The sequence below is a fragment of the Stenotrophomonas sp. STEN054 genome (assembly GCF_056854535.1).
In genome coordinates this window covers 1-53,653 of record NZ_JBXFWG010000017.1, presented here as the reverse complement: position 1 = coordinate 53,653, position 53,653 = coordinate 1, and the positions used below count along the sequence as shown (strand labels likewise).

Genomic DNA, 53,653 nt, shown 5'->3' with positions numbered 1-53,653 from the left:
CGTGGGTGGATCAATGGCTTCATCGGTGTGGTGATCTTTGCCGGCTCGCTGCCGGCCACGCGCCTGGCCGTGCTGGAACTGGATGCCGGCTTCGTCACCGCCGCGCGCGCCAGCATCGCCGCCGTGCTCGGCCTGGTCCTGCTGCTGGCCCTGCGGCAGCCACGTCCGGCGCGCGCGGACCTGCCCGGCCTGGCGATGGTCAGCCTGGGCGTGGTGGTGGGTTTTCCGCTGCTGACCGCGCTGGCGCTGCGCCACGCTTCGTCGGCCCACACCATCGTCTTCGTCGGCCTGCTGCCGCTCAGTACCGCGCTGTTCGGCGTGCTGCGCGGCGGTGAGCGGCCACGCCCGGCGTTCTGGCTGTTCTCGCTGCTGGGCAGTGCCTGCGTGGTCGGCTACGCGGCACGCAACGGCATCGAGGCCTCGCTGCAGGCCGATCTGCTGATGCTGGCGGCCATCGTGGTCTGCGGGCTCGGCTATGCCGAGGGCGGGCGCCTGGCCCGGCACCTGGGCGGCTGGCAGGTGATCAGCTGGGCACTGCTGCTGGCCCTGCCGGTGATGCTGCCGCTGATGGTGGTGATGCGCCCGGCGTCGCTGGGGACCATCGGCGCGCCGGCCTGGTGGGCGCTGGGCTACGTGGCGGTATTCAGCATGCTGGTCGGATTCCTGTTCTGGTACCGCGGGCTGGCCCAGGGCGGCATCGCCGCCGTCGGCCAGCTGCAGCTGCTGCAGCCGTTCTTCGGCCTGGCGCTGGCGGCGCTGCTGCTGCATGAAAGGGTCAGCGCCGGCATGCTGCTGGTGACCCTGGCGGCGGTGGCCTGCGTGGCGGGAGCGCGCCGCTTCAGTCGATGACCGCGGCGGTCCCTTGGCACGCTGTGTGTCGGCCTGCGATGTCGCGTTTGGCCCGGCATGGGCAATAATGCGATCTCTGCCAGGGCATGGATCGCGATGTAGATGACGGGTTCCGGATCGCCTGCCGACGATGGCGTCACCACGCTGCTGAAGCGCTGGAGCACGGGCAACGATCTGTCCGCGCGCGATCGCCTGCTGCAGATGCTGTACGCACAGCTGCGTGGCATGGCCGCGGTGCGGCTGAGCGGTGATTCGCCCGGTCTGCTGCAGCCGACCATGCTGGTGAACGAAGCCCTGATGCGCATGCTCGACCCCGGCACGGCCTACAACGATCGTGTGCACTTCCTGGCCTTGGCGGCGCTGAAGATGCGCAGCGTCATGGTCGACCACGCACGTGCGATGGGTGCGGCCAAGCGAGGCGGCGACCAGCAGCATCTCACTCTCGAACACGCGGACCGCGAAGGCGTGGACGACCAGGATGCCGTGGACGTGCTGGCCTTGGATGCGGCACTGCTGGCCTTGGCCGATGTCGATGCACGCGCCAGTTCCACGGTCGAGTGGATGTACTTCGGCGGCATGCGCCGTGAGGAAATCGCCGCGGCGCAGGGTGTCTCGGTGCCGACCGTCGATCGCGACCTGCGCTTCGCCAAGGCCTGGCTCAAGCGCCATCTGGGTGGCATGCCTTCACGGGATGACGGTGCATGAACGACGCGGTGGACTGGGTCGCGGTCCGCGCGCTGTTCGATTCGGTCTGCGAACTGCCTGAGCCGCTGTGGGAAAGCGAACTGCATGCCCTGACCGGCGACGCAGCGCTGGTGCGCGAGACACTGGCCCTGCTGCGCGCACAGACCCAGGCTCTGGGCGGCATGCAGGGTTCGATCGACAAGGTGCTCGCCTCGCTGGATGCAGATGACCTCCAGGTGGGGCAGTTGATCGGGCCGTGGCGGCTGGTGCGGCTGCTCGCGGCCGGTGGCATGGGCCGGGTCTTCCTGGCCGAGCGAGCCGACCAGCTGTATCGCCGCCAGGTGGCGATCAAGGTGATGCGCCGCAGCCTGGATCCCGCACTGGCGGAGCGGCTGAAGGCGGAGAGCCAGATCCTGGCCGACCTGCAGCACCCCAATATCGCCCGCCTCTATGACGTGGGCCGCGCGGGCGCCGACCAGCCCTACCTGGTGATGGAATTCATCGATGGGCAGCGCCTGGATGAAGCCTGCCGCTCGCCGGACATCACCCTGACGGGGGTGCTGGGCCTGTTCTGCAAGGTCTGCCGGGCGGTGCAGGCCGCGCACGCGCAGGGCGTGATCCACTGCGACATCAAGCCGGCCAACGTGCTGGTGCGCAGCGATGACGAACCGGTGCTGCTGGATTTCGGCATCTCGCGGTTGATGAGTGACGGCAGCAGCGAGGTGGGCGCCTATGCCACGCCGCGCTACACCAGTCCGGAGCGGCGCTCGGGACGCCCGGCGGCGGTGGCTGATGACATCTACAGCCTCGGGGTGATGCTCGACGAACTGCTGGCGCTGGGTGCGCCGGACGTGCGCCTGGATGGCGACCTGATGGCCGTGGCCGCGCGCGCCCGCGCCCCGGTCGCCGCCGATCGTTACGCATCGGTGGATGCGCTGGCCGACGACGTGATCCGTTTCCAGCAGCATCGCCCGGTGCGTGCGCTGCGCCCCAGCCGCGTGCGTCGCGCACGCCTGTTCGTGCGCCGGCAGTGGCGCGCCTGCGCCGTGGCGGCCTGTGCGCTGCTGATGGCGGTGGGTTTCGTGCAGCGCATCGGCGATGCCCGCGCCCGCGCGGAAGAAAATGCAGCGGCTGCCTCCGGCATCGCCGACCTGCTGGTGGCGGCGTTCGATTCGGCGGAACCGGGCATCCGCGGTGACCGCCCGATGACGGCGCGTGAGGTCCTCGATCTCGGCGCGCTGCGGATCGATCAGGACATGTCCGCCTCGCCGCTGGTGCGTGCGCGCCTGCAGGCCGCGCTCGGCCGCGCCTACCGGAACCTGGGGCAGCCGCGCGAAGCCGGCGCGCTGCTGCAGAGCGCCGTGCTGGGCCTGCGTGACGCCGCTGCGCCGCCGCACGAGATTGCCGCGGCAGAAGCCGCCCGTGCCCTGCTGCAGGTGGAGGACGGCCAGCAGGTTGCCGCCCTGCAGGGCGCACGCCGCGGGCTGGCGCTGCTGGAGGACGACGATGACCCCGGCGTGCGCATCGACCTGCTCAATGCCGTGGGGCGCGCGCACGCCAGCCGCGAGGATTTCGATGAGGCCGCCGCCGCCTATGCCGAAGCGCTGGCGCTCGCCCGGCACGGCACCGGCGTGGCAGCCGATGCCGGCCTGATGACCACGCTGTCCAACCTGGGCACGCTGTACCGGTCGCAGGGCAAGCTGCCGCTGTCCGAGCAGACACTGCGCGAAGCCGCTGCCATCGGTGGCGGTGCGTCGCCCCTGCACGGGCCGGCCCGCCTGCGTGTGCTGCGTTCGCTGGTCTACACGCTGCTGGCGCAGGGGCGTGCCGACGAGGCGATGCGCCTGGCCGAAGAAACCTTCGCCATCACCCGCCAGCTGTTCGGCACCGGCAGCAGCTACACGGCTGCGGCCGAAGCGGCGCTGGCCGGCCAGTATCTCGATCTGGGCCGCTACAGCGAATCGCAGCAGCACTTTGATGCGGCCATCGCCACCAGCGTGCGCGTGGACGGTGCTGACAGCCTGGCCTACGCCGGCATGATCTACGGCCGGGCGATCATGGAGGAAGCGCGCGGTGACCTTGCCATGGCCGAGCGCGGGTACCGGCAGACGCTGGCCCTGCACCAACGCCTGCTGGGCAGCCAGCATCCGCGCAGCCTGGACGTGCAGATGGTGCTGGCACGGCTGCTGATGCGTGCCGACCGCACCTACGATGCCGAGCCGCTGCTGCGCGAAGTCGGCGAGGTGTGGCGACGCACCCTGGCGGCCGATTCACAGCAGCGGGTGACGCTGGAACTGGTGGAAGTGGAGTGGCTGACCCGGACCGGTCGCATCGCCGAGGCGCGCGAGGCGCTGGCCGCGTTCGATCGCCGCCATCCTTCGCCGGTGCCTAGCCTGGCTCTGCGCCAACAGATGCAGGCGGCGCTGCTGGCCGAGCGCGGTGGCGACAGCGATGCCGCGGCGCGCTGGGGGACCGTGGTGGCCACCTTCGAGAGTTTCTACGGCGCAGATTCCACGGCCACGGCGAAGTGGCGGATTCCCTACGCAGAGAGCCTGCTGCAGGCCGGCGATGCGGCATCGGCAACAGCCCAGCTGCGGCGCGCCCGTCCGCAGCTGGTCGGTGTTTCGCCGCATTCGGAGTTCCTGCTGCGCGCGGAGGCCCTCGAAACGCAACTGGGCAATGCGAAGGTGGTCGGGGCGCGATAGGTTGCGTGCGGTTTCTCCGGTTGTTCCATGACAGGCATACGCACTGCTGGGATAACAGGGGAAGCGCAACATGCAGGATGATCAACCGGTCCACCGCCCGGAAAAGCGGAGCAACGGGGTGCTGCACCGCTTTGCCAGGGCCTACGGCAAGGCACGGGAATGGCACTGCTCACGCCTGCGTGCATCGCTGGTCGGGGTGCGTTTTGCGGTATGGGGGGACAGCGGGCGTTTCACCTCGCACAGAGGCTGGCGCATTTCGCGCATCAGCCGCAACGATTGGGATACCTGAAGCCATGGGCGATACGCAGCGGCTATCGTGCGCGGGGGAAATCGGTATTGGCCGTAGCGTGGGTGCGTCGCCCATGCTGCGGCGGATGAAACCTTCCCCTGTTTCCTTTGCAGGCCAGGTCGGCCTGGTGACCGGCGCGGCCGGCGGTCTCGGCCTGGCGTACAGCCGCTTGATGGCCCAGCGCGGCGCGCACGTGGTGATGCATGATGCGGGTGCCGGCCTGGATGGTCGCGGCAGCGACGCCAGCCGCATCGACGACGCCGTGGCCGCACTGCAGGCGCAGGGCCTGTCGGTGGAGGCGGCCTCGGGCGCGATCGACGAGCGTGCGTGCTGCCACGCGCTGGTCCGGGACGTGCTGCAGCGGCACGGCCGCATCGATTTCATCGTGCACAACGCCGGCTGGGTGGCGTACGAACTGCTCGAGGCGGTGGATGACGATGCGCTGGAGCAGATGCTGCGGGTGGCGGCCAAGACGCCGCTGTGGCTGGCCCAGGCCGCCTGGCCGGCGATGCGCGAGGCCGGTGGTGGCCGTATCGTGGTGACCACCTCCGACCGCGCGCTGTACCCGCAGTACGCGCAGAAGGGCCTGGCCGGTTACGCGATGGCGAAGATGGCCGCGCTGGGGCTGGCCAACGTGCTGGCGCTGGAGGGCGCCGAGCACGGCATCGTGGTCAACGCGGTTTCGCCGGTGGCCAAGACCCGCATGTGGGGCATTGACGGCGAGCCTGACGAGCTGCACCCGGACGCGGTGGCCAACGGCGTGGCGTTCCTCGCATCGACGCGCTGTCGCGAAGGCGGCTGGGTGCTGCGCGCGAGCAACGGGCAGTTCCACGCGTTGCGCCTGCAGGAAGCCGAACACGTGGTCTACCCGCGCGACCTGCGTGCGGTCGTCGCGGACAGCATCGAATCGGTGGCCCTGCAGTGGCCGGTGATCGCCCGGCCGAGTGTCGACGCACGCGGCTGAGCGCGTACCCTAGGCAGCCCTCCGCTGCCCGTGCCGATATGATCGATCTGCGCCTGCTCCGCCAGTTCGTGGCGGTGGCCGAAGAACTGCATTTCCATCGCGCCGCCGCGCGCCGGCATATGTCGCAGCCACCGCTGACGGCGGCGATGCGTCGGCTGGAGGATGAGGTCGGTACCCGCCTGATCGTGCGCGGCAACCGCACGCTGGGGCTGACTGCCGCCGGGCAGACCCTGCTGGTGGAAGCGCGTGCCACGCTGCAGCAGGCCGGGCAGGCCCTGCAGCGCACCCGCGAAGCGGCCGCCGGGCAGATCGGCAGCCTGCGCGTGGGGTATGTGGGCAGCGCCCTGTACGGCCGCCTGCCGGATCTGATCCGCCGGTTCCGCCAGGCATTCCCGCAGGTGCAGCTGCACCTGCATGAAGCCACCTCGCGGCAGCAGCAGCAATGGTTGCGCGAGGAGCGCATCGACCTCGGTGTGCTGATCCCGCCCATTCCATCGACTGAGCTGGCGTTGCAGGGCTTCGACCACGATCGCCTGGCCATCGCCTTGCCGCGCAGCCACGCTTTGGCCGCATGCGAGGCGCTCAGCGTGGCGATGCTGGTGGACGAACCGTTCGTGTCGTGGCCGGCGGGCGAGGGCATCGGTTTCCACGCGCAGGTGCTGGGCCTGTGCACTACGGCCGGTTTCACCCCGCGCGTGGTTCAGGAAGCTCAGGGCATGCACGCGGTGCTGTCACTGGTGGCGGTGGACGCGGGCGTGGCGATCGTGCCGGCCAGCATGGCCAGCTTCCGTCCGCAGGAAGTGGTGTACCGCGTGATCGACGGCACCGAGGCTGGTTTCGAACTGCAGTTCTGCACGCGGCCGGGCGTGGCGGGGCCGGTCCTGCAGCACTTCCTGGCGATGGCTGCCGAGCCGGATCTGTCGTGATCGACATCTCGGCACGCGTTCGCCCGCCGCACGGGACCTGATACGCGGGCTGCAGCACGCGCTGCGCCGCTGCGCGGACACCGCAGCACAAGGGTTTCAGAGCAACGGGATGGCGATCCGTAGATTCCTGATCGGTGCTTGCGGGTAAGCCCTACAGCCAGCGTCGGTGCAGGCGGTCAGCATCCGTTCGCCGGCTGTCGTGGCTGGCTGGGATTGGCGTCCCACAAACAACTCTGGCGCGTGTCCGGAACATGTCCAGGGAGGACGTTTTCCGGATGACGCGGCCCGCTGGTCCGTGGTGGGTGATGCGTGGGGATCACCACGATCCGCCGGTCCGCTCCAGAGTCTGCCGGTACGCCAACCCGCATCGCCCGCCGCCCATTCGCGCTATTGCGTGGGTGTGAGTGCTGCAGCTCTGTGCAGGCAAAGCGCACCTCAACTGGGGAGTGGCGGCGGGTGGTGCACTTATCGCGGGTGTGGCGGCTGGCGCTGGCCTAAGGCAGCAGGTCGCGCGTCATGCGGAACACATCGGTGACCGCGTACAGGCCGGAGTGCCGCGCAAGATGCGTGCTGTCCGGGCCCTGCGCGATGCCGCTGGCGAGCAGGCGGAACTGATGGGCCGGGTCGGGGTGGTGTTGCAGGCCGTACAGCGCGTGGCGGTTCAGGTAGTGGCGGCCATCGTTGAGTTGCTGGCCACGGGCGATGACACCCTGCAGGTGTTCCCATGCCAGTGGCGTGGCCTGCACGACGTCGTAGAACTCGACGATGGGCGCGCCCTGGCTGACCTCCAGTACATGGAAGGCATGGTGGCGGTCGGCGACCTGCATGCCCACGACGTCGCCGGCGCGCCACGCGGTGTGCGCTTTCAACAGCGGGGGACGACGTGCCGGCATCACCGCCGGGCTGCGCAGCAGCGCCTCGATATCCGCACTGCGGCGATGGAAGGTGTCGTTCAACGCGACGGCGGCATTCAACGCCACGATGGCCGCAACTGCTGCATCGGTGAGCTGCGCATCGGCAAAGCCCTGCCGGTGCAGGCACACCGCCAGCGCCAAAGCGGTCTTGTGCACATACAGCGGCGCGACCTCGGCCGGGTCGGCCTGCAGGATGCAGTTCCAGCGCAGCACCACGTTTTCGATCACCTCCGTACCGATCTGCGCAGGCTCGCGCGCGGCTGCCTCTGGGCCGAGGCGCGCCCAGTGCGCGCAGCGCTTCACGTCGCCATCGATGGCCTCGACCAGGCCGGCGGCGGCGAGCGGTTTCAGTACGTCCAGGTGTTTGATCGCCATGTGCGCGGCCGCTTCCGATATGGCCGCCCAGTCTATCGTGCGCGGATTGTCGCTTCTGGACCATGGTTGTGTTGCAGCTGGGTCAGTTGGCTGTCCCGGTGGTTGCCCGGTACATGTGCTCTAGAGCCTTCTCTTAATTCTCCCAGCGTTGGAGCCAGTCCCCGCGGAATTGACTCATATGGACGTGGTGCAGCAACGTTATTGCTTGCTTCCAATTTCGACAGGATCTCAATGAACAAGCCGGCCTCATTGGTACTTTGCATTCCGGGCCCTTGGAAGGATCACAACGAGCTGGTACGTCGTGTCGCCACCACGCCCACGCCGGGCCGTTTCATGTTTCTGGGCGGGATACTGATGGAGGTCGGGCAAGGACGGCATGTGCGGATGAATGTCGCACCGCGCTACGATCAAATGGCCGAAGCTTTCTCCATCGCCGGTCAGGGTCGATTGCATCCAGCGCTGCTCGATGAAGTCGGTCGACACGAGAGCGTCGTCTATCTGGAATTCGACGGACTCATGCATGAGCAGATTGAATGGATTGCCACCACAACCCGATTGCTTCGGGAATTGGGCGGGTATGCCGTCAAGGTCGAGTCCTGTGGAAGCGCTCATGACTGGGAGGGCTGGGAACGTGGACTGCACGGTAACCTGTTCGATCTTTATTGCCTCGGCGTTGTTCTTACCGGAGGCGCTGACGTCTATGTGTCGTGCGGGATGCACCATTTCGGTCTGGCCGAATGCAAGGTGTCCAGCGCAGTTCCCATGGACACCGCCGCCGATGTGATGAATCGGTTCAACTTCTACCGCCTGGTGGAAGCTCCGCAGCTGCTCGATGGGCACACCTTCAGTGTCGAAGAAGGTGCACAGGTGTTTCGACTGGAGCTGGAAGCAGACCTGCGGGATGTTGGCGATCTGTTCGTCAATCCTGACGGCTGCTGGAGCCTTGTCGCAGTGTGAGCGCGATCGGTGACGGCAGGCCTGATTGATGGCCTCCGGAGTTGTCGCAACGCCACCTGGTGACCGGGCTTTACTTCGCGTCGAACAGGTGTTCGACCATGTAGTCGATGAACACCCGCAGGCGCGCGCTGGGCTGGCGGTTGCCGGGCCACAGCAGCGAGAACTGACCCTGCTGGTGCGGCAGCGTGGGCAGCACGTCCTGCAGACGACCATCGGCCAGCGCATCGGCCGCAAGGAAATCGGGCATCCAGCCCGCGCCCATGCCGCCGATGGTGGCCGACAGCATCGCCTCCATGTTGTTGCAGGTCATGCTGGTGGCCATGTCGGCGGCGGCGTCGCCGTGGTGGCCGGGCAGGGTCCACGGCTGCAGCTTGCCGCTGCTGGGAAAGCGGAAGCGCACCGCCGCCAGCCGCTGCAGGTCCGCCTGCTGCTGCGGCATGCCGCATGCCTGCAGGTACTGCGGCGACGCACACACCATGAAGCGGAACGTGCCCAGCTGGCGTGACATCAGGCTGGAGTCGGCCAGCTCGCCGCTGCGGATCACCGCATCCAGTCCTTCGTTGACCACATCCACCAGCCGATCGTTGAAATCCAGTTCCAGCTGCACCTGCGGGTAACGCTGCTGGAAGCCGGGCAGCACCGGCAGCAGGAAGCGGTAGCCGATGGTCGGCAGGCCGATGCGCAGCACCCCGCGCGGCGCATTCTGCCGATGGGCGAGATCGGCCTGGGCGTCGGACAGCTCATCCAAGGCGCGCCTGCAGCGCTGCAGCAGCAGCTCGCCTTCGTCGGTCAGGTGCAGGCGGCGGGTGGTGCGATGGAACAGGCGCGTGCCAAGGTCCTGTTCCAGCCGGGCGATGCGCTTGCCGACCGCCGAGGCCGTGAGGCCGAGGACACGGGCGGCGCCGACGATGCTGCCGGCCTCGGCAGTGCGGACAAAGGCGAGCAGGGCGGAAATCGAGTCCATGTCGGAATGATTGCGGAATGTATGGACGCAATCAACATCCTCGCAACGTGTTTTTCCCGGGGCAACGCACATTCATCATCACGGCCCTTCGTGAAAGGAGGACCGCATGGCCCCCCGTTGTGCCCAGGATTCCCGCGCCGCTGGACGCGGTGCGCTGCTCGCCGTGTGCCTGGCCGCGCTCGCGCTGCCGCTGGCCTTTTCCGCAGGTGCGGTGGTCGTCCCGTCGCTGCAGTTGGGGCAGGGTGCTTCGCCGCTGGCGCTGGCCTGGGTGACCAATGCCTTCATGCTGACCTTTGGCGGCCTGCTGCTGGCTGCCGGTGCGCTGGCCGACCGGTTGGGCCGGCGTCGCGTATTCCTGGCCGGGACCGCCGGCTTCGCCGCCACCACCGCCTGCGTCTGCCTGGCGCCTGACCTGGTGTGGCTGGATATCGCGCGCGGCCTGCAGGGCGTGGCTGCCGCCGCCGCGTTGGCCTCGGGCACGGCGGCGCTGGCCGAGGCCTGGCAGGGGCCGGGCCGCGCACGCGCCTTCGCCCTGCTCGGCACCACCTTCGGCGCCGGGCTGGCACTGGGGCCGCTGCTGGCCGGCGCGCTGCTGCAGCTGGGTGGCTGGCGCAGCGTGTTCGCCACCAGTGGCGTGCTGACGTTGCTGGCATGCCTGATCGGTGCGCGCGTGCTGCGCGAAAGCCATGGCGACCGCGTGCGCCTGGATGTGGCGGGCATGCTGACCTTCAGCCTGATGCTGGCCAGCCTTACGCTGGCGCTGCTGTGGCTGGGCGAGCATGGCATCGGCGCACCGCGTGTGCAGATGGCCTTCGTCGCCTGCGCCGTGCTGGCGTCCCTGTTTGTCTGGATCGAGCGCCGGCAGGCAGCACCGCTGCTTGATCTCACGCTGTTCTCGCAGCGCGCCTTCGTCGGCGTGCAGCTGCTGCCGGTAGCCACCTGCTTCGGCTACGTGGTGCTGCTGGTGGTGCTGCCGCTGCAGCTGCTGCCGATGCTGGCCGCGCGCTGGGCGCAGCACTTCGGCAGCACGCTGCTGTGCACGCTGGGCCTGCTGCTGTGCGCGCAGGGCCTGTGGTGGTTGTCGCGGCATGCCGCCACGCCGGTGCCGATGCTGTGGACTCCGCCGTTGCTGCTGATCGGTGCAGGCGCGGCGCTGCCGTGGGGCCTGATGGACGGCCTGTCGGTCAGCGTGGTGCCGGTACAGCGTGCCGGCATGGCCGCCGGCATGTTGGGCACCGTGCGCGTGGCCGGCGAAGGCATTGCCCTGGCGGCGGTGACCGCGCTGCTGGCGGGGCTGATCGGACGCCACCTGCCGTCCGCCTGGCCGGAGGCTACGGCATCGGCATCGATGTATCTGGTGACCGGTGATCTGGAGACCGCGCAGGCATGGCTGCCGCACGCCACAGTGGCCGAACTGCAGCAGGCCAGTGGCGAGGCATTGGCCACCCTGCTGCGCGTGCTGTCTGCGCTGACCTTTGCCTGCGCGCTGCTGCTGCAGCTGCTGCTGGGGCGCAGCGCGCCTTCGCATGAAGGCGTGGCCGACACGGTGTAAGCCGCCTGGGTGTCATCGCCGTGTAGGCAAGGACTCACGCGGCCTATGCCGCCGCACGCCTAGAGTCGGTCATCCCCGTCCCCCACGGAGACCTGCCATGTGGCTGCTTGATCATCTCTGGCCCAGCCGCCGTCCGTTGCCGCCGCCGATGGCCCTCGAACCGCCGTTGCCACCGCGCAGGCCGTGGCTGAAGCGCCCCGCACGGGCCGGGCGCAGCGGCATGGCACCGTGGCAGAAGATCGCTCCGGCCACGCGCCGCACGCGCCACTAGGCCGTGCGGTCGGCGGGGTGGTTGACCCCGTCATTGACCGGGATGATGCCCAGCGCGAAGGGATCGATGCCTTCCAGGCAGGCGACGTTGTAACCGTACTGGTCCGGGTTGGAGCGGCGCCGGTGATGGGTGTAGATGCCGCAGATGCCGCAGAAGTAATGTTCCGCCACGTGGGTATTGAACTGGTACAGGCGCAGCTGGTCCTTGCCGCGCACCACCTGCAGCCCCTCGCGGGTAACGCTGGCGGCGATGGCGCCGCGGCGCCGGCACATCGAGCAGTCGCAGCGGCGCGGGTCGACGATGCCGTCGGGCAGGTCCAGCAGCAGCTCCACCGCGCCGCAATGGCAGGTGGCGCGGTGCCGGGGCTGCACGGCCACGCCGGCTACTGAGGTGATTCCCATCGCTGTTCCCCGCTGTGGTGACCCGGCCAGTATGCGCTGACAGGCCGGCCCGCGGCCGTTGCTGAATGGGTCGGTGATGCCAGCGCCAGCCGGCTTGTGGCTAACTATGCCGCCCCCCCTACGCGACAGGATGCCCGTGAGAGCCGCAGGACGTTGGATGACAGGATGTGCCATGGCGCTGCTGGCGCTGTGGGTGGCCGGTTTGTTCGCCTACCAGCTGCCCGGGCCGGGCTGGCTTTCGGCGGGCGTGGCCGTGCTGTGGCTGCTGGCGGCGCTGTGGGCGGCGTTGACGGTGGCGCGCGGGAAAGGCACGAAGCGCTGGACCGGCTTCTACGTGGCGTCGGTGGCGCTGGCGGGCCTGTGGTGGCTGCTGCTGACCCCGCGCCAGGACCGCGACTGGGCCGACGACGTTGCCCAGCGCCTGCACGTTGAATCCTTCGATGGCCGCCACGTGGTGCTGGACAACGTGCGCGACTTCACCTGGCGCACGGAAACCGACCATGACGCGCGCTGGGTGCGCCGCGAATACGACCTGGACCAGCTGCGTTCGGCCGATCTGGTGCTGTCGTACTGGATGGGCCCGGCCATTGCCCACACCCTGGTGTCGTTCGGTTTCGACGATGGCCGCCACCTGGTGTTTTCGCTGGAGATCCGCAAGGAGCAGGGCGAATCGTTCTCGGCCTTGGGTGGCTTCTTCCGTCGCTTCGAGATGACCCTGGTCGCTTCGGAAGAGACCGACATCCTGCGCACGCGCACCAATGCCCGTGGCGAGGACGTCTACCTGTACCGCCTGCATGGGCTGGACCGCGGCCAGCTGAAAGCGCTGTTCGCCGCCTATCTTGATGAGGCAAAGCAGCTGGACGCTGCGCCGGCGTTCTACAACACGGCCACCAGCAACTGCACCACGATCGTGTTCGACCTGGCCCGGCATATCGCCCCCGGCCTGCCGCTGGACTATCGCCTGCTGCTGTCTGGCTACCTGGCCGAGTATGCACAGGAGGTGGGTGCGCTTGTGCCCGGTGTGTCGTATGCCGAGCTGCACGCCAAGGGCCGCATCACCGAGCGCGCGCTGCACATGGCAGCGGACGAGAACTATTCCACCGTGATCCGCCGCGGCATTCCCGGCACCGAGCAGGATCCGCAGCAATGACCTTCGATTTCCCGATGCGCTGGCAGCGCGTGCTGCCGGCGCTGCTGGCTGCGTTCGTCCTCCTGGGGGGCAGCGGCTGCGCCATGGTCACCGTCAAGCAGGTGGCATCCAGCGATTCGCTGGTGAACAAGCGCGCCGACGTGCTCAACACCGGCAAGCTCAGTCCGGCCTCGCGCGAGACGCTCAGTGCCGCCGGCCTGGACGAATCGCAGTGGGAGAAAGACTTCCTGGTCTGCCGCAGCACGCTGCTGATGACCGATGACCTGAATGTCGAGCAGCGGCTGTCGACCCTGTCCGAACTGTGGGTGAAGGCCGCGCTGGCACTGACCCCGAAGAAGCACGCCGCCGGCGAGCCGCCGATGAGCGATGCCGCACTCGACGCCTGGCTGGAAGCCGCGCGCTACGGCTATGCCTACCTGTTTTTCAGCGGTCGATCGCCCTCGGACCGAGCGTTCGAGGACCGGCAGACGCAGGTACGCGACTACTACAACTACGCGGCGGAAAAGGCCGCCGTGGTGCTGTTCGCGCGTGCGCGTGCGGCGGCGCTGGCCGGCGAGGACTACAGCCGGCCGATGTCCGCCGGCAGCTGGACGCTGGCCGCCAACTACCAGCAGCTGGCGCTGAAGAGCATTCCTTCGCAGCTGGTGCCGGCCGGTTCGGTCAGCTTCGTCGGCCTGCGCAGCACCTACCGCCGCGATGGCTTCGGTGCCGAGCTGGTGATGGTGATGGACCCGCCGAAGCTGGTGGTGCCGGTGGTGGCCGCTGACGGCCCCAAGGCCGAGACCCCGCCGGACGAGGATGACGGCGCGCGTGGCCGCCGCCATCGGCACGACGACAGCGTGCCCGAGTTCAGCGAGATGTCCTCGGTCAATGTCACCGCGCTGCTGCGTTTCGAGGGCGACAGCCTGGACGATGTGATGCGCACGCGGCGGGTCGAGCTGGACGCGTATTCGCCGGAAGCGACCGAGCGCATCACCCTGCATGGCGAACAGGTGCCGCTGGCCGGCAACTTCACCGCGGCCTACGGCCTGTGGCTGGCTCAGAGCGGCTTCGCCACGCAGTCGCTGCGCACGTTGTTTGGCCTGAGCGAGGGCATCGGCGAGCCGCACATCTACCTGATGCAGCCGTGGGACCCGAACCGCCGCATCATCTTCATGCTGCACGGCCTGGCCAGCAGCCCGGAAGCGTGGGTGAACCTGGCCAACGAGATCATGGGCGACCCCGAGCTGCGCCGGCAGTTCCAGGTGTGGCAGGTCTATTACCCGACCAACGCGCCCATCGCCTTGAACCGCTACGAGATCGCCAACGCCTTCAACGACACGTTGCAGCACTTCGACCCCGGCGGGAACACGCGCGCGTCGAAGGACATGGTCTACATCGGCCACAGCATGGGCGGCGTGCTGGCGCGGCTGCTGGTGAGTGATTCCGGTGATGTGCTGTGGAACGACCTGCTGGCCAACTATGACCTGAAGGGTGAACGCCTGAAGCGCGTGCAGGGCAAGCTGGGGCCGCTGCTGCACTTCAAGGCGCAGCCGAACGTGGAGCGTGCGATCTTCATCGCGGCCCCGCACCAGGGAACCGACATTGCCGGCAACAAGGTTGGCCGCCTGATCGGCCGGCTGGTGCGCCTGCCGCTGACCATTCTGGGCAAGTTCGAGGATGTGTTCCTGGCGCTGGCGCAGGCCGAGCAGCAGGTGGATGGCACCGCCAAGCCGAAGATCCCCAACAGCATCGACAACCTCAAGGCCAGCGATCCATTCGTGAAGGCCGCCGCGCAGCTGCCGATCGAGCCGGGCCTGAAGTACCACTCGATCATCGCGCAGCGCAAACCGGAACTGCCGCTGGAGAAATCCGACGATGGCCTGGTGCCGTACTGGAGCGCGCACCTGCCGGGCGCGCAGTCGGAAAAGGTGATCATCTCCGGGCACAGCGTGCAGGAAAGCCCGCAGGCGGTGCTGGAAGTGCGGCGCATCCTGCACCGTGACATCGACGACGTGGGGACCGGTAAGCCGCCGTGACCCCAGACGACCATTAAACCCGCCGCGCCACCACCGCGCCCAGCACCGCCAGGCCCACCGTGATCGCCAGGCACAGCACGTAACCGGTGTGCGGCGCCTGCTCGACAAACAGCGCGAACAATGCACCCGACAGCGCCAGCGCGGTAGCCACGCACAGCGCCTCGCTCAACTGCAGGGCCGAACTGTTGCGGCCCTGTTCCTGCGGCGCGGACAGCGACAGCGTCAGCACCGACAGGCTGGCGTAGATCATGCCCATGCCGAAACCGGTGATGGTCCAGCCGAGCAGCGCGACGGGCAGCGGCACCGCGTTGAACAGCACCGCCAGGGTGGCGGTGATGCCGATGGTCATCAGCACCGTGCCCACGCGCAGCAGCTGCTGCCGCGACCAGCCGCGCTGCTGGTGGCCCTGCAGCCACGAGCCACTGAACCAGCCCAGCGCGCCCAGGCTGAGCACGGCGCCGGCCCAGCTCGGCGACAGCCCGCGCTCTCGCTGCAGCAGCAGCGGCAGGTAGGCCTCGCATGCAAAGAACGCCGCAGCGGCGACACCACGCAACGCAATCACGCTGGGCAGGCCCCGGCGCAGGCGCAGCGTGCCCGGCGGCAACAGGCGGTGCCCGCACAGCAGCAGGCCGACCACGGCCACGCCCATGCACGCCAGCGCCAGCATGCCTTGCTGCTGGCCACCGAAATACAGCAGCAGCGCAGCCAGCGACGCACCGATGGCCCAGCGCACGACATCGCCGCTGTTGTCCTCGTCGCCGGCTTCAACCGGCGCCTGCCGCGCCAGCGCCGGCCGCAGCATCAACGCCGCCGGGATCGCCAGCAGAGGCACGATCAGGAACACCCAGCGCCAGCCCAGGTGCTGCACGATCAGGCCGCTCAGCGCCGGGCCCACCATCGACGGCACTACCCAGCCGGCCGAGAACGCAGCGAAAACCTTCGGCCGCAGCGCCTCGGGATAGTTGCGGCCGACCATCACGTACAGCGCCACCGAGATCGCGCCGCTGCCCAGACCCTGCAGCAGGCGCCCTGCGACCAGTGTGCCCATGCGCGTGGCCAGCCCGGCCAGCAGCAGGCCCAGCACGAAGCAGGCCAGGCCCCACCACAGCGGTCGCGCCGGTCCGCTGCGGTCGGTCCAGCGCCCGGCCACGGTCATGCCGACCACGCTGGTGGCGAGGGTGCCGCCGAAGGCCAGCGCGTACAGGCGCAGGCCATCCAGCGCCTCGGCCACGGTGGGCATCGCTGCGGCCACGGCCAGCGCTTCGAAGGCGAGCAGGGCGACCAGCACGACCATGCCGACGGTGGTGCTGCGGTGGGCGGGCGAGAGGATGGACTCGGGTGCGGCCGTGGCCGTCGCCGGTGCTGCGGTGGGGGTGTTCATGCGGGGGAGGAGGCTCGGGCCGCGCTTGTCATCCGGCGGCGAAGGACGCAGCATGACACCTGAACCATGGTTGAGGTCAAGCAATGCAGGAACAGGAACTGAGCGTGGGCGACGTGGCCCGCCGCAGCGGCGTTGCGGTATCGGCGCTGCACTTCTACGAGCGCAAGGGCCTGATCAGCAGCCTGCGTACGGCGGGCAACCAGCGCCGCTATGCGCGCGACGTGCTGCGCCGACTGGCGGTGATCCGCGTTGCACAGCGCGTGGGCATGCCGCTGGAAGCGGTGGCCCGGGCATTCGAGACACTGCCGCAGGGCCGCGCACCGACCAGGACCGACTGGGCACGGCTGTCCGCGCGCTGGCAGCAGGAGCTGGAAGAACGCATCCACATGCTGCAGCTGCTGCGCGATGAACTGACCGGCTGCATCGGCTGCGGTTGCCTGTCGCTGAAGCGCTGCCGCCTGGCCAACCCCGACGACGTGCTCGGCGAACGCGGCGATGGCCCCATGCGCTGGGGCTGAGCCGCCTCCGGTAGCGCCGGGCCATGCCCGGCGGCGGTTGCCGGAATTACCAGACGGTGAGGGTCTCGCCGCTCTGGATGCCTTCCACGGCACGCTGGAAGGCCAGTGCCGCGCGCTGCGCGGGTACGGCTTCGAAGCCGGGGAAGTAGGGACCGTAGGACGCCAGTGATTCGGCCAGTACGTTCGGGCTGACGGCGTTGATGCGCAGCCCGCGCGGCAGCAGTTCCAGCGCGGCGGCGCGCACGAAGCCTTCCAGTGCCTGGTTCACCGCGGTGGCGTTGACGCCGTCGCGGATCGGCTGCGCGCTGATGATGCCGCTGGTGAGGGTGATCGAGCCGCCCGGGGTCAGGTGATGCTGCGCCGCCAGTGCCAACCGCACCTGGCCGAGCAGCTTGTCCTGCAGGCCGCTGTTGAACTGCGCGGCGGTCATCGTCTGCAGCGGGCCGAAATGCACGTTGCCGGTGGTCGAGATCACCGCGTCGACCGGGCCGGTCTGGGCGAACAGGGCGGAGACGCTTTCATCGTCGGCCAGGTCCACGCGCAGCGCGCCGCTGCGGCGGCCGGCGGCAAGAATCTCGTGATGCTGGCCAAGGTGGCGGGCGACCGCCTGGCCAAGGGTGCCGCTGGCACCGACAAGCAGGATCTTCATCGTGGCGTCCTCATGGGGAAGGGCTCCAGTCTGCGCCGCCGGATATGGCTTTGGTAAGCGGCGTATGATTCGCATATTCCTAACCATGAGTTAGCAATGGATACCTTGCGCTGCATGCAGGCTTTCGCGTCCGTGGCCGAGCACGGCAGCTTCGCGGCGGCCGCCGTGCAGCTGCAGGTGTCGGCGGTGATGGTCGGCAAATACATCCAGCAGCTGGAAGCGCACCTGGGCACCGCGCTGCTGCAGCGGAACACACGCCACCAGCGGTTGACCGAAGCGGGCGCGGCTTACCTGGCCGGCTGCCGGCAGGTGCTGGAGCAGGTGCAGCAGGCCGAGGCCGATGTCGCCGGACTGCAGCGGCAGCCGCAGGGCCTGCTGCGTATCAGTGCGCCCACCACCTGGGGCAGCTGCGTGCTGGCACCGCTGCTGTCGGGGCTGCTGCGCGCGCAGCCGCTGTTGAACATCGAACTGGATCTCAGCAACCGCCGGGTCGACCTGATCGAGGACGGTTTCGATGCGGCGATCCGGGTCGGGCCGCTGCCCTCGGAGGAACTGGTGGCACGCCCGCTGCCGCCGTATGCGATGAGCCTGTGCGCATCGCCGGCCTACCTGCGCCGGCGCGGCACGCCACGGACACCGACCGACCTGGCCGGACATGACTGCCTGAGCCATCTGGCGTGGCGCGGTGGCCATGGCTGGCAGCTGGCCAATGGCGAGCAGGTCGATTGGGACGCACGGTTGACCAGCAACGATGGCTACGCGCTGCGCGAAGCGGCGGTGGCCGGCGCCGGGCTCATCCTGCAGCCGACGGCGCTGCTGGCGGCGGATATCGCGGCCGGGCGCCTGAAGCCGCTGCTGCGCGGGTACGTGCCGGAGCCGCGGCCGATGCACCTGATCTACCTGCCGGACCGGAGGCCGCGCCCGCGGCTGCAGTGCTTCGTGGAGTATGTGCTGCAGCACGTGGGGTAGATCGATGCCATGCGTCGATGCCGAGGCCGTACGTCGATGCCGGCGTGTCGGTGCACCGGGAAGGCTCCATCCACGCATGGCGTGGATCTACTGGTGGTCGGGTCAATCATTGGCCGCCGACAACTCCCGCCCACGCTGCTGCGCCGCCTGCAGCGCCTTGGCCACCAGAGCTTCGAAACCATCGGCCTGGAAGCTTTCGATCGCCGCCTGGGTGGTGCCGTTGGGCGAGGTCACCCGGCGCCGCAGTTCGGCCGGGCTCTCACCGGCTTCGTCCAGCATCCGCGATGCGCCCAGCAGGGTCTGCACCACCAGCGCGCGCGCGGCCTCGGCCGGCAGGCCCTGGGCAATGCCGGCCGCCTCCATCGCTTCGGCCAGCAGGAACACGTAGGCCGGGCCGCTGCCGGACACGGCGGTGACCGAATCCATCAACGCTTCGTCATCAATCCACACCGTGCGCCCGGCGCTGGCCAGCACGCGATCAGCCTGCGCCTGTTGCTGCGCATCCACCGCCGCCGTGGCATACAGGCCGGTCACGCCGGCGCCAAGCAGGGCAGGGGTGTTGGGCATCGCACGCACCACCGGCAGCGCACCGCCCAGCCAGCGCTGCAGCTGCGCGCTGGTGATGCCCGCGGCGATCGAGACCACCAGCGGCGCCTGCGCCTGGGCCAGTGCCTGCAGCGACTGGCAGACCTCGCGCAGCACCTGCGGCTTCACCGCCAGCAGCCAGGTCTGGCCTTGGGCGGCGGCTTCGGCGGCGTTGTCATGGGTCTGCACGCCGAAATCGGCGGCCAGCGACTCTCGCAGGGCGGCCACCGGCTCGGCCACGTGGATCTGCGTCGCCGGCACGCCCTGGCGAACCAGGCCGGCAATCAGGCTGCGGGCCATGTTGCCGCCGCCGACGAAGGTGATCGATTCAACTGTCATGCGGAATTCCTTGGTTCAGGCCGGGCGCGGGCGCGCACCGAACAGGGCGGTGCCGATGCGCACCAGGGTGGCACCTTCGGCGATGGCCTCGGCGTAGTCGCTGCTCATGCCCATCGACAGGGTGTCCGCCTGCGGATGGCGCGCGGCCAGCGAGTCAAAGAGTGTGCGCATGCGCACGAAGGCGTCGCGACGGCGCTCGGCCTCCGGCCAGGGCGCGGGAATGGCCATCAGCCCGCGCAGGCACAGCGTGGGCTCGGCGCCGATGGCCTCGGCCAGCGCGTCCACGTCCCGCGGCGCACAGCCGTGCTTGCTGGATTCATCGTCGATGTTGACCTGGATGAGCACGTTCAGCGGCGCGCGCCCGGCCGGACGATGGCGGGCCAGGGCCGCCACCAGTTTGCGCCGGTCCACGCTCTGCACCCAGTCGAAGTGGCTGGCCACGGCCTCGGCCTTGTTCGACTGCAGGTGGCCGATCAGGTGCCATTCCAGCCCCAGCGCCTGCAGCGCCTGCATCTTGGCCAGGGCTTCCTGCACGTAGTTCTCGCCGAAGGCGCGCTGGCCCTGCGCGGCCAGGGCGGCCACGGCCTCGGCCGGCTGGGTCTTGGAAACCGCCAGCAGGCGCGGCGGTGGCCGCCCGGCGGCCTCGGCGGCGTTGTGCAGGTTGCTCAGGATCTCGGGCAGGGCAGTGGCCACGTAACGCGTTCCAGTGTGACAGGAGGCTATACTGCCGCCAGGGGAAAGATCCTTCCAGTCGAAGCCGTTATTGGGGAGTAGCCGCTCATGGATATCGCCGAGCTGTTGGCGTTTTCCGTAAAGAACAAAGCGTCCGACCTGCACCTGTCTGCAGGCCTGCCGCCGATGATCCGCGTGGATGGCGATGTTCGCCGGATCAACATCCCGGCCCTGGACCACAAGCAGGTCCATGCGCTGGTGTACGACATCATGTCCGACAAGCAGCGGCGCGATTACGAGGAATTCCTCGAAGTCGATTTCTCCTTCGAGATTCCGTCGCTGGCGCGCTTCCGTGTCAACGCCTTCAACCAGAACCGCGGCGCCGGTGCGGTGTTCCGTACCATTCCGTCCGAGGTGCTGACCCTGGAGGACCTGGCCTGCCCGCCGCTGTTCCGCGAGGTGATCCAGCAGCCGCAGGGTCTGATCCTGGTGACCGGCCCGACCGGTTCGGGCAAGTCGACCACGCTGGCGGCGATGATCGACTACATCAACAAGAACGAATACGGCCACATCCTCACCGTCGAGGATCCGATCGAATTCGTGCACACCTCGCAGAAGTGCCTGATCAACCAGCGCGAAGTGCACCGCGATACGCACGGCTTCAACGAAGCACTGCGGTCGGCGCTGCGTGAGGATCCGGACATCATCCTGGTGGGCGAACTCCGCGACCTGGAAACCATCCGCCTGGCGCTGACCGCCGCGGAAACCGGCCATCTGGTGTTCGGCACCCTGCACACCAGCTCGGCGGCCAAGACCATCGACCGCATCATCGACGTGTTCCCGGCCGGCGAAAAGCCGATGGTGCGCTCGATGCTGTCCGAATCGCTGCGCGCGGTCATTTCGCAGGCGCTGCTGAAGAAGGTCGGCGGCGGCCGTACCGCCGCGTGGGAAATCATGGTCGGCACCCCGGCCATCCGCAACCTGATCCGCGAAGACAAGGTCGCGCAGATGTACTCGGCCATCCAGACCGGCCAGCAGTACGGAATGATGACCCTGGACCAGCACCTGCAGGACCTGGTCAAGCGCAGCCTGATCACCCGCAACCAGGCCCGCGAGTACGCCAAGGACAAGCGTCTGTTCGAGTAAGGCGAGGCAACGGTGGGGCGGTGCGCATGCATGCCGCCGTCCCGCGATGTCCTGTCCACCGACCGATCTCTGGCAAACGCCCATTGGGAGCCCGCCATGAACAGCACCGCCAGTACCGCCAGCACCATCGATTTCACCTCGTTCCTCAAGCTGATGGCGCACCAGCGCGCCTCGGATCTGTTCATCACCGCAGGCATGCCGCCGGCGATCAAGGTCAACGGCAAGATCTCGCCGATCACGCAGACGCCGCTGACCCCGCAGCAGAGCCGCGACCTGGTCCTCAACGTGATGACCCCGGCACAGCGCGAGGAATTCGAAAAGACCCACGAGTGCAACTTCGCCATCGGCCTGTCCGGTGTCGGCCGCTTCCGCGTGAGCTGCTTCTACCAGCGCAACCAGGTGGGCATGGTGCTGCGTCGTATTGAAACGCGCATCCCGACCGTGGAAGAACTGAGCCTGCCGCCGATCATCAAGACGCTGGCGATGACCAAGCGCGGCATCATCCTCTTCGTCGGCGCCACCGGTACCGGCAAGTCGACCTCGCTGGCGGCGATGATCGGTTACCGCAACCAGAACTCGACTGGCCACATCATCACCATCGAAGACCCGATCGAGTTCGTGCACAAGCACGAGGGCTGCATCATCACCCAGCGCGAAGTCGGCATCGATACCGACAGCTGGGAAGCGGCCCTGAAGAACACCCTGCGCCAGGCGCCGGACGTGATCATGATCGGCGAGGTGCGTACCCGCGAGGGCATGGACCACGCCATTGCCTTCGCCGAAACCGGTCACCTGGTGCTGTGCACCCTGCATGCCAACAACGCCAACCAGGCGATGGACCGCATCATCAACTTCTTCCCGGAAGACCGCCGCAACCAGCTGCTGATGGATCTGTCGCTGAACCTCAAGGGCGTGGTCGCGCAGCAGCTGGTTCCTTCGCCCGATGGCCGTTCGCGCAAGGTCGCGATGGAGATCCTGCTGGGCACGCCGCTGGTGCAGGACTATATCCGCGACGGCGAGATCCACAAGCTCAAGGAGCTGATGAAGGAATCGGTGCAGCTGGGCATGAAGACCTTCGACCAGAGCCTGTTCGAGCTGTACCAGGCGGGCGAGATCAGCTACGAGGACGCGCTGCGTTACGCTGATTCGCAGAACGAAGTGCGCCTGCGCATCAAGCTCAGCCAGGGCGGCGATGCGCGCACCCTGTCGCAGGGTCTGGATGGCGTGGAGATTTCAGAGGTTCGTTGACCTGCAGCCGCATGGGCCCCCGGCCAGGGGGCCTGTTGCTGGGGACTGTTACAGGGGATTGCATATGGACATGCCGTTGGCCCGCAACGTGGTGCTGATTGATTTCGAGAACGTGCAGCCACCGTCCCTGAAGGAACTGGCGGCACCGGGGTTCAAGGTGCTGGTGTTTGTTGGTGCGTCGCAGACGCGCATCAGCATGGATGTGGCCGAGGCCATGCAGGCGTTGGGCAGCCAAGGGGCGTTACATACGTTGCCATGGCAGCGGCCCCAACGCGCTGGATTTCCATATCGCGTTCCATATCGGTGATATGGCGGCCGCCGATCCTGAGGCGTTCTTCCACATCACTTCCAAGGACACCGGCTTCGATCCGCTGGTGGTGCATCTGAAGTCGCGTGGCCTGCGGGCCGGTCGATGCGCGTCGGTGGCCGATCTGCCCATGTTTCGCCAGGCGCGGCAGAGTGCTGGGGTACCTGCGTTGCCCGCAGCGAAAACGGTGCTACCGGATGCACGGTTGATGCACCTGCGCGATTGGCTGGTGCGGCAGGACAAAGCCCGGCCTGCCTCCAGGGTGGCACTGCAGAACTCCATCGCCAACCTCTTCCAGAAGACCTTGGCTGCCACTGAAGTCACCGCGCTGGTGCTGCAATTGCAACAGAAAAAGTGGATAGTGCTGGAGGGCGATGCGGTCCGTTACCAGTTGGCGGCCATGCGCGCCTGAGTGGCACTGGCGCCGCTCCCGCGCCTCTGCGATAGTCGCGCCGTCACCGCGTTCGCGGGACAGGGGGAGCCGGCATCCTGCCGGCGCGACAACGCAGGGTTCGTAAATGGAATTGCACGATCCGTATCGCGCGCCGGCGGCAGCGCCTGCGCGTCCGCCGGTGTTGCCGACGGCACCGGTCAGCTTTACTGCATCCACCGCGGCGGTGTACTACTCGCCGTCCACCCTGAAGATCGCCGCGCTGTCGCTGGCGTCGATGGGGCTGTATCCGATGTACTGGTTCTGGCAGAACTGGCGCGCGATCAAGCGCGAGACCGGAGGGACGCAGTGGCCGTGGGCGCGCGCGCTGTTCTCGCCGCTCTGGTCGTTCCTCTGCTTCAGTGACCTGCGCGACGTGGCGCAGTCGCGGCGTCGGCAGCTGGCCTTTGCGCCGGCAGTGCTGGGCGTGCTGTTCTTCGTGCTCAACCTCGCCGGTCGCCTGCCCAACGGCGCCGCCCTGATCGCGATCTTCGGCTTCGTGCCGCTGTTGCCGGTCAACAGCCTGCTGCGGCAGTACCACCTTGATGGGAAAGTGGACATGCAGCGCATGGATCGCTTTGGTGTCTGGCACATCCTGCTGACCCTGGCCGGTGGTGCGGTGCTGCTGCTGGCCGTGCTGGGCTACGCGATGGGTGACGTGGATTGATGAAATGCAGTCATGACCGACTGCCATCCAGGTCGTTCAATCCCGCGGGGGCAGGGGCGTATCGTTGTCGTTCCCCCACTGGAGCATGACGATGCAGACACGTGAACTCGGCCGCAGTGGCCTGAAGGTTTCCGCCCTTGGCCTGGGCTGCATGGGCCTGAGCCACAGCTATGGCCCGCCGGTCGAGCACGGCCAGGGCATCGCCCTGCTGCATGCCGCCGTCGAACGCGGCGTGACCTTCTTCGATACCGCCGAGGTCTACGGCCCGTACACCAATGAAGCACTGGTGGGCGAGGCACTGGCGGCGTACCGCGACAAGCTGGTGATCGCCACCAAGTTCGGCTTCAAGGACGCCCGCACCGATACCGGCCTGGACAGCCGCCCGGAAAACATCCGCGCGGTGGCCGAGGCCAGCCTCAGGCGCCTGCGCACCGACCACATCGATCTGTTCTACCAGCACCGCGTGGACCCGAACGTGCCGATCGAGGACGTGGCCGGCACCGTGCGCGACCTGATCGCCGAAGGCAAGGTCGGCCACTTCGGCCTGTCCGAGGCCAGCGCTGCGACGGTGCGTCGCGCGCATGCGGTGCAGCCGGTGGCCGCAGTGCAGAGCGAGTACTCGCTGTGGTGGCGCGAGCCGGAGCGCGAACTGCTGCCGACCCTGCAGGAACTGGGCATCGGCTTCGTGCCGTTCAGTCCGCTCGGCCGTGGCTTCCTGACCGGCACCATCACCGCTGATACGACCTTCAGCGACAACGATTTCCGTAACAGCGTGCCGCGTTTCGAGGTGGAGGCCCGCCGCGCCAATCAGGCGCTGGTGGATCGCATCGGCACGATTGCCGCGGCCCGTGGCGCGACCCCGGCGCAGGTGGCCCTGGCCTGGCTGCTGGCGCAGGCACCGTGGATCGTGCCGATTCCGGGCACCACCAAGGTCCATCGCCTGGAAGAAAACCTGGCCGCGATCGAGCTGGTGCTGTCCACGGACGAGCTGCAGCGCATCGCCCAGGTGCTGGAAGAAGTGTCGATCGTCGGCGAGCGCTACAACGCGCAGCGCGCGGCGCAGGCCAAGGGCTGATCTGATCTTTGGTGGGTGCGGGCCGGTGGTGGTGGGTGCGGACCGTTGGTCCGCACTCCTTTTGTTCATCCCATCGGCCCGCGCAGCGCATCCAGCACCGTACGCATCGCCACGCTGACATGGCGGCGTGACGGGTAATAGGCGTAGTAGCCGTCGAAGGTCGGGCACCAGTCATCCAGCACCGACTGCAGGCGGTGCTGTTCCAGCAGCGCGAGCACCTGGTCCTCGGGCAGCCAGGCCAGGCCGCTGCCGGCCAGTGCGGCCTCGCGGGTCATGCCCATGGTGTTGAAGGTCCACTGGCCGCTGACGCGCACGCTTAGTTCATGGCCATCCTGACCGAAGTCCCACGGCATCAGCCCGCCGTGGGTGGGCAGGCGCAGAGTGATGCAGTTGTGCGCGGCCAGCTCCTGTGGATGCTGCGGCACGGTGTGCTGGCGGAAGTAGCTGGGTGCACCGACCACGCGCATGCGCAGCGGCGGGCTGATCGGCACCGCCACCATGTCGCGGGCGAGGCGTTCGCCGAGGCGGATGCCGATGTCATAGCGTTCGGCGACGATGTCGGCCAGCGCGTAGTCGGCGGTCAGTTCAACGTTCAGATCGGGGTACTGCCGCAGCAGCGGCGCCAGCCGTGGCCAGGCCAGGTATTCGGCGGCGTGGCCGGTGGCGTTGATGCGGATGGTGCCGGCGGGGCGTTCGCGATATTCGGCCAGCGCGGCCAGTTCGTTCTCGATTTCAGCCAGGCGCGGGGCGAGGGTATCGAGCAGGCGGGCGCCGGCTTCGGTGGTGGACACGCTGCGTGTAGTACGGGTGAGCAGGCGCACGCCGAGGCGTTCTTCCAGGCCGCGCATGGCGTGGCTGAGGGCGGACTGGGAGACGCCGAGCTGGGCGGCGGCCTTGGTGAAGCTGCCCTGGCGGGCAACGTGGACGAAGGCCTGCAGGTCGTTGAGGTTTTCGCGGGGCATGAGGGGATGATACGGCCGGGCTGCGCCCGGCACCTGCCGAAGCAACGTCAACGTCAACGTCAAATGCGTGCATTCCGTGGGATGGCGGGGTGGGCCCGGTTGAGGGGGACGCTGCAAGTACGTCCCTGTAAGCTCGGTCGCCGCATCCATGCGGCTCACGCCCCCTCAACCGGACCCACCCGCCTTCGACAGTTTCCCGCGAGCTGTCAGAACGGCAACCTGCTGTGGTGGGTGCCGACCGTTGGTCGGCACTGGGTCGGACGTGTGGGATGTCGATTTATGCGTCTGCGGTTCGTCGAATGGATGACTTTCAACGGGAGCTGCACATGAGCACTGACACCAAGCCGAAAGGCCCGGCTTCGTATTTCCCCTCCGTCGAGAAGACCTACGGCCAGCCGGTGGCGCACTGGCTGGGCCTGCTGGCGAAGAAGCCGGGCCTGAAACACATGGAACTGGTCAGCTACCTGAAGGCCGAGCACGGCCTGGGCCACGGCCACGCCAACGCCCTGGTCGCCCACCACCTAAACGCCCAGCGATGACCCACAGCTTCAACGAGCGCAGCCATCGGCTTCTGCTTTTGCTCTTCTTTTCCTCTTACGTGGCTGGACGCACCCGGAAAGTGTCCGGGGCAGGGCGGGTGGGTTGTGCAGGGGCGTGAGCCGCATGGATGCGGCGACCGAGCTTACATCAGTCTCTTATACACATCTCCGAGCCCACGAGACTAGCGCTCATCTCGTATGCCGTCTTGTGCTTGAAAAAAAAAAGGGGGGGGGGGGGGGGGGGGGGGGGGGGGGGGGGGGGGTTTTTGCTGGGGCGTGAGCCGCATGGATGCGGCGACCGAGCTTACATGGACGTACTTGCAGCGTCCCCTGCACAACCCACCCGCCCTGCCAAGCGCGGCTTCGCAGTCGAGCGAGCTCGACTCTACCGACCATACGCCCGGCCACGAGGGGCTGCGCCGTTCGCTGACTGAACGATTTCATCTGCAACTGTCACCCGGATCGTGTCTAATACCGCTCCCCACCTGCGGTCCCCACCCGAATGTCCCTCCAATCCCATGGCCCGGCGCCGTGCGACGACGCTGACGGCCACCTCGTGACCGCCGGTCCGCTGACCCCGCCCCCGGACAGTGCCGGCACCCCCGCCGACCAAAAAGCGCTGCGCCACTCGGTCGCCGAGGACGTGCAGGGCATGGTCCTGGCCACGCTGGTGGCCTCGCTGGGCCTGGCCATCTTCGCCAAGGGCGGGCTGATGATCGGTGGCATGGCCGGCGCGGCCTTCCTGCTGCACTACGCCATGGGCTGGAACTTCGGCCTGGTGTTCGTGCTGGTCAACCTGCCGTTCTACTGGGTGGCCGTGCGCCGCATGGGCTGGGAGTTCACCCTCAAGACCTTCGCGGCGGTCACCGCCTGCGGCGTGCTCACCGACATCCTGCCGCGCTGGGCCGACTTCTCGCACATCGCGCCGCTGTACTCGGCGCTGGTCGGCGGCGCGCTGGCCGGCCTGGGCATCCTGTTCTTCATCCGCCACCGCGCCAGCCTCGGTGGCATCGGCATCCTGGCGGTGTACCTGCAGCGCACCCGCGGTTGGAGCGCCGGCAAGGTGCAGATGTCCTTCGATGCCTGCCTGATGGTGGCCGCGTTCTTCGTACTGTCGCCGTCGAAGGTGATGTACTCGGCCATCGGCGCGGTAGTGCTCAGCCTGGTGCTGATGTTCAACCACCGCCCTGGGCGTTACATGGGTGTGTAACCGCACACACCGCGTTGGCCGGGCATGGCCCGGCGCTACCGGACCCACCGCGGATGTGCGTCAGCGGCCCGTCGCCTGCACCCACGGCGGGGCCAGCTTCAACAGCTGCGCATGCACCGGGCAATCCTCGGCGTGCGCGCCGGGCAGGTAGCCCAGGCTCATCAGGAACTCGCCGGTGATCTCGCCGCCGGTGAAGCGGAATGTCTTCTTGAACAGCTTCACCCAGTCGGCCTTGCTGCGCGGGTGGTGCGCGTCCAGCCACGCGGCGAAGCTGCCATGGCTGGCCCGCAGCTGCTGGATCACCTGTGCGTTGTGGATCGCGGCCAGCACCTTCAGCCGGTTGCGGATGATGCCGGTGTCGGACAGCAGGCGCTCGATGTCCTGTTCGGCATAGGCCGCCACGCGGTCCACGTCGAAGCCATCGTAGGCCGCGCGGAAGCCCTCGCGCTTCCTCAGGATGGTTTCCCAGCTCAGCCCGGCCTGGTTGATTTCCAGCACCAGCCGCTCGAACAGCTCGCGCTCGTCGCGCTGCGGGAAGCCGTATTCATTGGCGTGGTAGAACTCATGCACCGGGTGGCCCGGGGCGATGCGGCAGTATCCTGACAAGGTGTTCTCCTGGCGGGCGGGCATCCCATTATGCGCGGCGTGCAGGCACCGGAGGCGCCCACCGGCTAGAATGGCGCCATGTCTGGAACGCCTACCTCCCTTGCCGATCACCTGCTCGTCGCGCTGCCGTCGCTGATCGACGCGACCTTTGCCCGCAGCGTCGCGCTGATCTGCCAGCACGACGAGAACGGGGCCATGGGCGTGCTGGTCAACCAGCCTTCCGAATACACGCTGGGCGAGGTGCTTTCGCAGATGGACATCACCACCGGTGATGGTGAACTGCAGGCGCGCGTGGTCCTCAACGGCGGTCCGGTGCATCCCGAGCGCGGTTTCGTCATCCACGACGATGCGCGCGACTGGGATTCCAGCCTGCGCGTGAGCGACGGGCTGTACCTGACCACCTCGCGCGACATCCTCGAGGCAATGGCCCGCGGTGAAGGCCCGGCCAATGCCGTGGTCACCCTGGGCTGTGCCGGCTGGGGGGCAGGGCAGCTGGAAAGCGAACTGGCCGAGAACAGCTGGCTGACCGTGCAGGCCGATGCCGAGCTGGTGTTCCAGCTGCCGCTGGAGCAGCGCTGGCAGGGCGCGGCGTCGCGCATCGGCGTGGACCTGTTCCGGCTGACCGATTACAGCGGCCATGTCTGAGCCGTCCGCGCCCACCCCAGTCCCTGCCGCCCCGGCGATCCGCCGCGATGGCACTGTGCTGGGATTCGACGTGGGCTCGCGCCGTATCGGCGTGGCCATCGGCAGTGCCTTCGCTGCGCATGCGCGCGCGGTGGCCGTGGTCGATGTGCACGGCAACGGTCCGGACTGGACCGCGATCGAGCGCCTGTTGAAGGAATGGAAGCCCGACGGTCTGGTAGTGGGCGATCCGCTCACCCTGGATGGCCAGGACCAGCCCAACCGCAAGCGCGCGCAGGGCTTCGCCCGCCAGCTGCGGGAACGCTTCAAGCTGCCGGTGGCGATGATCGACGAGCGTTCCAGCTCGGTCGAGGCTGCCCGCCGCTTCGCCGTCGAGCGCGCCGAAGGGCGCAAGCGCCGCCGTGATGCGGCCGCTCTCGACGCCGTGGCCGCGGCGGTGATCATCGACCGCTGGCTGTCGTCCCCCGACGACGCCACCCCCATTCCCTGACTGCCGACTCCCGCCATGACTGCCCAGCAACTCGATGCTTCCGGACGCCTGCGCCACCTGCTGACCCTGGAGGGCCTGCCGCGCGAAACCCTGCTGCAGCTGCTCGACCGGGCAGGGCAGATCCGCGATGCCGCCGTCGGCCGCGTCGGCAACAAGCGCCAGGTGCTGGCCGGCTCGGCGGTGTGCACGCTGTTCTTCGAACCCTCCACCCGCACCCGCAGCTCGTTCCAGCTGGCGGCCCAGCGCCTGGGTGCGGACGTGCTGAACTTCGATGCCTCCACCTCGTCGACGCGCAAGGGCGAAACCGCCTGCGACACGCTGAAGAACCTGGAAGCGATGGGCGTGCGCGGCTTCGTGGTGCGCCACCCCGATGACGGCGCGGTTGCCGCACTGGCCGCTGCAGCCGGCGAGGGCACCGCCCTGGTCAATGCCGGTGACGGCCGCAGCTCGCACCCGACCCAGGGCCTGCTGGACATGCTGACCCTGCGCCAGGCCAAGGGCCCGGACTTCTCCAAGCTGAAGGTCGTGATCGTCGGCGACGTGAAGCACTCGCGCGTGGCCCGAACCGACCTGCATGCACTGCGCACGCTGGGCGTGGGCGAGATCCGCGTGTGCGGTCCGCAGTCGCTGCTGCCCGACGACGAGACCCTGAAGGGCTGCGTGGTCGGCGATGATTTCGACGCGATGCTGGAAGGCGTTGACGCGCTGATGATGCTGCGCCTGCAGCGCGAGCGCATGGAAGAGGGCCTGGTGCCGTCGCTGGAGCAGTACCACGCGCAGTACGGCCTGAATGCCGAACGCTTGGCGCGGGCCGGCAAAGATGCAGCCGTGCTGCACCCGGGCCCGATCAACCGCGGCGTGGAAGTGACCGACGACGTGGCCGACGGCCCGCAGTCGTGGGTGCTGCGCCAGGTCGCCAACGGCGTGGCCGTGCGCATGGCCGTGCTGGAAACCCTGCTGGGCTGATCGCCCGCGCTCGGTGCTGTCAGGGCGGGTGCCAACCGTTGGTTGGCACTGAACTGCCTGGATATGTGCCTTGGTGGGTGCCGACCGTTGGTCGGCACTGCCCCTACCTGCCTTGAAGTGGTTACCCGATAGCAAAGGACAGTTGGTGGGCACAGGCTTGTGTCCATGAACCGCGCACGCCTGAGACTAGGCCGCCATTCCCATATCGGCCACGCCTACGTCCTGACCACGGTCACCCACGGGCGTCGACGCTACTTCGATGATCCCACTGCCGCGCAGGTGGTGATGGATGTTCTCCATCGGATAGACACGGAAGGCCTGACGCAGGCGCTTGCCTACGTGATCATGCCCGACCACATCCATTGGCTCGTAGAGCTCCGCGCATTCTCGCTGGACTACATCATGCAGCGCTTCAAATCGAGCAGTGCATTGCAGGTCAACCGAATGCTCGGCCAGTCAGGAAGATTCTGGCAATCGGGCTATCACGATCACGCAATCCGGTCTGATGAGTCGCTGTTTCGTCATGCGATGTATGTGTTGGGCAATCCGATCAGGGCGGGATTGACCACCCAGCTTGGCGAGTATCCCCATGCGTGGTGTCGATGGGAATTGGCCGGAGATTCCCAGGTACTGAAGCACCCGGGAACGGCGAGGTAGTGCCGACCAACGGTCGGCACCTACCGAAGCAGGGCAGTGCCGACCAACGGTCGGCACCTACCGAAGCAGGGCAGTGCCGACCAACGGTCGGCACCCACCAACAGCAGACCAGAGTCTGGCCGTCAGCGCTTCTGCGCGAACAGCCATGCCCACATCGCCGGGTCGGCGTAGGTCGCGTCCCAGGCGTTGTGGTTGCCGTCGGGGTATTCGGTATAGCGCACGTCGCCCGCGCCGGCTGCCTGGAAAGCCGCATGCAGGCGGCGGTCATCGGCCGGGGGCACCACGTCGTCCTGTGCGCCGTGGAAGATCCAGATCGGCGTCTGCCGCAGGCGCTGCGCGATCGCCGCGTAGGGATCAGCTTCGTGCGCCACCGGTTCGACGAACAGGGTCGGGCGCACCGCGCGCGGGGCCAGCACCGCGCCGCATACCGGCACGATCGCCGCAAAGCGCTGCGGTTCGTCCAGGGCGATGTTCCAGCTGCCGTAGCCGCCCATCGACATGCCGGTCAGATACTGCCTGGCGGGGTCGGCACCGAACTCGGCAATCGTGGCATCCAGCGCGGCTACGGCCACACGGTTGTTGTGTCCGCTCCATTCCTCGTCGCCGGGCACCTGTGGGAACACTGCCAGCGCCGGGAAGTCGGTCGCATGTTCGCGCAGGTACGGGCCCAGTCCGGCATGGGTCTGCTTGACGCCATCGCGACCGCGCTCACCCGAGCCGTGCAGGAACAGCACCACCGGCAGCGAGCCGGGCGTGCGTGCTGCCACCGCCGGAATGAAGACCTGGTAGTAGGCGGTCTGCCCGTCCACCTTCACCGCACGTGATTCGAAATGGCCACGCGCGCTGTCGGGCGTGCTGGCGCAGGCGGCCAGCATCAGCAGGGACAGCAGCGGCAGCCAGCGCAGCAACGGACGGACCATGACGTTTCCTCAAGGGTTGGAAGCGTTTTCATGGTAGTGCGTCGGCGCGCGCCGGGCATCGTGCAGCGCGTCACTGCGGGCGCGGGAAACTGGCGATGATGTCCAGCTGCTCCTGCGCCTCGGCATTGCCCTCGGCAGCGGCGGCCTGCACCTGCGCCATGTCCGGGTGCATCACCACCAGCAGCGGGTTCTCGCACACCGGGCAGTCGTACTCGGTGGCGTCCTCGTCCAGCTCCATCACCATCGCCCGCGCGTTGCCTTTCCACTCGCAGGCGGCACAGGTGTGCATCTGCTCGCGCCAGCCGGGCTGGAAGTAGTTTTCAATCGTGGTGGCCATGGGAGCGTCCGGAGTTGATGCAGTCGGGGGGGGAGCCCGCTTCGCGGGATCCGACCCCATGCAGGATCAGTGCAGCAGGATGAGGGTGGCCAGGCCGAGGAAGCTGAAGAAGCCCATCACGTCGGTCACCGCGGTCACCACCACGGTGCCGGCCACGGCCGGGTCGACGTTCATGCGCTTGAGCAGCAGCGGCAGCAGCACGCCGGCCAGCGCCGCGGCCAGGAAGTTGATGATCAGCGCCAGGGTGATCACCAGCGACAGCAGCATGCTGTGGAACCACACGAACGCGATGAGGCCGACCAGCAGGCCGATCAGCGTGCCGTTGATCAGCGCCACGCGCGCTTCCTTCCACAGCAGGATGCGCGCATTGCTCTGGCCCACCTGGCCCAGCGCGATGCCGCGCACCATCAGGGTCAGCACCTGCACCGCCGCGTTGCCGCCGACGCCGGCGACGATCGGCATCAGCACTGCCAGCGCCACCACCTTCTGCAGGGTCAGTTCGAACTGGCCGATCACGCTGGCGGCAAGGAAGGCCGTGCACAGGTTGATGCCCAGCCAGACCACGCGGCCGCGCACGGCACGCTTGATCGGCGAGAACAGATCCTCCTCCTCGTCCAGGCCGGCCGCGCCCAGTGCCTGGTGCTCGGCCTGCGAACGGATGATGTCCACCACGTCATCGATGGTGATGCGGCCAAGCAGGATGTTGTTGTCATCCACCACCGGTGCGGACACCCAGTCATGATCGGAGAACTGCCGGGCGACTTCCTGGTCGCTTTCGCCGACGTCGATGGCCGGCTGTTCGTCGTCGATCAGGCGGTTGATCGGCGTGGTGTCTTCGTGGGTCACCAGCGCGGCCAGCGATACGCGGCCCAGGTACTGGTGGCGGCGGCTGACCACGAACAGGTGATCGGTGTGGTCGGGCAGTTCGCCACGCAGGCGCAGGTAGCGCAGCACCACGTCGACGTTGACGTCGGCGCGCACGGTCACCACGTCCGGGTTCATCAGTCGGCCGGCGCTGTCCTCGGGATACGACAGCACCTGTTCCAGGCGCTCGCGGTTCTCGCGGTCCATCGACTTGAGGACCTCGTCGATGACCGTATCGGGCAGGTCCTCGACCAGGTCGGCCAGGTCATCGATGTCCAGGTCTTCGACCGCGGCGATGATTTCGTCGGGGTCCATGTCCGCGAGCAGGCTCTCGCGCACTTCCTCGCCGACGTGGACCAGCACCTCGCCATCGTCCTCGGGATCGACCAGCCCCCACACCACTTCGCGCTTGCCCGGGGGCAGCGATTCGAGCAGGTTGCCGATCTCGGCCGGCGCCAGCGTGTTGACGAGCCGACGCACCGGCCCCAGCCGGCCGCTGTCCAGTGCATCGGACAGCATCCGCAGTTGGCGTGCAGTCTTGTCGTGGCGTACAGCTTCAGCCATCACAGCTCCCGCGGGATGAGAAAAGCCGCGATCCCGGCAAGGATGCGGCAAGAGGGGTGTTCAGCGCGTCATTATCGCAAGCCGATGTTTCAACGCATAGCCGCCGGGCATGACCCGGCGCTACCGGGTGACGCGTTGTGGTGGTAGCGCCGGGCCATGCCCGGCGAGCGCGTAGCGCAGCAGTCAGAGTGACGCGTTGTGGTGGTAGCGCCGGGCCATGCCCGGCGAGCGCGTAGCGCGGCAGTCAGACCGCGTCGGCCACCAGCGCCAGCCAGCGTTCGATGCCGCGGCGGTCGCGCGCGGCCAGCAGTTTGGGCGCGCGCGCGCGCAGGGTGGTCAGGTCGGCCTCGCGGATCGCGCGGCGCACTTCCAGCAGGGTACCCGGGTGCAGGCTGAACTCGCTCAATCCCAGTGCCAGCAGCAGCGGGGTCATGCGCGCATCGCCGGCCATCTCGCCACACACGGCCACCGGGATGCGATGGCGTGCGCCGGTGTCGATGACCATCTGCAGCAGGCGCAGCACCGCCGGGTGCAGCGGCGAATACAGCTCGCCCAGCGCCTCGTTGTTGCGGTCGGCGGCCAGCAGGTACTGCACCAGGTCGTTGGTGCCGATCGACAGGAAGTCGACCAGATCGATGAAACTTTCCAGCGCCAGCGCGGCGGCGGGCACTTCGATCATCGCGCCCAGCGGCACGTGCTCGGCCACCACGTGGCCTTCGCCGCGCAGCTGTTCGGTCAGCTTGAGCATGCGGCGACGTACCGCCAGCAGTTCCTCGCGGGTGCTGACCATGGGGATCAGTACGCGCAGCTTGCCGTAGGCTGAGGCGCGCAGGATCGCGCGCAGCTGGGTGTCGGAGACCGTCGGCCGCGCCAGCGACAGGCGCACGCCACGCAGGCCCAGTGCCGGGTTTTCCTCGTTGCTCAGGGTCAGCCCGGTGCGGTCAGCCTTGTCTGCGCCCAGGTCAAGGGTGCGGATGGTGACCGGTCGTCCGCTCATGCCCAGGGCGGCATCGCGGTAGGTCTGGAACTGTTCTTCTTCGTCCGGCAGCTCGTTGCGCTGCAGGAACAGGAATTCGGTGCGGTACAGGCCCAGCCCCTGCGCGCCCAGCGCATGCGCCTGGGTCACGTCCTCCAGCGACTCGGCATTGGCCAGCAGGGCGATGTCGACCTGGTCGCGGGTACGGCTGGGTTTGCTGCGCAGGCGGCCAAGCTCGCGCTGCTCGCGCGCGTGCTCCTTCAGGCGCACGCGGTAATCGCGCAGGTTGTCGGCTTGCGGGTTGACCGTGATGCTGCCGTCGGCGCCATCGATGATGAGCACGTCGCCGTCAGCGATGCGGCTGAGCACCTGCTGCACGTTGACGATGAGCGGCAGGTGCAGGCTGCGGGCAAGGATCGCGCTGTGCGACAGCGCGCTGCCGGCGGCGGTGACGATGCCGACCACGCCCTGCGCCTGCAGCTGGGCCAGCTCGGAGGGGGCGATGTTGTCGCAGACCAGGATCTCGCCGGCCAGGCCCTTCACCACCGGCGGGCGGTCGGGCTGCAGGAAGGCGTGGATGCGGCCGATCACATGGTCCAGGTCGTCCATGCGGCTCTTCAGATAGGCATCGTCCATGCCATCGAAGACCTTGGCCAGGCGGTCGCGCTGCAGGCGCAGCGCGTAGCCGGCACTGTAGGGGCCGCTGCGGATCAGTTCGTCCAGGCCATGCAACAGTTCGGGATCGTCCAGCAGCAGCGCGTGCAGGTCGAGGAATTCGCCGACATCGTGGCTCAGTGCACCGTGCAGGCGCTGGCGCAGGTCATGCATTTCCGCGCGTGCGGCATCCAGTGCGCGGTGCAGGCGGGCCAGCTCGGCTTCCACCTGGTGTGGCGCGACGCGTTGTTCGGCCACTTCAAGTGCGTGCGGCAGGCGCACCCGCGCACGTCCCATCGCCGAACCGCGTGCGGCGCCGTGGCCGGCCAGCAGCTGTACCGGCCGTTGGCCGGTGGCAGGTTGGCCGGCGCGTGCGCGTGGCACGCTCAGCTGTCCTCGTCGAAGCGGCGCTCGAACAGGTCGACCACGGCGTCCATCGCCGCGGCTTCATCCTCGCCGTTGATGCGGATGGTGACCGGGGTGCCCTGGGCGGCGGCCAGCAGCATCACGCCCATGATGCTCTTGGCGTTGATCTCACGGCCCTTGGCGGCCATGGTCACGTTGCAGCGGAATGGGGCCAGCGTCTGCACCAGCTTGGCGGTGGCCCGGGCATGCAGGCCCAGGCGGTTGCTCACGGTGAGTTCTCGTTCAAGCATCGTCGACTATCGCTCCATTACGGGTGCCCGCCGCGGCTGTGGCGGGCAGTTGATCCAGTCCCTGTTCCGGATAATTCATCACCCGCAGCAACATCGGCAGACTCAGCGCCGACACCCGGCGAACCGGGGTCCCCAACCGGGCCAGCTGCCCGGCAAGGTTGGCGGGGCTGGCGCCGTACAGGTCGGTCAGGATCAGCACGCCTTCGCCACCATCGACCCGGCGCAGAGCAGCCGAGGCGAGCGGGAGAAGGGCATCCAGGTCTGCGTCGAACGGTACTTCGAAAGCTTCGGTTTTCAGCGGCAATTGCCGCAGGAGCCGGGTCGCCACGTCAAGCAGGGCGGTCCCGACCCCAGGATGTGTTACGAGGAGAATGCCACAGGTCATTACTGCACGTTAACAGGTCGAGGTGAATTGGCGATAGCAGCAGGAGAGGGGCACTGTGTCCCGTATTCAGCGATGCGGGGGTCGGATCCCTTTTCCACGGGGAAAGGGCTCTGACCCCACCCTTTTCCGACCCCATCCACGCATGGTCTGGATCTACTGTGTCGACCAAGGTCGACACCTACCAGGCGCCGGGAAAGTGTCGGAGGCGGGGCGGGTCAGCAGGCGGGGGCGTGAGCCGCATGGATGCGGCGACCGAGCTTACAGGGACGTACTTGCAGCGTCCCCCGATTGCTGACCCGCCCCGCCATCCCACTGAATGCAGCGTTTGACGTGGACGTTGACGTTGACGTCGCCTCGGCGGGTGCCGGGCGCAGCCCGGCTGCTCTCAATCCTGTTCGCGGTGGTACGTGGCCACGTCATCCCAGCCCATCTCGCGGGCGTGCCGTGCCATGCGCTCGGCCAGGTACACCGAGCGATGCTTGCCGCCGGTGCAGCCGAAGGCCACGGTCACGTAGCTGCGCGTGCCATCGCCCAGCTTGGGCAGCCAGGTGTCGAGGAAATCCATCAGCTGGGTCAGGTAGCGCTGTACGTCCGGCTGCGCTTCCAGGTAGTCACGCACGCCGGGCTCGCGGCCGCTGAGTGCACGCAGGTCCGGGTCCCAGTGCGGGTTGGGCAGCACGCGTGCATCGAACACGAAGTCGGCCTCGGCCGGCACGCCGCGCTTGTAAGCGAACGATTCGAACAGCAGCGACAGGCGCGTGGCGTGGCCCATCGCGAACTCGGTGATGATGCGCCGGCGTAGCTGGTGCACGTTCAATGCACTGGTGTCGATCACCACGTCGGCCTCGCGGCGCAGCGGTGCGATCAGCTCGCGCTCGCGGGCGATGGCTTCGGGCAGTGACAGGCCGAGCTGGCTCAACGGGTGCCGGCGACGGGTGTCGGCATAGCGCTTGAGCATCGTCTCGTCGCTGGCCTCGAAGTACAGCACCTTCGTTTCCACGCCGGCATCGGTGGCCAGCTTGCGCCAGTTGACCAGCTGGCTCAGGTCGGCTTGGCCGCGGACGTCGATGCCCACCGCCAGCCGGCGCGGCGCGCCGCCGTCATGGTTCTGCAGCACGCTGCGGACGAAATCCGGCAGCAGCTGGATCGGCAGGTTGTCCGAACAGTAGTAGTCCTGGTCCTCGAAGGTCTTCAGGGCGACGGATTTACCCGAGCCGGACAGGCCGCTGACGATGATCAGGGTCGGGGCGGTGGGGGTGGGGGTGCTCATGGACAGGCTCTTGGTGGTGGGGCTCAGGGCGTTCGCCGTTCCAGCAGGTTGCTGTGGCGGGCGATGAACATCGCCGCCGGGTCGATACCCTTGGTACGCAGAATGTGCAGGCGGGTGGCCGCCTCGGTCAGGACCGCCAGGTTGCGGCCGGGCATCACCGGCAGGGTGATCAGCGGCACGTCCAGATCCAGAACGTGGCGGGTGCCCGAATCGCCGGTCAGGCGCTCGTAACCGTGCGGGGTGGGTTCGGTCATCGGCTTGGTCAGGTGGACGATCAGCCGAAGGTACTTGTTCTTCTTTACCGCCGTATCACCGAACATCTCGCGCACGTTCAGCACGCCCAGGCCGCGCACTTCCAGCAGGTCCTGCAAGAGCTCGGGGCAGGTGCCATCGAGCACGTCGGGGGCGATCTGGGTGAATTCGGGCGCATCGTCGGCCACCAGGCGGTGGCCACGGCTGAGCAGTTCCAGCGCCAGCTCGCTCTTGCCCGACCCGGCCTCGCCGGTGATCAGCACGCCGATGGAGTAGATCTCCATGAACACGCCATGCAGGATGACCCGCGGCGCCAGCGTGCGCGCCAAGTGGTAGGACAGGTGGTTGAGCAGTTCATGGCCGCGCTTGGGCGACAGCCACAGCGGGGTGCCGGATTCATCGGCGGCCGCGCGCAGGTCTTCCGGGCACGGCTGGTTGCGGGTCAGCACCAGCGCCAACGGGTGCGACTGCATGATCTTCTCGATGGTCTCCCAGCGCTGGCGCGGTTCCAGCGCGTCCAGCCATGACAGTTCCTCGGTCCCGAGGATCTGCACCTTGTTGGGGTAGATCGCGTTGAGGTAGCCAGCCAGCGAAGGGCGGCGGGAGACCGTGTTGCCGGCTTCCAGCTCGCGCTTCTCGCCGGCCTTGCCGGCGGCCCAGCGCAGGCCCAGCCGCTCGCGCTGCTGGTCGAACAGTTCGCGTGCGGTGATGCTGGTATTCATGCGGCGCTCGCCGATGGGGGAAGGTCCAGTGCCTCGCGCAGTTCCCCTGCATCGCCGGCCGCGCGCAGCGCATCACGGATCGACGGCGTCGAGAACAGCTCGGCCAGTTCGGACAGCAGCATCAGGTGCTGGTGGGTGTAGTGGGCGGGGACGGCCATGGCGAACACCAGGTCCACCGGTTCATCGCCGCCGAACTCGACCGCGGTCTGCAACCGCAGCAGGGCGCCGCGGGGACGGTCCAGGGCAGGCGCCCGGCCATGCGGAATGGCGATGCCGCAACCGATCGCCGTACTGCCCAGGGCTTCGCGCTGGCACAGGTTGAGGTAGATCTGTTCGGCGTTGGCCTGGCGGCAGGCCAGCAACCCGGCGGCGGCCTGCAGGACGCTGTCGCGGTCGGTGGCCGTGCAGAGCTGGGTCTGCACGGCCGCCAGGAGGTCAGTCAGTGGCATGTCTGCGGGGAGCGGTGGCGATCAGCCGCCATTGTCGCCCACCGGCAGCGGTGCGTGCTGCTGTTTTTTCTCCTTGTGCTTGATCACCAGGCGGTCGAGCTTGTCCGCCAGCACGTCGATGGCGGCATACATGGTCTGGCCGCCGGCTTCGGCGTGCAGGGTCTGGCCGGGAATATTGAGGCTGGCGTCGACGTGGTGTTCGGTCTTCTGCAGCTTGAGGGTTACCCGCGCTTCGCAGTGCTGGTCGAAGTGCTTTCCGACCCGGGCCAGCTTTTCTTCAACATACGACTGCAGGGCCGGGGTGACTTCGACATCTTTGCCAAACGTTTCGATGCGCATCGGGTTTCTCCTGTGTTCGGATGTGCCAATGAACCTCTCCGCCGGGCGCGGCGGCGCGTCAAGCGATTCTGACCCTTTCGTGCGAGGCGGAGATGTTCATGGCCTCACGATACTTCGCCACGGTGCGCCGCGCTACTGGGATTCCCGACGTTTTGAGCAGGTCAGCCAGCTTGGCGTCAGAAAGCGGCTTGCGTGGGTTTTCGTCATCGATCAGGCGGCGGATCATCGCCTGGATGGCGGTACTGGAAGCTTCGCCACCGCCTTCGGTGTCGATGCCGGATGCGAAGAACGCGCGCAGCGGCAGGGTGCCTCGCGGCGTACGTACGTGCTTGCGGGCGATTGCCCGCGAGACGGTGGATTCATGCAGGCCCAGCTCGGCGGCGATCTCGCGCAGGGTCAGCGGGCGCAGTGCCTGTTCACCGAATTCGAGGAAGCCGGCCTGCTGCTGGATCAGGCTGCGCACCACCCGCAGCAGGGTCTCGCCGCGCGCCTGCAGGCCCTTGAGCAGCCAGCGGGCTTCCTGCAGCTGGGCGCGCAGGTAACCGGCGTCGGCGTCGCCGCAGCGGCGGATCATCTGTTCGTAGCCGCGGTGGATGATTACCTTGGGCCCGGCGTGGGCGGCCAGCGCGGCGCGCCACAGGCCGTTCTGCCGCCACACCACCACGTCCGGCACCACGTAGGTGTCCTGCGCCAGCGGTGCGATCTGGGTGCCGGGGCGCGGGTCCAGCGAGCGCAGCAGGGCGACCGCGGTCTCGACCTCGGCCAGCGGCTGCTTCAGTTCCTGGGCCAGGCCGGCTACGCCGCTGCGCGGCAGGCGCTCCAGCGGGCCGGCGGCGACCTGCCGGGCCAGCGCCAGGCCGGGGGTGTCGGTGGGCAGCACGTCCAGCTGCAGCTGCAGGCATTCGCCCAGGCAGCGTGCGGCCACGCCGACCGGGTCGAAGCGCTGCACCTGGTGCAGCACGATGAGGATCTCGTCTTCGCCGGCATGGATGGCCGGCAGCAGGGTTTCGGCGATGGTCGCCAGCGGCTCGCGCAGGTAGCCGTCTTCTTCCAGCGCATCGATCAGTGCCGCACCGATGCTGCGGTCGCGCGTCGACAGGTGCGACAGGTGCAGCTGCCACAGCAGGTGGTCGGCCAGCGTCTCGACCTCGGCCACGCGCTCGGCGGCACTGCCGGTGTCTTCATCGTCGTCGAAACTGCCGCTGCTGCCGGGATTGTTCCAGTCCAGCTCGGCGGGGGCCCAGTCGTCGCCGCTGGGCGCGGCCGGTTCCGGCGGCGCATCGCTGTCGGCACCGCCGTCATCGGCGCTGTCGCTGCTGGCACCGGCGCCGGCATCGCTGCTGTCGGCCCAGTCCAGCAGGGGGTTGCTTTCCACCGCCTGGGCGATTTCCAGCTCCAGCTCGGTGGTGGACATCTGCAGCAGCTTGATCGCCTGCTGCAGCTGTGGTGTCAGCACCAGCTGCTGTCCCAACGATGTCTGCAGCCGAGTCTTCATGCCTATGCCGAAACGGAGGAGATGGGCCCGGCGGCCGCGGTCACAGCTTGAAGGAATCTCCAAGGTAGACGCGACGGACGTCGGCGTTGTCCAGGATCGCTTCCGGCGAGCCCTGGGCGAGGACGGTGCCCTCAGCGAGGATATACGCGCGGTCGCAGATTCCCAAGGTTTCGCGCACGTTGTGGTCGGTGATGAGCACACCGATGCCGCGCTGCTTGAGGTGGGTGACGATGCGCTGGATCTCGCCGACCGAGATCGGGTCGACGCCGGCGAAGGGTTCGTCGAGCAGGATCAGGCGTGGCTTGGCGGCCAGTGCGCGGGCGATCTCGCAGCGGCGGCGCTCGCCGCCGGACAGGCTGGCGCCGAGCTGGTCAGCCACGTGGCCCAGCTGCAGTTCGTCGAGCAGGCCGCTGAGTTCGCGCTCGCGGCCGGCCGAATCCAGGTCATCGCGCAGCTCCAGCACCAGGCGCAGGTTGTCGGCCACGGTCAGCTTGCGGAACACAGACGGTTCCTGCGGCAGGTAGCCCACGCCCTGCTTGGCGCGCGTGTACATCGGGTCGCCGGTGATGTCCTGGCCGTCCAGCACGATGCTGCCGGCATCGGCTTCCACCAGGCCCACGATCATGTAGAAGCAGGTGGTCTTGCCGGCCCCGTTGGGGCCGAGCAGGCCGACCACTTCACCGGCATCGAGGGTCAGCCCGAAGTCCTTGACGACTTCGCGCTGCTTGTACTTCTTGCGCAGGCCCTTGGCGACAAGCATTACTTCCTGCTCCCGGCCGCCGGCGCAGCAGGCGTCTTGTTCTTGGGCGGAATGACGGTACGCACGCGGCTGCCGTCGCCACCGGAATTCATCTCGCCCGTACGGGTGTTGTAGACCATGCGCTGGCCGGCATTGGTACCGCGCGCGCTGGTCACCTTGTAGTTGCCGGTGAGGGTGATGATCTCGGTCTTGATGTCGTAGTCGATCTTGTCGGCCACCGCGTCCATCCAGGTGCCGTCATCGAGCTGCTGCTTCATCTTGGCCTGCTTGCCGGTAAACACGGCACGCACGGCCTCGCCGTCCTTCATGGAGATCTCGGCCTCGGACGAACGCAGGTCCAGCGAGCCCTGGGTGATGACCACCCCCTGCGACAGCGTGGTCTTGCCGTCGCCGGTGAGGTTGCCGGCCTGTGCGCCGGCATCGATGTTCATGGGCTCGTTGCGGTCGGTGGACTTGGCCTGCGCGAAGGCGGGGACCAGGAGACCAAGGGCGAGCACGGCAGCAAAGGGAATCTTCATCGGGGTCCGTTCTACCGGTGAGGCTGCCCGGGCAGGCCGGGCGGCGGGTGGGGGGGCTGCGGCCCTGCGCCAGTCGCAATGGCGACGTCGCGGGCCAGCGGCGGAATCAGCGTTGGGGCGTGTAGCGGCCCTTGGACTGGCTGAGGAAATGATACGTGTTGTTCTTCGAATCCACCTCGAACCCGACGCCGGACTGTTCCATGCCCGGGCGGGTCATGGTGACCCGGGCGTCGGTACGGGCGCGGCTTTCCTTCGGGAACACGTCCAGATGGTCGGTGCGGAAGGTGGTGGGCACCACGCCGGGGGCGGCCGGGCTGTCCCCGGAAACGTCACCGCGCAGCTTCATCTGGTCGCCCTTGGCGCTGAGCCAGCCGGTCTGCGAGCGCAGGGTCCAGTGCTGGCCGTCCTTGTCGGGCATCTCGAACAGCGGGGTGGTGATGTTGATGGTCTGGTCGCCGCGCTGGCGCTCCAGCAGCGGTGCGCGCAGGGTGGTCGATTCCTTGCCCTGTTCGTCCAGCGCCACGATCTGGAAGTCGTGCAGGATGTAATCCACGCCGACGTCCTGGCCGGTCTGCACCGGCCCCTTGTCGCGGTTGCGCAGGGCCGCCCAGCTGCTCAGCAGGGCCGCCAGCAGCAGGCCGATGCCGAGCACGGTGCGCCAGTTCAGCGAGGGAGCGTTCATGCGCCGAACCTCGCCAGCACCGCATCGATGTGTCCCTGCGCGGCCAGCAGCACGTCGCACAGCTCACGGGCGGCGCCACGGCCACCGTCGCTGCGGGTGGTCCAGTGCACGCGCTCGGCGATCCACGGGTGGGCGTTGGCCGGGGCCACGGCCAGGCCGACCGCGCCCAGCGGCGCCAGGTCCGGCAGGTCGTCGCCCATGAACGCCACCTGGTCCAGGCCGATGCCGTGCTGGGCGCACAGCGCATGCACGCTGGCCAGCTTGTCGCCCACCGCGATCTGGGTGTCGATGCCCAGGTCGGCGCCGCGCCGCAGCGCGGACTGGCTGTTGCGCGCGGTGATCAGCACCGGAGGGATGCCGTGCTGCTGCAGAAGTTTCAGACCCAGACCATCCTGCACGAAGTACGCCTTGCTCTCGTTGCCGTCCTTGTCGTAGTACAGCCGACCGTCGGTGAGGGTGCCGTCCACGTCGAAGCAGGCCAGGCGGATACGGGCCGCGGTGGCATGCAGGTGGGCGGGGAAGGCGGGCAGAGGGGACCAGGACATCAAGGCATCAGGCTCGATTGGGACGGGTGCGGGGTACAGTCTGAATGGTGTCTACCGACTCTCGGTTAAACCACCCGGGCCCGCAACAGGTCATGAATGTTCAGCGCGCCGACCGCGCGGCCCTGGCCATCGACCACGATCAGGCCGTTGATCTTGTGGGTCTCCATCAGCCGGGCGGCTTCCACCGCCAGCTGGTCGGCGCCGATGGTGCGCGGGTTGCGGGTCATCACCTCGGAGATCTTCGCCGTGCGCACGTCGAGCTCGGTATCCAGCGCGCGGCGCAGGTCGCCGTCGGTGAACAGGCCGATCAGCACGCCCTGGGCATCGACCACGGCGGTCATGCCCAGCCGCTTGCGACTCATCTCCATCAGCGCCTGGCTGAGGCTGGCCTCGGCATCGACCTTGGGCAGGTCCTCGCCGCTGTGCATCACGTCGGTGATGTGCAGCAGCAGGCGGCGGCCGAGGCTGCCGGCCGGGTGCGAGCGGGCGAAATCGTCGGCGGTAAAGCCGCGCGCGTCGAGCAGGGCCACGGCCAGCGCATCGCCCATCGCCAGCGAGGCGGTGGTGCTGGAGGTCGGCGCCAGCGCCAGCGGGCAGGCCTCGGCCGGCACGCTGACGTCCAGATGCACGTCGGCAGCCTTGGCCAGGCTGGACTGCGGCCGGCCGGTCATGGAAATCAACACGTTACCCTGGCGCTTGAGCACAGGCAGCAGCATCAGCACCTCGTCCGATTCACCCGAATAGGACAGCGCCAGCACCACGTCGTCCTCGGTGATCATGCCCAGGTCGCCATGGCCGGCCTCGCCCGGGTGCACGTAGAACGCCGGGGTGCCGGTGGAGGCCAGGGTGGCGGCGATCTTGCGGGCGACGTGGCCGGACTTGCCCATGCCGGTGGCGACCACCCGGCCGCGGCTGCCCAGGATGGCCTGGCAGGCCTGCTGGAAGGCCTCGCCCAGCCCGTTGGCGACGGCCTGCAGCGCCTGCTGTTCGATCTCGAAGACGCGGCGGCCGCTGGCCACCAGGGCGGCGGGATCGACGGAACGGGGGGGCAGGGAGGACTCGGCCATGCGGACGCCACGCAGCGGAAGTAGAATGAGGGTTCATTTTATTAGGAAAGCCCGTTGGACGCTGACACCATCCGCAACCTGATCGAAACCGGCCTGCCGGGCGCCCGCGCCGACGTGCGCGGTGATGATGGCGTGCATTTCGAAGCGACCGTGGTCTGTGAGGCCTTCGCCGGCAAAATGCCGCTGGCCCGCCACCGGATGGTCTATGCCACCCTGGGCGACCTGATGGGCGGCGCGATCCACGCGCTGGCGCTGAAAACCGTGACCCCGGCCGAAGCCGGCTGAACCGCAGAAGATTCCCAATACATGGCCAAGATCGTTGTGACCGGCGGCGCTGCGCTGCACGGTGAAGTGAGCATCTCCGGCGCGAAGAACGCCGTCCTCCCCATCCTCTGCGCGACCCTGCTGGCCGATGCGCCGGTGGAGATCACCAACGTGCCGCACCTGCACGACGTGGTCACCACGGTGAAGCTGCTGGGCGAACTGGGGGCCAAGGTCACCATCGACCAGGGCACCCTGTCGCGCGGCAGCGCGATCGTCGTCGACCCGCGCTCGGTCAACCAGCACGTGGCACCGTATGAGCTGGTCAAGACCATGCGCGCCTCGATCCTGGTGCTGGGCCCGCTGCTGGCCCGCTTCGGCGCGGCCGAAGTGTCGCTGCCCGGTGGCTGCGCCATCGGTTCGCGCCCGGTCGACCAGCACATCAAGGGCCTGCAGGCGCTGGGTGCGGACATCGTGGTCGAGAACGGCTTCATCAAGGCCACTGCCAAGCGCCTGAAGGGTGGCCACTTCACCTTCGACATGGTCAGCGTTACCGGCACCGAGAACGTGCTGATGGCCGCCGTGCTGGCCGAGGGCACCACCATCCTCGACAACGCCGCGATGGAACCGGAAGTGTCCGATCTGGCGCACTGCCTGATCGCACTGGGCGCGAAGATCGAAGGCCTGGGCACCGCCCGCCTGGTCATCGAAGGCGTCGAGCGCCTGTCCGGTGGCCGCCATGAAGTGCTGCCCGACCGCATCGAGACCGGCACCTTCCTGGTGGCCGCCGCGATGACCGGCGGCAAGGTGACAGTGAACCGCGCGCGCCCCAACACCATGGACGCGGTGCTGTCCAAGCTGGTCGAGGCCGGTGCGACGATCGAGACCACCGAAGACAGCATCACCCTGGACATGCACGGCAAGCGTCCGAAGGCGGTCAACCTGACCACCGCACCGTACCCGGCATTCCCGACCGACATGCAGGCGCAGTTCATGGCGCTCAACTGCGTGGCCGACGGCGTGGGCGTGATCAACGAAACGATCTTCGAGAACCGTTTCATGCACGTCAACGAACTGCTGCGCCTGGGCGCGGACATCCAGGTGGAAGGCCACACGGCGATCGCCCGCGGCCACGAACGCCTGAGCGGTGCGCCGGTGATGGCCACCGATCTGCGCGCGTCGGCGTCGCTGATCCTGGCCGGCCTGATGGCCGACGGTGACACCACCATCGACCGCATCTACCACCTCGACCGTGGCTACGAGAACATCGAAGAGAAGCTGTCTTCGCTCGGTGCCACCATCCGGCGCGTGCCGTGATCCTGCGCGGCCGCTTCAGCCCCCGCCGCAAGGCGCTGCTGGCCCTGGTGCTGATCGTGCTGGCGTGGCTGGGCTATGCCTGGTACGCCAACCTGGCCATCACCAAGGGCATCGAGCAGAAGGACATGGACTGGAATGGCGATGGCACGGTCAGCCGTGACGAGATCATCCAGTCGTTCTATGCCGTTGCGGTGAACGACAGCCAGGAAGGCAATCGCCATTGCCGCACCTTCGTCTGGCGCAGCAGCGGCCAGCAGATCCGGGTGGACTGCCGTACCGAGTTCACGCCGGCCGCAGCCAAGTAACACGGTAGCGCCGGGGCCCGCCCCCGCCACCCCCGCGGCCCCACCGCCCCCCCCCCCCCCCCCACAACCCGCGGCGGGCGCGGCGGCCGCCGCGGCGCCGGCCCCGCGCGCCGCCCCCCCCCCCCGCCCCCCCCCCCCCCCCCCGCAACCGCGGCAGGGCGCGTCAGTTCAACGCCTTGATGGTCAGGTCCAGCGCGTCGCGGCCGCCTTCGCGCTGCAGGATGCGGGTCGGCACCGGGAACTCGGGCACGATCCAGGCGATCTGTTCCTTGTCGCCGTCCACGCGCGAGACCTTGGTGGCCTGGTAGCTCTTGCCGCCCACGGTCACCGCTTCCTTGCCCACGACCTTGTAGGTCATGTTCTTGATGCGGCCTTCGTCCACCATGCGGTAGGTCAGCGGCTTGCCGGCGGCCAGGTCGCGGGCGATCGCCAGGTTGATCAGCAGCGCATCCATGTCACCGGCCTTCAGCGCGACCGGGCCGGCACGGTCCGGCTTGATGTCGCCGGTCCAGGTGGCCTGGTTGCTGGTCCAGTTGTAGTTGGCCTGCACGTTGCGCTTCTTCACCAGCAGCGCCGAGCGGTCCTGGCTGCTCAGCGGGCGCAGCTGGCCGCGCACTTCCTCGAACACGGTGCTCTGGCTGAGGTCGGCCAGCTGGTTCTTCACCTGCAGGTTGTAGCGCCACTTGCCGGTGCCTTCGCTGGCCAGGGTCATGGTGCCGTTGGCCTGCATGCCCATGTAGCTGGCCAGGTAGTCCGCCTTGAACGGCTGCAGGGCCATGGCCGGCAGGCTGGCCACCGACAGTGCGGCAGCAGCGATCCAGGTCAGGGGGCGGGTCAGGGTCATCATGCTCATACTCCTTGGTATTCGATCAGGCGCAGGTCGACACGGTCCTCGCCATCTTCGCGTTGCAGGATGCGCACCGGGGTGGGGACACCGTTGGCGATCCAGAGAATGGTTTCGTTCCTGCCGCCGTTGGTGCGGTACACCTTCAGTGCGTTGTAGGACAGGTCGCCGACCTCGACGTTCTCGGTCTGTGCGGCGGCCTGGTAATCGTGCTGGCGCACCTTGCCCAGTTCGACGTAGCGGTAGTGCATCACCGCGCCGGGGCGGGCATCGCGCATCAGCGACAGGTTAAGCAGCAGCGCGCTCTGGTCGCCGGGCTGCAGCGGGATGGGCTGGGCGCGGTCCTTCTTCACGTCACCGGTCCACTGCGCGGTACCGGCTTCCCAGTTGTAGGTGCCTACTGCCTTCTTGCCCAGGAACAGGCCCTTGCGCACGGTGCTCTGGCTCAACGGCGCGTACACGCCATTGCGCTCCTCGAACACGGTGCTCTGCTCCAGGTTCAGGCCGAGCACGCTGGCGAAGCCGCGACGGCCGACCACCTGCATGTCCACCCGCCACTGGTTGCCGCCGGTGTGGCTGACCTGCATGGTCGCATCGCCTGCCTCCTTGCCCTTGTAGAAGGCCTGGTAGGTGGCGCTGAACGGCTGCAGCGGCGGCGGCTCCCAGGCCATCGCCGGCAGCGCGGGCACGGCCGGTCCGGGCGGTGCCTGGACTACGGGCGCGGGCGTGGCCGGCGGCGGGGTCTGTGCCCACGCGGCGAAAGCGAGCACGGCGAACGGCAGCAGCAGGAATTTGCGCAACGGAGGCGTGTTCTTCATGGCGGGCAGGAACCGCAGGAGGAGGCAGGATGCCAGCCCCGCAGTCAGCGGGGCGTGTGCACGGGCGTTACCGGTTCAGGTTTCCGGCGGAATCTAGAGCCAACGGGTTAAACAGGGGGTGACCGTCGAGTGTCGGCTGACCCTCCCGTTCAGTCAGACGGCCGCCGCACAGCAGCTGCAGGGTGGCGATCAGCAGCGGGTGTTCGACTGCCAGCACCCGGTTCGCGAGGCTGTCCGCGTCATCGCCGGCCAGCACCGGCACGCGCGCCTGGGCCAGCACGGTGCCGGCATCCAGCTCCGGCACCACCAGGTGCACGCTGGCGCCGTGCTCGGCATCGCCGGCTTCCAGGGCGCGGGCGTGGGTGTGCAGGCCCTTGTGCAGCGGCAGCAGCGACGGATGGATGTTGACCAGGCGGCCGTTGAAGCGCTGCACGAAGTTGGCGCCGAGGATGCGCATGTAGCCCGCGCAGACGATCCAGTCCGGGGCCGCGGCCTGCACGGCATCGCCGAGCGCCTGCTCGTACGCGGCGCGGTCGCTGAAGGTCTTCGGCGCGTGTGCCCAGCGCTGGCCGGGCCCGACGCGCTGCAGTGCCGCTGCGTCGGGGCGGTCGGAGAAGACCCCCACCACCTCGGCCGGCAGGCGGCCGGCGTCGATCGCATCAAGGATGGCCTGCAGGTTGCTGCCACGGCCGGAAGCCAGTACGGCGATGCGTGCGGTCATGCGGCGGCCATCGGGTGTCTCAGCGGCGGGAAGGCGCGTTGGCTTCGAAGGCCGCCTTCACCTGCGGGCGCAGCAGCACCACCAGGGTGAACACGCCCAGCACGGTGCCGAACGGGGTGAACAGGCAGGCGATGGCAGCCACCACCATGCACAGCAGGTGCCGGCGCCGCTGCTTCAGGCAGCGCCCGGCATAGGCGATGAAGCCCGCCAGGCCCAGCCCGAAGGACACCGCGCAGCCGCCCATGATGATGAACATCCAGCCCATGAACTGCTGCTCGTGCAGCGGCGTGGCCTGGCCGTTGGAGTTCATCGGCAGGGCGCCGCTGAGCATGGCGATGCCCATCACGATGTGCATGCAGAAGATCAGCCCGAACACGGCGGCCAGGCCGGCCACCACGTAATGGAAGATCGCCAGCAGGCGCAGGTGGTCGATGTCCTGTGCGGTCAGTTCGGGCGCAACCGGGGCCGGGGGCGGCACCGGTGCGGCGGACAACGGGGGCGTGGCGTCCATGCGGGCTCCTTGGCGGTCGATCAGGCGATGCGGACGCGTTCGGCGCCGCTGGCGGTGACCACCTGGCCGATCGGCCAGTGGTCCAGGCCCTGCGCCTGCACGGCTTCGGACACCGCGGCGACCTGCTCCGGGGCGACGATCAGCACGAAGCCGATGCCGCAGTTGAAGGTGCGCCACATCTCGCTGTCGACCACGGCGCCTTCCTTCTGCAGCCACTGGAACACCGGCGGCAGCGGCCAGGCGGAGGCCTGGATGTCCAGGCCGAGGCCGTCGGGCACCACGCGGATGATGTTCTCGGTCAGGCCGCCACCGGTGATGTGGGCCATGCCGTGGATGGCCGCACCGTGCGACTTAAGCAGCGACAGGATCGGCTTGACGTACAGGCGGGTCGGCGCCATCAGCGCGTCGGCCAGCTTGACGCCGTCTTCCAGCTCCAGGTCGGCAGGCTGGCCGGCGCGGTCGTAGATGCGACGCACCAGCGAGTAGCCGTTGGAGTGCGGGCCGGAGGAGGCGATTCCGATCAGCACGTCGCCGGCGGCCACGCTGGCGCCGTCCTTCAGTTCGCTCTTTTCGACCGCGGCGACGGTGAAGCCGGCCAGGTCGTACTCGCCCGGGGCATACATGTCGGGCATTTCAGCGGTTTCGCCGCCGATCAGCGCGCAGCCGGCCTCGGTGCAGCCGTTGGCGATGCCGCCCACGACCGCCGCGGCGGTGTCGATGTCCAGCTTGCCGGTGGCGAAGTAGTCCAGGAAGAACAGCGGCTCGGCGCCCTGCACCAGCACGTCGTTGACGCACATGGCGACCAGGTCGATGCCGATCGTATCGTGGCGGTTCAGCTGGTGGGCCAGCTTCAGCTTGGTGCCCACGCCGTCGGTGCCCGACACCAGCACCGGCTCGCGGTACTTGTTGGACAGGTCGAACAGGGCGCCGAAGCCGCCCAGGCCGCCCATCACTTCCGGACGGAAGCTGCGCTTGACCAGGGGCTTGATCCGCTCGACCAGCTCGTTGCCGGCGTCGATGTCGACACCCGCGTCACGGTAGGTGAGGGGGGAGGGGGCGGAAGACGAGGTGTTGGTCACGGGCGTCGGCGCTGGCAGGGGTTGAACGGACGATTTTAACAGGCCGCATTGGCGCAAAGTCCGTATTCGGGCAACAATTCCCCCCGGATACGTCGAGCCAATGGATGTCCTGATGCGCCGCAGCCTTATTCCCGCCCTGCTCCTTGCGCTGTGCCTGCCGGTGGCCACGATGGCCCAGAGCGGCCTTCGCACCGAGGGAGATGTCGCCACCGCCAGTGGTGCCTACGAGGCCGAAGTGCCCGTCAACAGCCAGGCCGAGGCCGACCGTAACGGTGGCCTGGCCCGTGCCCTGAGCGTGGTCCTGGGCAAGTTGTCCGGCGACCGCAACGTGACCGCGCGCCCGGGCGTCGTGCAGGCCCTGCGCAACGCCAAGGATTACGTGGCCAGCTACGACTTCAAGCAGGACCAGAGCGTCGGCGCCAGTGGCGCGCCCAGCTACCGGACCCTGCTGGTCGCCCGCTTCCGCGAGGATGACGTCGATGCACTGGTCTCGGCCCTGGGCCTGCCGCTGTGGCCGCAGCCGCGGCCGAAGCCGGTGGTCTGGCTGGCCGTGGACGACGGCAGCGGCCCGCGCCTGGTCAGCGTGCAGCAGGCCAATGCGGCACGCCCGCTGCTGAACCGCGCCATCGAGCGCGGCTACAAGCTGGGCCTGCCCAGCGGTGGTGCCGCCGAACAGGCGCTGGCCGGGGCCATCTGGCGCCAGGACAGCGCCGCGGTGTCCCGCGCTTCGTCGCGCTACTCGCCGCCGATGCAGCTGATCGGCAAGCTGTACCGCGCCAATGGCGGCTGGCAGGCGGACTGGGTGTTCGTCGACAACGGCCGCGAGCTGAACAAGTGGACCACCAAGGACGCCAACGCCATGCGCGCGATGGCCGCCGGTGCCGACGGCGCCGCCGATGCCCTGGTCAAGCGCTACGCCAAGGCGGGCGCGGCCACCGGTGCGGCCGGCACCTACCGCGTGGTGGTGACCGGCATCAACAGCAGCGATGAGTACCTGCGCCTGGCCGCCGGCCTGCGCGAGGTGCCGGTGGTGCGCAACGTCACCCCGCTGCGGGCGACGGCCGATCACCTGGAGCTGAACCTGGAAATGACCACCGGCCTGGCCGGCTTCAACCGCATGCTGGGCGAAAACGGCGTGCTGGTGCCGTCGGCGACCCTGCCGGCCCTGCCAGCGCCGATCGATGACAGCACAGGCGCACCGCAGCCGGCCCCGGTGAGCAACGAGTACCGACTGCGATGATCCTGTCGCCCGAGGCCGAAATCGCGCAGTTCCTGCGACGGCTCAAGTATGTGGCCGTCGCCCTGCTGATCGGCTGGGTGGTGTGGCTGCTGGCCCCCATCCTGACCCCGTTCGTGCTGGCCCTGGCGCTGGCCTGGCTGGGTGACCCGCTGGTCGACCGCATCGAGGCCACCGGCCGTTCGCGCAACACCGGCGTGGTGCTGGTGTTCGTGGCGATGGTGCTGGTGATCACCGCGCTGCTGCTGGTGCTGGTGCCAATGATCGAGCGCCAGATCTCCACCTTGATGGCCGCCGTGCCGCAGGCGCAGGCCTGGCTGATGCAGATCGGCATCCCGTGGTTCGAGCAGAAGACCGGCCTGGAGGTGATGCAGTGGATGGACCCCGACCGGCTGATCGAGTGGGTGCGCAGCCACTGGCAGCAGGCCGGCGGCTTCGCCACCACCTTCATGGGCTACGTCTCGCGCTCGGGCTTCACCGTGGTGACCTGGATGGTCAACCTGGCGTTGCTGCCGATCCTGGCGTTCTACTTCCTGCGTGACTGGGACAAGCTGGTCGAGCGGGTGGCCTCAGTCATCCCGCGCAACCACATCGGCACGATCACCACCCTGGCGCGCGAATCCAACGAGGTGCTGGGCGCGTTCATCCGTGGCCAGTTCCTGGTGATGGTGGCGCTGGGCGTGATCTACGCTGCCGGCCTGTCACTGGTCGGCCTGAAGCTGGGCCTGTTGATCGGCCTGGTGGCCGGCCTGATCAGCTTCATCCCGTACCTGGGCGCGACCACCGGCATCGTGATGGCGGTGGTGGCGGCGCTGGTGCAGGCGCAGGGCATCGACCTGAAGCTGCTGCTGCTGGTGGGCGTGGTGTTCACCGTGGGCCAGCTGCTGGAAAGCTACGTGCTGACCCCGCGCATCGTCGGCGACAAGATCGGCCTGCACCCGGTGGCGGTGATCTTCGCGGTGATGGCCGGTGGCCAGCTGTTCGGCTTCCTTGGCATGCTGCTGGCGCTGCCGGTGGCCGCGGTCAGCAACGTGCTGCTGCGCTATGCACACCAGCGCTACCGGCAGAGCGAGCTGTATGTCGGCGAAAAGCCGGCCATCGTGCTTGATGGCGTGATCGACGCACCCCATATCATCCTCGACCCCTACGAGCACGGCCCGGACCCGAAGTGATTGGTGTGCCGCAACTTCCGCTGGCCCTGCATTACCCGCGGGACCAGCGCCTGGAGACCTTCATCGGCGCGCCGGACGGCGCGCTGGCGCAGCTGCGTGCGATCGCGGTGGGCGCCAGCCATGACTGGGTCTACCTGGAAGGTGCGGCGGGCACGGGCAAGACCCACCAGGCGCTGGCGATGTGTTCCAGCGCGCAGCAGGCCGGGCGCCTGCCGACCTACGTGCCGCTGGCCGGCGCGGTCGGCCGGGTGGCGGCGGCGCTGGACGGCCTGGAGCAGCGCGAGCTGGTGGCGCTGGATGGCCTGGATGCGGTGGCGGGCCACCGCGAGGACGAGATCGCACTGTTCGACTTCCACAACCGCGCACGCGCGGCGGGGGTGACGGTGCTGTACACGGCGCAGCACGCGCCGGGCGAGCTGGGCCTGGTGCTGCCGGACCTGCGTTCGCGGCTGGGCCAGTGCGTGCGGGTGCTGCTGCAGCCGCTGGACGAGGAAGGGCGGGCGGCGGTGCTGCGCGAGCGCGCGCTGCGGCGCGGGCTGGCGATCGACGAGGCGGCCATCGAGTGGCTGCTGTCGCACACCGGGCGCGAGCTGGGTGGACTGATCACGCTGCTGGACTGGCTGGACCGGGAGTCGCTGGCGGCAAAGCGGCGGATCACGGTGCCGTTCCTGCGGCAGGTGCTGGAAGAAGGCCGGCCCCGGTACTGAGGGTGGGGTTTTCTTTGCAGGGCTGCTGCCCTGCACCCGCGGTAGTGCCGGCCGCTGGCCGGCAACCTCAAAATCAACGTCAAAAACTGGCTTGCTGAGGGGAGGCGGGGCGCTGTGGGCTTGCGGGGACGCCGTAAACCCATCCATGG

61 protein-coding genes (1 of these 61 cut by a window edge) are annotated in these 53,653 nt (G+C 68.3%); 31 read left to right on the top strand and 30 right to left on the bottom strand.

Going from position 1 to position 53,653, the window contains the following annotated elements; genetic code table 11:
* The 6 genes from AC1VXD_RS09170 to AC1VXD_RS09145 form a co-directional block, all read left to right on the top strand.
* Positions 1-849: the 3' portion of a DMT family transporter gene (locus AC1VXD_RS09170; RefSeq protein WP_482991797.1), read on the top strand. The gene continues 15 nt to the left of window position 1, outside the view; only the last 849 of its 864 coding nucleotides appear in the window; its start codon lies off the left edge, out of view; the stop codon is at positions 847-849.
* Positions 850-951: 102 nt separating this feature from the next.
* Positions 952-1,554, top strand: coding sequence for an ECF-type sigma factor (locus tag AC1VXD_RS09165; RefSeq protein WP_482991796.1), 603 nt, complete (start codon positions 952-954; stop codon positions 1,552-1,554).
* The gene (locus tag AC1VXD_RS09160; RefSeq protein ID WP_482991795.1) at positions 1,551-4,238 is read left to right on the top strand and encodes a serine/threonine-protein kinase; all 2,688 of its coding nucleotides are present in this window, start codon (positions 1,551-1,553) and stop codon (positions 4,236-4,238) included. Before AC1VXD_RS09165 ends, AC1VXD_RS09160 begins: the two co-directional genes overlap by 4 nt.
* Positions 4,239-4,308: 70 nt before the next feature.
* Entirely contained in the window at positions 4,309-4,527 is a 219-nt protein-coding gene (locus AC1VXD_RS09155) for a hypothetical protein (RefSeq protein ID WP_482991794.1), read from the top strand.
* An 85-nt stretch (positions 4,528-4,612) separates the two neighbouring features.
* The gene (locus AC1VXD_RS09150) at positions 4,613-5,491 is read left to right on the top strand and encodes an SDR family NAD(P)-dependent oxidoreductase (RefSeq protein ID WP_482991793.1); all 879 of its coding nucleotides are present in this window, start codon (positions 4,613-4,615) and stop codon (positions 5,489-5,491) included.
* Positions 5,492-5,529: 38 nt separating this feature from the next.
* Positions 5,530-6,417, top strand: coding sequence for a LysR family transcriptional regulator (locus AC1VXD_RS09145; protein WP_482991792.1), 888 nt, complete (start codon positions 5,530-5,532; stop codon positions 6,415-6,417).
* Positions 6,418-6,911: 494 nt separating this feature from the next.
* Here the strand turns inward: AC1VXD_RS09145 and AC1VXD_RS09140 are convergent, their stop codons facing one another.
* The gene (locus AC1VXD_RS09140; RefSeq protein ID WP_482991791.1) at positions 6,912-7,706 is read right to left on the bottom strand and encodes a hypothetical protein; all 795 of its coding nucleotides are present in this window, start codon (positions 7,704-7,706) and stop codon (positions 6,912-6,914) included.
* 231 nt (positions 7,707-7,937) lie between these two features.
* Between AC1VXD_RS09140 and AC1VXD_RS09135 the strand changes: the two genes are divergently transcribed.
* Positions 7,938-8,663: a hypothetical protein gene (locus AC1VXD_RS09135; RefSeq protein WP_482991790.1), complete on the top strand. Its 726-nt coding sequence runs from the start codon at positions 7,938-7,940 to the stop codon at positions 8,661-8,663.
* 70 nt (positions 8,664-8,733) lie between these two features.
* Here AC1VXD_RS09135 and AC1VXD_RS09130 read toward each other — a convergent pair whose 3' ends face one another.
* Entirely contained in the window at positions 8,734-9,627 is an 894-nt protein-coding gene (locus tag AC1VXD_RS09130) for a LysR family transcriptional regulator (protein WP_482991789.1), read from the bottom strand.
* Between the two features lie 106 nt (positions 9,628-9,733).
* Between AC1VXD_RS09130 and AC1VXD_RS09125 the strand changes: the two genes are divergently transcribed.
* On the top strand, positions 9,734-11,179 hold the full coding sequence (locus AC1VXD_RS09125; protein WP_482991788.1) for an MFS transporter: 1,446 nt from the start codon (positions 9,734-9,736) through the stop codon (positions 11,177-11,179).
* A gap of 97 nt (positions 11,180-11,276) precedes the next feature.
* Positions 11,277-11,450 (top strand): hypothetical protein, encoded by a 174-nt coding sequence (locus AC1VXD_RS09120; protein ID WP_482991787.1) that lies wholly within the window; start codon positions 11,277-11,279, stop codon positions 11,448-11,450.
* Here AC1VXD_RS09120 and AC1VXD_RS09115 read toward each other — a convergent pair.
* Entirely contained in the window at positions 11,447-11,851 is a 405-nt protein-coding gene (locus AC1VXD_RS09115; RefSeq protein WP_482991786.1) for a GFA family protein, read from the bottom strand. The two genes, AC1VXD_RS09120 and AC1VXD_RS09115, sit on opposite strands and share 4 nt — an antisense overlap.
* Positions 11,852-12,023: 172 nt before the next feature.
* On the opposite strand from AC1VXD_RS09115, the gene AC1VXD_RS09110 reads away from it, so the two are divergent.
* On the top strand, positions 12,024-13,001 hold the full coding sequence (locus tag AC1VXD_RS09110; RefSeq protein WP_482991785.1) for an Lnb N-terminal periplasmic domain-containing protein: 978 nt from the start codon (positions 12,024-12,026) through the stop codon (positions 12,999-13,001).
* The gene (locus tag AC1VXD_RS09105) at positions 12,998-15,019 is read left to right on the top strand and encodes an esterase/lipase family protein (protein WP_482991784.1); all 2,022 of its coding nucleotides are present in this window, start codon (positions 12,998-13,000) and stop codon (positions 15,017-15,019) included. Before AC1VXD_RS09110 ends, AC1VXD_RS09105 begins: the two co-directional genes overlap by 4 nt.
* Before the next feature lie 13 nt (positions 15,020-15,032).
* On the opposite strand, the gene AC1VXD_RS09100 is transcribed toward AC1VXD_RS09105, so the two are convergent.
* The gene (locus AC1VXD_RS09100; RefSeq protein WP_482991783.1) at positions 15,033-16,454 is read right to left on the bottom strand and encodes an MFS transporter; all 1,422 of its coding nucleotides are present in this window, start codon (positions 16,452-16,454) and stop codon (positions 15,033-15,035) included.
* Between the two features lie 29 nt (positions 16,455-16,483).
* Between AC1VXD_RS09100 and soxR the strand changes: the two genes are divergently transcribed.
* The gene (gene soxR / locus AC1VXD_RS09095) at positions 16,484-16,918 is read left to right on the top strand and encodes a redox-sensitive transcriptional activator SoxR (RefSeq protein WP_482991782.1); all 435 of its coding nucleotides are present in this window, start codon (positions 16,484-16,486) and stop codon (positions 16,916-16,918) included.
* 46 nt (positions 16,919-16,964) lie between these two features.
* Here the strand turns inward: soxR and AC1VXD_RS09090 are convergent, their stop codons facing one another.
* Positions 16,965-17,567, bottom strand: a complete 603-nt coding sequence (locus tag AC1VXD_RS09090) for a short chain dehydrogenase (protein ID WP_482991781.1) — start codon at positions 17,565-17,567, stop codon at positions 16,965-16,967.
* Between the two features lie 96 nt (positions 17,568-17,663).
* Here AC1VXD_RS09090 and AC1VXD_RS09085 point away from each other — a divergent pair, with 96 nt between their 5' ends.
* Positions 17,664-18,536, top strand: a complete 873-nt coding sequence (locus AC1VXD_RS09085; RefSeq protein ID WP_482991780.1) for a LysR family transcriptional regulator — start codon at positions 17,664-17,666, stop codon at positions 18,534-18,536.
* Positions 18,537-18,638: 102 nt separating this feature from the next.
* On the opposite strand, the gene proC is transcribed toward AC1VXD_RS09085, so the two are convergent.
* Complete coding sequence (proC, locus tag AC1VXD_RS09080) at positions 18,639-19,460, bottom strand: pyrroline-5-carboxylate reductase (protein WP_482991779.1); 822 nt, start codon at positions 19,458-19,460, stop codon at positions 18,639-18,641.
* A 15-nt stretch (positions 19,461-19,475) separates the two neighbouring features.
* Complete coding sequence (locus AC1VXD_RS09075; RefSeq protein WP_482991778.1) at positions 19,476-20,153, bottom strand: YggS family pyridoxal phosphate-dependent enzyme; 678 nt, start codon at positions 20,151-20,153, stop codon at positions 19,476-19,478.
* 87 nt (positions 20,154-20,240) lie between these two features.
* Here AC1VXD_RS09075 and AC1VXD_RS09070 point away from each other — a divergent pair, with 87 nt between their 5' ends.
* The 6 genes from AC1VXD_RS09070 (at position 20,241) to AC1VXD_RS09045 (ending at position 25,005) form a co-directional block, all read left to right on the top strand.
* Positions 20,241-21,278 (top strand): type IV pilus twitching motility protein PilT, encoded by a 1,038-nt coding sequence (locus AC1VXD_RS09070; protein WP_004147099.1) that lies wholly within the window; start codon positions 20,241-20,243, stop codon positions 21,276-21,278.
* 96 nt (positions 21,279-21,374) lie between these two features.
* The gene (locus AC1VXD_RS09065; RefSeq protein WP_324809331.1) at positions 21,375-22,526 is read left to right on the top strand and encodes a PilT/PilU family type 4a pilus ATPase; all 1,152 of its coding nucleotides are present in this window, start codon (positions 21,375-21,377) and stop codon (positions 22,524-22,526) included.
* A gap of 64 nt (positions 22,527-22,590) precedes the next feature.
* Positions 22,591-22,833, top strand: coding sequence for a hypothetical protein (locus tag AC1VXD_RS09060; RefSeq protein WP_482991815.1), 243 nt, complete (start codon positions 22,591-22,593; stop codon positions 22,831-22,833).
* The gene (locus tag AC1VXD_RS09055) at positions 22,727-23,245 is read left to right on the top strand and encodes a PIN domain-containing protein (protein WP_482991813.1); all 519 of its coding nucleotides are present in this window, start codon (positions 22,727-22,729) and stop codon (positions 23,243-23,245) included. Before AC1VXD_RS09060 ends, AC1VXD_RS09055 begins: the two co-directional genes overlap by 107 nt.
* Before the next feature lie 106 nt (positions 23,246-23,351).
* Entirely contained in the window at positions 23,352-23,930 is a 579-nt protein-coding gene (locus AC1VXD_RS09050) for a hypothetical protein (RefSeq protein ID WP_482991777.1), read from the top strand.
* Between the two features lie 91 nt (positions 23,931-24,021).
* On the top strand, positions 24,022-25,005 hold the full coding sequence (locus tag AC1VXD_RS09045; protein WP_482991776.1) for an aldo/keto reductase: 984 nt from the start codon (positions 24,022-24,024) through the stop codon (positions 25,003-25,005).
* Between the two features lie 65 nt (positions 25,006-25,070).
* On the opposite strand, the gene AC1VXD_RS09040 is transcribed toward AC1VXD_RS09045, so the two are convergent.
* A complete protein-coding gene (locus AC1VXD_RS09040; RefSeq protein WP_482991775.1) occupies positions 25,071-25,967 on the bottom strand; it encodes a LysR family transcriptional regulator in 897 nt (298 codons plus the stop codon).
* Positions 25,968-26,293: 326 nt separating this feature from the next.
* Between AC1VXD_RS09040 and AC1VXD_RS09035 the strand changes: the two genes are divergently transcribed.
* Positions 26,294-26,506, top strand: coding sequence for a DUF4287 domain-containing protein (locus tag AC1VXD_RS09035; RefSeq protein ID WP_482991774.1), 213 nt, complete (start codon positions 26,294-26,296; stop codon positions 26,504-26,506).
* 502 nt (positions 26,507-27,008) lie between these two features.
* Positions 27,009-27,716, top strand: coding sequence for a YitT family protein (locus AC1VXD_RS09030; RefSeq protein ID WP_482991773.1), 708 nt, complete (start codon positions 27,009-27,011; stop codon positions 27,714-27,716).
* Positions 27,717-27,776: 60 nt separating this feature from the next.
* On the opposite strand, the gene AC1VXD_RS09025 is transcribed toward AC1VXD_RS09030, so the two are convergent.
* Positions 27,777-28,322, bottom strand: coding sequence for a DNA-3-methyladenine glycosylase I (locus AC1VXD_RS09025; protein ID WP_482991772.1), 546 nt, complete (start codon positions 28,320-28,322; stop codon positions 27,777-27,779).
* Between the two features lie 78 nt (positions 28,323-28,400).
* On the opposite strand from AC1VXD_RS09025, the gene AC1VXD_RS09020 reads away from it, so the two are divergent.
* The 4 genes from AC1VXD_RS09020 (at position 28,401) to AC1VXD_RS09005 (ending at position 31,077) form a co-directional block, all read left to right on the top strand.
* Complete coding sequence (locus tag AC1VXD_RS09020) at positions 28,401-28,967, top strand: YqgE/AlgH family protein (protein ID WP_482991771.1); 567 nt, start codon at positions 28,401-28,403, stop codon at positions 28,965-28,967.
* Complete coding sequence (gene ruvX, locus AC1VXD_RS09015) at positions 28,960-29,454, top strand: Holliday junction resolvase RuvX (RefSeq protein ID WP_482991770.1); 495 nt, start codon at positions 28,960-28,962, stop codon at positions 29,452-29,454. The genes AC1VXD_RS09020 and ruvX overlap by 8 nt, the downstream gene beginning before the upstream one ends.
* A gap of 15 nt (positions 29,455-29,469) precedes the next feature.
* Positions 29,470-30,420, top strand: a complete 951-nt coding sequence (locus AC1VXD_RS09010) for an aspartate carbamoyltransferase catalytic subunit (RefSeq protein WP_200733420.1) — start codon at positions 29,470-29,472, stop codon at positions 30,418-30,420.
* A 165-nt stretch (positions 30,421-30,585) separates the two neighbouring features.
* Positions 30,586-31,077 (top strand): REP-associated tyrosine transposase, encoded by a 492-nt coding sequence (locus AC1VXD_RS09005; RefSeq protein WP_482991769.1) that lies wholly within the window; start codon positions 30,586-30,588, stop codon positions 31,075-31,077.
* Positions 31,078-31,199: 122 nt separating this feature from the next.
* On the opposite strand, the gene AC1VXD_RS09000 is transcribed toward AC1VXD_RS09005, so the two are convergent.
* The 16 genes from AC1VXD_RS09000 to AC1VXD_RS08925 all read right to left on the bottom strand — a co-directional run bounded on the left by AC1VXD_RS09000 (position 31,200) and on the right by AC1VXD_RS08925 (position 44,532).
* Complete coding sequence (locus AC1VXD_RS09000) at positions 31,200-31,997, bottom strand: carboxylesterase family protein (protein WP_482991768.1); 798 nt, start codon at positions 31,995-31,997, stop codon at positions 31,200-31,202.
* Positions 31,998-32,067: 70 nt separating this feature from the next.
* Positions 32,068-32,334, bottom strand: coding sequence for a hypothetical protein (locus AC1VXD_RS08995; protein WP_116862973.1), 267 nt, complete (start codon positions 32,332-32,334; stop codon positions 32,068-32,070).
* 66 nt (positions 32,335-32,400) lie between these two features.
* Positions 32,401-33,762 (bottom strand): magnesium transporter, encoded by a 1,362-nt coding sequence (gene mgtE, locus AC1VXD_RS08990; RefSeq protein ID WP_116862974.1) that lies wholly within the window; start codon positions 33,760-33,762, stop codon positions 32,401-32,403.
* A 244-nt stretch (positions 33,763-34,006) separates the two neighbouring features.
* Positions 34,007-35,776: a phosphoenolpyruvate--protein phosphotransferase gene (gene ptsP, locus AC1VXD_RS08985; RefSeq protein WP_482991767.1), complete on the bottom strand. Its 1,770-nt coding sequence runs from the start codon at positions 35,774-35,776 to the stop codon at positions 34,007-34,009.
* Positions 35,777-35,778: 2 nt separating this feature from the next.
* Positions 35,779-36,048 (bottom strand): HPr family phosphocarrier protein, encoded by a 270-nt coding sequence (locus tag AC1VXD_RS08980; RefSeq protein WP_079220894.1) that lies wholly within the window; start codon positions 36,046-36,048, stop codon positions 35,779-35,781.
* Positions 36,041-36,433: a PTS sugar transporter subunit IIA gene (locus AC1VXD_RS08975; RefSeq protein ID WP_010483657.1), complete on the bottom strand. Its 393-nt coding sequence runs from the start codon at positions 36,431-36,433 to the stop codon at positions 36,041-36,043. Before AC1VXD_RS08975 ends, AC1VXD_RS08980 begins: the two co-directional genes overlap by 8 nt.
* Positions 36,434-36,818: 385 nt before the next feature.
* Positions 36,819-37,703: an RNase adapter RapZ gene (gene rapZ / locus AC1VXD_RS08970; protein ID WP_482991766.1), complete on the bottom strand. Its 885-nt coding sequence runs from the start codon at positions 37,701-37,703 to the stop codon at positions 36,819-36,821.
* Positions 37,704-37,726: 23 nt separating this feature from the next.
* Complete coding sequence (gene hprK, locus AC1VXD_RS08965) at positions 37,727-38,677, bottom strand: HPr(Ser) kinase/phosphatase (RefSeq protein ID WP_108764291.1); 951 nt, start codon at positions 38,675-38,677, stop codon at positions 37,727-37,729.
* On the bottom strand, positions 38,674-39,126 hold the full coding sequence (locus AC1VXD_RS08960) for a PTS sugar transporter subunit IIA (RefSeq protein WP_482991765.1): 453 nt from the start codon (positions 39,124-39,126) through the stop codon (positions 38,674-38,676). The genes hprK and AC1VXD_RS08960 overlap by 4 nt, the downstream gene beginning before the upstream one ends.
* 21 nt (positions 39,127-39,147) lie before the next feature.
* A complete protein-coding gene (gene hpf, locus AC1VXD_RS08955; RefSeq protein ID WP_079220898.1) occupies positions 39,148-39,465 on the bottom strand; it encodes a ribosome hibernation-promoting factor, HPF/YfiA family in 318 nt (105 codons plus the stop codon).
* A gap of 58 nt (positions 39,466-39,523) precedes the next feature.
* Positions 39,524-40,960 carry an RNA polymerase factor sigma-54 gene (locus tag AC1VXD_RS08950; RefSeq protein WP_482991764.1) on the bottom strand — a complete coding sequence of 479 codons (1,437 nt, stop codon included), beginning with the start codon at positions 40,958-40,960 and terminating at the stop codon, positions 39,524-39,526.
* Positions 40,961-41,000: 40 nt separating this feature from the next.
* A complete protein-coding gene (gene lptB, locus AC1VXD_RS08945) occupies positions 41,001-41,720 on the bottom strand; it encodes an LPS export ABC transporter ATP-binding protein (RefSeq protein ID WP_108768037.1) in 720 nt (239 codons plus the stop codon).
* Positions 41,720-42,238: a lipopolysaccharide transport periplasmic protein LptA gene (gene lptA, locus AC1VXD_RS08940; RefSeq protein ID WP_482991763.1), complete on the bottom strand. Its 519-nt coding sequence runs from the start codon at positions 42,236-42,238 to the stop codon at positions 41,720-41,722. The genes lptB and lptA overlap by 1 nt, the downstream gene beginning before the upstream one ends.
* A gap of 106 nt (positions 42,239-42,344) precedes the next feature.
* On the bottom strand, positions 42,345-42,920 hold the full coding sequence (gene lptC, locus AC1VXD_RS08935) for an LPS export ABC transporter periplasmic protein LptC (RefSeq protein ID WP_482991762.1): 576 nt from the start codon (positions 42,918-42,920) through the stop codon (positions 42,345-42,347).
* The gene (locus tag AC1VXD_RS08930; protein WP_482991761.1) at positions 42,917-43,465 is read right to left on the bottom strand and encodes a KdsC family phosphatase; all 549 of its coding nucleotides are present in this window, start codon (positions 43,463-43,465) and stop codon (positions 42,917-42,919) included. The genes lptC and AC1VXD_RS08930 overlap by 4 nt, the downstream gene beginning before the upstream one ends.
* A gap of 65 nt (positions 43,466-43,530) precedes the next feature.
* The gene (locus AC1VXD_RS08925) at positions 43,531-44,532 is read right to left on the bottom strand and encodes a KpsF/GutQ family sugar-phosphate isomerase (RefSeq protein WP_482991760.1); all 1,002 of its coding nucleotides are present in this window, start codon (positions 44,530-44,532) and stop codon (positions 43,531-43,533) included.
* 54 nt (positions 44,533-44,586) lie between these two features.
* On the opposite strand from AC1VXD_RS08925, the gene AC1VXD_RS08920 reads away from it, so the two are divergent.
* From AC1VXD_RS08920 to AC1VXD_RS08910, 3 genes are read left to right on the top strand one after another with little or no spacing between them, the layout of a single operon-like run.
* Complete coding sequence (locus AC1VXD_RS08920; RefSeq protein WP_021202589.1) at positions 44,587-44,817, top strand: BolA family protein; 231 nt, start codon at positions 44,587-44,589, stop codon at positions 44,815-44,817.
* A gap of 21 nt (positions 44,818-44,838) precedes the next feature.
* Positions 44,839-46,110 carry a UDP-N-acetylglucosamine 1-carboxyvinyltransferase gene (murA, locus tag AC1VXD_RS08915; protein WP_482991759.1) on the top strand — a complete coding sequence of 424 codons (1,272 nt, stop codon included), beginning with the start codon at positions 44,839-44,841 and terminating at the stop codon, positions 46,108-46,110.
* Positions 46,107-46,415, top strand: a complete 309-nt coding sequence (locus tag AC1VXD_RS08910) for an EF-hand domain-containing protein (RefSeq protein ID WP_482991758.1) — start codon at positions 46,107-46,109, stop codon at positions 46,413-46,415. The genes murA and AC1VXD_RS08910 overlap by 4 nt, the downstream gene beginning before the upstream one ends.
* A 163-nt stretch (positions 46,416-46,578) precedes the next feature.
* On the opposite strand, the gene AC1VXD_RS08905 is transcribed toward AC1VXD_RS08910, so the two are convergent.
* From AC1VXD_RS08905 to purM, 5 genes are all read right to left on the bottom strand, one after another.
* Complete coding sequence (locus AC1VXD_RS08905) at positions 46,579-47,262, bottom strand: DUF3108 domain-containing protein (protein ID WP_482991757.1); 684 nt, start codon at positions 47,260-47,262, stop codon at positions 46,579-46,581.
* 2 nt (positions 47,263-47,264) lie between these two features.
* Positions 47,265-48,077 carry a DUF3108 domain-containing protein gene (locus AC1VXD_RS08900; RefSeq protein WP_482991756.1) on the bottom strand — a complete coding sequence of 271 codons (813 nt, stop codon included), beginning with the start codon at positions 48,075-48,077 and terminating at the stop codon, positions 47,265-47,267.
* A gap of 67 nt (positions 48,078-48,144) precedes the next feature.
* A complete protein-coding gene (gene purN / locus AC1VXD_RS08895) occupies positions 48,145-48,798 on the bottom strand; it encodes a phosphoribosylglycinamide formyltransferase (RefSeq protein ID WP_482991755.1) in 654 nt (217 codons plus the stop codon).
* A 19-nt stretch (positions 48,799-48,817) separates the two neighbouring features.
* Positions 48,818-49,309 (bottom strand): hypothetical protein, encoded by a 492-nt coding sequence (locus AC1VXD_RS08890; protein ID WP_482991754.1) that lies wholly within the window; start codon positions 49,307-49,309, stop codon positions 48,818-48,820.
* A gap of 20 nt (positions 49,310-49,329) precedes the next feature.
* Entirely contained in the window at positions 49,330-50,388 is a 1,059-nt protein-coding gene (gene purM / locus AC1VXD_RS08885; RefSeq protein WP_482991753.1) for a phosphoribosylformylglycinamidine cyclo-ligase, read from the bottom strand.
* A gap of 112 nt (positions 50,389-50,500) precedes the next feature.
* Here purM and AC1VXD_RS08880 point away from each other — a divergent pair, with 112 nt between their 5' ends.
* The 3 genes from AC1VXD_RS08880 to hda are packed head-to-tail and all read left to right on the top strand — an operon-like array spanning position 50,501 to position 53,504.
* Positions 50,501-51,628: a DUF2066 domain-containing protein gene (locus AC1VXD_RS08880; RefSeq protein WP_482991752.1), complete on the top strand. Its 1,128-nt coding sequence runs from the start codon at positions 50,501-50,503 to the stop codon at positions 51,626-51,628.
* Complete coding sequence (locus AC1VXD_RS08875) at positions 51,625-52,797, top strand: AI-2E family transporter (RefSeq protein ID WP_482991751.1); 1,173 nt, start codon at positions 51,625-51,627, stop codon at positions 52,795-52,797. Before AC1VXD_RS08880 ends, AC1VXD_RS08875 begins: the two co-directional genes overlap by 4 nt.
* Entirely contained in the window at positions 52,797-53,504 is a 708-nt protein-coding gene (gene hda / locus AC1VXD_RS08870; RefSeq protein ID WP_164074440.1) for a DnaA regulatory inactivator Hda, read from the top strand. Before AC1VXD_RS08875 ends, hda begins: the two co-directional genes overlap by 1 nt.
* The last annotated feature ends 149 nt before the right edge of the window (positions 53,505-53,653 follow it).

Bases quoted from the DNA above. Each gene is read 5' to 3' on its own strand.
- AC1VXD_RS09165 (WP_482991796.1), top strand. From the start codon at position 952: ATGACGGGTTCCGGATCGCCTGCCGACGATGGCGTCACCACGCTGCTG.
- AC1VXD_RS09160 (WP_482991795.1), top strand. From the start codon at position 1,551: ATGAACGACGCGGTGGACTGGGTCGCGGTCCGCGCGCTGTTCGATTCG.
- AC1VXD_RS09155 (WP_482991794.1), top strand. From the start codon at position 4,309: ATGCAGGATGATCAACCGGTCCACCGCCCGGAAAAGCGGAGCAACGGG.
- AC1VXD_RS09150 (WP_482991793.1), top strand. From the start codon at position 4,613: ATGAAACCTTCCCCTGTTTCCTTTGCAGGCCAGGTCGGCCTGGTGACC.
- AC1VXD_RS09145 (WP_482991792.1), top strand. From the start codon at position 5,530: ATGATCGATCTGCGCCTGCTCCGCCAGTTCGTGGCGGTGGCCGAAGAA.
- AC1VXD_RS09140 (WP_482991791.1), bottom strand. From the start codon at position 7,706: ATGGCGATCAAACACCTGGACGTACTGAAACCGCTCGCCGCCGCCGGC.
- AC1VXD_RS09135 (WP_482991790.1), top strand. From the start codon at position 7,938: ATGAACAAGCCGGCCTCATTGGTACTTTGCATTCCGGGCCCTTGGAAG.
- AC1VXD_RS09130 (WP_482991789.1), bottom strand. From the start codon at position 9,627: ATGGACTCGATTTCCGCCCTGCTCGCCTTTGTCCGCACTGCCGAGGCC.
- AC1VXD_RS09125 (WP_482991788.1), top strand. From the start codon at position 9,734: ATGGCCCCCCGTTGTGCCCAGGATTCCCGCGCCGCTGGACGCGGTGCG.
- AC1VXD_RS09120 (WP_482991787.1), top strand. From the start codon at position 11,277: ATGTGGCTGCTTGATCATCTCTGGCCCAGCCGCCGTCCGTTGCCGCCG.
- AC1VXD_RS09115 (WP_482991786.1), bottom strand. From the start codon at position 11,851: ATGGGAATCACCTCAGTAGCCGGCGTGGCCGTGCAGCCCCGGCACCGC.
- AC1VXD_RS09110 (WP_482991785.1), top strand. From the start codon at position 12,024: ATGGCGCTGCTGGCGCTGTGGGTGGCCGGTTTGTTCGCCTACCAGCTG.
- AC1VXD_RS09105 (WP_482991784.1), top strand. From the start codon at position 12,998: ATGACCTTCGATTTCCCGATGCGCTGGCAGCGCGTGCTGCCGGCGCTG.
- AC1VXD_RS09100 (WP_482991783.1), bottom strand. From the start codon at position 16,454: ATGCTGCGTCCTTCGCCGCCGGATGACAAGCGCGGCCCGAGCCTCCTC.
- soxR (WP_482991782.1), top strand. From the start codon at position 16,484: ATGCAGGAACAGGAACTGAGCGTGGGCGACGTGGCCCGCCGCAGCGGC.
- AC1VXD_RS09090 (WP_482991781.1), bottom strand. From the start codon at position 17,567: ATGAAGATCCTGCTTGTCGGTGCCAGCGGCACCCTTGGCCAGGCGGTC.
- AC1VXD_RS09085 (WP_482991780.1), top strand. From the start codon at position 17,664: ATGGATACCTTGCGCTGCATGCAGGCTTTCGCGTCCGTGGCCGAGCAC.
- proC (WP_482991779.1), bottom strand. From the start codon at position 19,460: ATGACAGTTGAATCGATCACCTTCGTCGGCGGCGGCAACATGGCCCGC.
- AC1VXD_RS09070 (WP_004147099.1), top strand. From the start codon at position 20,241: ATGGATATCGCCGAGCTGTTGGCGTTTTCCGTAAAGAACAAAGCGTCC.
- AC1VXD_RS09065 (WP_324809331.1), top strand. From the start codon at position 21,375: ATGAACAGCACCGCCAGTACCGCCAGCACCATCGATTTCACCTCGTTC.
- AC1VXD_RS09060 (WP_482991815.1), top strand. From the start codon at position 22,591: ATGGACATGCCGTTGGCCCGCAACGTGGTGCTGATTGATTTCGAGAAC.
- AC1VXD_RS09055 (WP_482991813.1), top strand. From the start codon at position 22,727: ATGTGGCCGAGGCCATGCAGGCGTTGGGCAGCCAAGGGGCGTTACATA.
- AC1VXD_RS09050 (WP_482991777.1), top strand. From the start codon at position 23,352: ATGGAATTGCACGATCCGTATCGCGCGCCGGCGGCAGCGCCTGCGCGT.
- AC1VXD_RS09045 (WP_482991776.1), top strand. From the start codon at position 24,022: ATGCAGACACGTGAACTCGGCCGCAGTGGCCTGAAGGTTTCCGCCCTT.
- AC1VXD_RS09040 (WP_482991775.1), bottom strand. From the start codon at position 25,967: ATGCCCCGCGAAAACCTCAACGACCTGCAGGCCTTCGTCCACGTTGCC.
- AC1VXD_RS09035 (WP_482991774.1), top strand. From the start codon at position 26,294: ATGAGCACTGACACCAAGCCGAAAGGCCCGGCTTCGTATTTCCCCTCC.
- AC1VXD_RS09030 (WP_482991773.1), top strand. From the start codon at position 27,009: ATGTCCCTCCAATCCCATGGCCCGGCGCCGTGCGACGACGCTGACGGC.
- AC1VXD_RS09020 (WP_482991771.1), top strand. From the start codon at position 28,401: ATGTCTGGAACGCCTACCTCCCTTGCCGATCACCTGCTCGTCGCGCTG.
- ruvX (WP_482991770.1), top strand. From the start codon at position 28,960: ATGTCTGAGCCGTCCGCGCCCACCCCAGTCCCTGCCGCCCCGGCGATC.
- AC1VXD_RS09010 (WP_200733420.1), top strand. From the start codon at position 29,470: ATGACTGCCCAGCAACTCGATGCTTCCGGACGCCTGCGCCACCTGCTG.
- AC1VXD_RS09005 (WP_482991769.1), top strand. From the start codon at position 30,586: ATGAACCGCGCACGCCTGAGACTAGGCCGCCATTCCCATATCGGCCAC.
- AC1VXD_RS09000 (WP_482991768.1), bottom strand. From the start codon at position 31,997: ATGGTCCGTCCGTTGCTGCGCTGGCTGCCGCTGCTGTCCCTGCTGATG.
- AC1VXD_RS08995 (WP_116862973.1), bottom strand. From the start codon at position 32,334: ATGGCCACCACGATTGAAAACTACTTCCAGCCCGGCTGGCGCGAGCAG.
- mgtE (WP_116862974.1), bottom strand. From the start codon at position 33,762: ATGGCTGAAGCTGTACGCCACGACAAGACTGCACGCCAACTGCGGATG.
- AC1VXD_RS08980 (WP_079220894.1), bottom strand. From the start codon at position 36,048: ATGCTTGAACGAGAACTCACCGTGAGCAACCGCCTGGGCCTGCATGCC.
- AC1VXD_RS08975 (WP_010483657.1), bottom strand. From the start codon at position 36,433: ATGACCTGTGGCATTCTCCTCGTAACACATCCTGGGGTCGGGACCGCC.
- rapZ (WP_482991766.1), bottom strand. From the start codon at position 37,703: ATGAGCACCCCCACCCCCACCGCCCCGACCCTGATCATCGTCAGCGGC.
- hprK (WP_108764291.1), bottom strand. From the start codon at position 38,677: ATGAATACCAGCATCACCGCACGCGAACTGTTCGACCAGCAGCGCGAG.
- AC1VXD_RS08960 (WP_482991765.1), bottom strand. From the start codon at position 39,126: ATGCCACTGACTGACCTCCTGGCGGCCGTGCAGACCCAGCTCTGCACG.
- hpf (WP_079220898.1), bottom strand. From the start codon at position 39,465: ATGCGCATCGAAACGTTTGGCAAAGATGTCGAAGTCACCCCGGCCCTG.
- AC1VXD_RS08950 (WP_482991764.1), bottom strand. From the start codon at position 40,960: ATGAAGACTCGGCTGCAGACATCGTTGGGACAGCAGCTGGTGCTGACA.
- lptB (WP_108768037.1), bottom strand. From the start codon at position 41,720: ATGCTTGTCGCCAAGGGCCTGCGCAAGAAGTACAAGCAGCGCGAAGTC.
- lptA (WP_482991763.1), bottom strand. From the start codon at position 42,238: ATGAAGATTCCCTTTGCTGCCGTGCTCGCCCTTGGTCTCCTGGTCCCC.
- lptC (WP_482991762.1), bottom strand. From the start codon at position 42,920: ATGAACGCTCCCTCGCTGAACTGGCGCACCGTGCTCGGCATCGGCCTG.
- AC1VXD_RS08930 (WP_482991761.1), bottom strand. From the start codon at position 43,465: ATGTCCTGGTCCCCTCTGCCCGCCTTCCCCGCCCACCTGCATGCCACC.
- AC1VXD_RS08925 (WP_482991760.1), bottom strand. From the start codon at position 44,532: ATGGCCGAGTCCTCCCTGCCCCCCCGTTCCGTCGATCCCGCCGCCCTG.
- murA (WP_482991759.1), top strand. From the start codon at position 44,839: ATGGCCAAGATCGTTGTGACCGGCGGCGCTGCGCTGCACGGTGAAGTG.
- AC1VXD_RS08905 (WP_482991757.1), bottom strand. From the start codon at position 47,262: ATGATGACCCTGACCCGCCCCCTGACCTGGATCGCTGCTGCCGCACTG.
- AC1VXD_RS08900 (WP_482991756.1), bottom strand. From the start codon at position 48,077: ATGAAGAACACGCCTCCGTTGCGCAAATTCCTGCTGCTGCCGTTCGCC.
- purN (WP_482991755.1), bottom strand. From the start codon at position 48,798: ATGACCGCACGCATCGCCGTACTGGCTTCCGGCCGTGGCAGCAACCTG.
- AC1VXD_RS08890 (WP_482991754.1), bottom strand. From the start codon at position 49,309: ATGGACGCCACGCCCCCGTTGTCCGCCGCACCGGTGCCGCCCCCGGCC.
- AC1VXD_RS08880 (WP_482991752.1), top strand. From the start codon at position 50,501: ATGCGCCGCAGCCTTATTCCCGCCCTGCTCCTTGCGCTGTGCCTGCCG.
- AC1VXD_RS08875 (WP_482991751.1), top strand. From the start codon at position 51,625: ATGATCCTGTCGCCCGAGGCCGAAATCGCGCAGTTCCTGCGACGGCTC.